This is a genomic window from Enterovibrio calviensis DSM 14347 (assembly GCF_000621165.1).
Lineage (GTDB): Bacteria > Pseudomonadota > Gammaproteobacteria > Enterobacterales > Vibrionaceae > Enterovibrio > Enterovibrio calviensis.
The window spans coordinates 1-57,671 of the sequence record NZ_JHZA01000001.1 but is presented as its reverse complement, the minus strand read 5'-3'; the positions used below and the strand labels follow the sequence as shown (position 1 = coordinate 57,671).

Annotated in this window: 48 protein-coding genes and 1 pseudogene; 18 read left to right on the top strand and 31 right to left on the bottom strand. The window is 48.3% G+C overall.

The window, feature by feature from the left end:
- Positions 1 to 38: 38 nt before the first annotated feature.
- The 12 genes from Q365_RS0100250 to Q365_RS0100195 all read right to left on the bottom strand — a co-directional run bounded on the left by Q365_RS0100250 (position 39) and on the right by Q365_RS0100195 (position 9,438).
- Positions 39 to 422 carry a DUF2541 family protein gene (locus tag Q365_RS0100250; protein WP_028021450.1) on the bottom strand — a complete coding sequence of 128 codons (384 nt, stop codon included), beginning with the start codon at positions 420 to 422 and terminating at the stop codon, positions 39 to 41.
- 194 nt (positions 423 to 616) lie between these two features.
- On the bottom strand, positions 617 to 1,081 hold the full coding sequence (locus Q365_RS0100245; RefSeq protein ID WP_028021449.1) for an ASCH domain-containing protein: 465 nt from the start codon (positions 1,079 to 1,081) through the stop codon (positions 617 to 619).
- Between the two features lie 31 nt (positions 1,082 to 1,112).
- Complete coding sequence (locus Q365_RS0100240) at positions 1,113 to 1,502, bottom strand: hypothetical protein (protein ID WP_028021448.1); 390 nt, start codon at positions 1,500 to 1,502, stop codon at positions 1,113 to 1,115.
- Positions 1,503 to 1,576: 74 nt separating this feature from the next.
- Positions 1,577 to 2,161 (bottom strand): hypothetical protein, encoded by a 585-nt coding sequence (locus tag Q365_RS0100235; protein ID WP_028021447.1) that lies wholly within the window; start codon positions 2,159 to 2,161, stop codon positions 1,577 to 1,579.
- Between the two features lie 41 nt (positions 2,162 to 2,202).
- Entirely contained in the window at positions 2,203 to 3,123 is a 921-nt protein-coding gene (locus Q365_RS0100230) for a 5-oxoprolinase subunit C family protein (RefSeq protein ID WP_028021446.1), read from the bottom strand.
- Positions 3,113 to 3,808 (bottom strand): 5-oxoprolinase subunit PxpB, encoded by a 696-nt coding sequence (gene pxpB / locus Q365_RS0100225; protein ID WP_028021445.1) that lies wholly within the window; start codon positions 3,806 to 3,808, stop codon positions 3,113 to 3,115. Before pxpB ends, Q365_RS0100230 begins: the two co-directional genes overlap by 11 nt.
- Positions 3,795 to 4,535, bottom strand: a complete 741-nt coding sequence (locus tag Q365_RS0100220) for a 5-oxoprolinase subunit PxpA (protein ID WP_028021444.1) — start codon at positions 4,533 to 4,535, stop codon at positions 3,795 to 3,797. The genes pxpB and Q365_RS0100220 overlap by 14 nt, the downstream gene beginning before the upstream one ends.
- A gap of 64 nt (positions 4,536 to 4,599) precedes the next feature.
- Positions 4,600 to 5,910 carry a TRAP transporter large permease gene (locus Q365_RS0100215; RefSeq protein WP_028021443.1) on the bottom strand — a complete coding sequence of 437 codons (1,311 nt, stop codon included), beginning with the start codon at positions 5,908 to 5,910 and terminating at the stop codon, positions 4,600 to 4,602.
- The gene (locus tag Q365_RS0100210; protein ID WP_028021442.1) at positions 5,910 to 6,446 is read right to left on the bottom strand and encodes a TRAP transporter small permease; all 537 of its coding nucleotides are present in this window, start codon (positions 6,444 to 6,446) and stop codon (positions 5,910 to 5,912) included. The genes Q365_RS0100215 and Q365_RS0100210 overlap by 1 nt, the downstream gene beginning before the upstream one ends.
- 124 nt (positions 6,447 to 6,570) lie before the next feature.
- A complete protein-coding gene (locus Q365_RS0100205; RefSeq protein WP_028021441.1) occupies positions 6,571 to 7,551 on the bottom strand; it encodes a TRAP transporter substrate-binding protein in 981 nt (326 codons plus the stop codon).
- Positions 7,552 to 7,578: 27 nt separating this feature from the next.
- Positions 7,579 to 8,406 (bottom strand): putative hydro-lyase, encoded by an 828-nt coding sequence (locus tag Q365_RS0100200; protein ID WP_035024198.1) that lies wholly within the window; start codon positions 8,404 to 8,406, stop codon positions 7,579 to 7,581.
- Between the two features lie 141 nt (positions 8,407 to 8,547).
- Positions 8,548 to 9,438, bottom strand: coding sequence for a LysR family transcriptional regulator (locus tag Q365_RS0100195; protein ID WP_028021439.1), 891 nt, complete (start codon positions 9,436 to 9,438; stop codon positions 8,548 to 8,550).
- Positions 9,439 to 9,862: 424 nt separating this feature from the next.
- On the opposite strand from Q365_RS0100195, the gene Q365_RS0100190 reads away from it, so the two are divergent.
- The 8 genes from Q365_RS0100190 (at position 9,863) to Q365_RS0100155 (ending at position 27,652) form a co-directional block, all read left to right on the top strand.
- Positions 9,863 to 11,071 (top strand): NupC/NupG family nucleoside CNT transporter, encoded by a 1,209-nt coding sequence (locus Q365_RS0100190; RefSeq protein WP_028021438.1) that lies wholly within the window; start codon positions 9,863 to 9,865, stop codon positions 11,069 to 11,071.
- 505 nt (positions 11,072 to 11,576) lie between these two features.
- Positions 11,577 to 11,873 carry a PTS fructose transporter subunit IIB gene (locus Q365_RS0100185; RefSeq protein ID WP_028021437.1) on the top strand — a complete coding sequence of 99 codons (297 nt, stop codon included), beginning with the start codon at positions 11,577 to 11,579 and terminating at the stop codon, positions 11,871 to 11,873.
- A 5-nt stretch (positions 11,874 to 11,878) separates the two neighbouring features.
- The gene (gene ptsP, locus Q365_RS0100180; protein ID WP_028021436.1) at positions 11,879 to 14,359 is read left to right on the top strand and encodes a phosphoenolpyruvate--protein phosphotransferase; all 2,481 of its coding nucleotides are present in this window, start codon (positions 11,879 to 11,881) and stop codon (positions 14,357 to 14,359) included.
- A 63-nt stretch (positions 14,360 to 14,422) separates the two neighbouring features.
- Positions 14,423 to 16,855 carry a GH92 family glycosyl hydrolase gene (locus Q365_RS0100175; protein ID WP_035024195.1) on the top strand — a complete coding sequence of 811 codons (2,433 nt, stop codon included), beginning with the start codon at positions 14,423 to 14,425 and terminating at the stop codon, positions 16,853 to 16,855.
- 231 nt (positions 16,856 to 17,086) lie between these two features.
- Positions 17,087 to 19,795 carry a GH92 family glycosyl hydrolase gene (locus Q365_RS0100170; protein ID WP_028021434.1) on the top strand — a complete coding sequence of 903 codons (2,709 nt, stop codon included), beginning with the start codon at positions 17,087 to 17,089 and terminating at the stop codon, positions 19,793 to 19,795.
- A gap of 67 nt (positions 19,796 to 19,862) precedes the next feature.
- Complete coding sequence (locus tag Q365_RS0100165; protein ID WP_028021433.1) at positions 19,863 to 22,559, top strand: GH92 family glycosyl hydrolase; 2,697 nt, start codon at positions 19,863 to 19,865, stop codon at positions 22,557 to 22,559.
- Between the two features lie 77 nt (positions 22,560 to 22,636).
- A complete protein-coding gene (locus Q365_RS0100160; RefSeq protein WP_028021432.1) occupies positions 22,637 to 25,099 on the top strand; it encodes a GH92 family glycosyl hydrolase in 2,463 nt (820 codons plus the stop codon).
- A gap of 54 nt (positions 25,100 to 25,153) precedes the next feature.
- Complete coding sequence (locus tag Q365_RS0100155) at positions 25,154 to 27,652, top strand: GH92 family glycosyl hydrolase (RefSeq protein WP_028021431.1); 2,499 nt, start codon at positions 25,154 to 25,156, stop codon at positions 27,650 to 27,652.
- A gap of 292 nt (positions 27,653 to 27,944) precedes the next feature.
- Here Q365_RS0100155 and Q365_RS0100150 read toward each other — a convergent pair whose 3' ends face one another.
- The 6 genes from Q365_RS0100150 to Q365_RS0100125 all read right to left on the bottom strand — a co-directional run bounded on the left by Q365_RS0100150 (position 27,945) and on the right by Q365_RS0100125 (position 34,649).
- Complete coding sequence (locus Q365_RS0100150; protein ID WP_028021430.1) at positions 27,945 to 29,294, bottom strand: SIR2 family NAD-dependent protein deacylase; 1,350 nt, start codon at positions 29,292 to 29,294, stop codon at positions 27,945 to 27,947.
- 130 nt (positions 29,295 to 29,424) lie between these two features.
- Complete coding sequence (locus Q365_RS0100145; RefSeq protein ID WP_028021429.1) at positions 29,425 to 29,772, bottom strand: cupin domain-containing protein; 348 nt, start codon at positions 29,770 to 29,772, stop codon at positions 29,425 to 29,427.
- Between the two features lie 447 nt (positions 29,773 to 30,219).
- Positions 30,220 to 31,728 (bottom strand): DUF3360 domain-containing protein, encoded by a 1,509-nt coding sequence (locus Q365_RS0100140; protein WP_028021428.1) that lies wholly within the window; start codon positions 31,726 to 31,728, stop codon positions 30,220 to 30,222.
- Between the two features lie 306 nt (positions 31,729 to 32,034).
- On the bottom strand, positions 32,035 to 33,303 hold the full coding sequence (locus Q365_RS0100135; protein WP_028021427.1) for an RNA polymerase sigma factor: 1,269 nt from the start codon (positions 33,301 to 33,303) through the stop codon (positions 32,035 to 32,037).
- 3 nt (positions 33,304 to 33,306) lie between these two features.
- Positions 33,307 to 33,666, bottom strand: a complete 360-nt coding sequence (locus Q365_RS0100130) for a YciI family protein (RefSeq protein ID WP_028021426.1) — start codon at positions 33,664 to 33,666, stop codon at positions 33,307 to 33,309.
- A 266-nt stretch (positions 33,667 to 33,932) separates the two neighbouring features.
- The gene (locus Q365_RS0100125; protein ID WP_028021425.1) at positions 33,933 to 34,649 is read right to left on the bottom strand and encodes a class I SAM-dependent methyltransferase; all 717 of its coding nucleotides are present in this window, start codon (positions 34,647 to 34,649) and stop codon (positions 33,933 to 33,935) included.
- A gap of 142 nt (positions 34,650 to 34,791) precedes the next feature.
- Here Q365_RS0100125 and Q365_RS27295 point away from each other — a divergent pair, with 142 nt between their 5' ends.
- On the top strand, positions 34,792 to 34,923 hold the full coding sequence (locus Q365_RS27295; protein ID WP_281173684.1) for a hypothetical protein: 132 nt from the start codon (positions 34,792 to 34,794) through the stop codon (positions 34,921 to 34,923).
- Here the strand turns inward: Q365_RS27295 and Q365_RS0100110 are convergent.
- From Q365_RS0100110 to Q365_RS0100100, 3 genes are all read right to left on the bottom strand, one after another.
- The gene (locus Q365_RS0100110) at positions 34,909 to 35,733 is read right to left on the bottom strand and encodes an AraC family transcriptional regulator (RefSeq protein ID WP_028021424.1); all 825 of its coding nucleotides are present in this window, start codon (positions 35,731 to 35,733) and stop codon (positions 34,909 to 34,911) included. The genes Q365_RS27295 and Q365_RS0100110 overlap by 15 nt on opposite strands.
- 122 nt (positions 35,734 to 35,855) lie before the next feature.
- A complete protein-coding gene (locus Q365_RS0100105) occupies positions 35,856 to 36,170 on the bottom strand; it encodes a PTS fructose-like transporter subunit IIB (RefSeq protein ID WP_035024190.1) in 315 nt (104 codons plus the stop codon).
- Between the two features lie 144 nt (positions 36,171 to 36,314).
- Complete coding sequence (locus Q365_RS0100100) at positions 36,315 to 37,367, bottom strand: PTS fructose transporter subunit EIIC (protein ID WP_028021422.1); 1,053 nt, start codon at positions 37,365 to 37,367, stop codon at positions 36,315 to 36,317.
- Positions 37,368 to 37,643: 276 nt separating this feature from the next.
- Between Q365_RS0100100 and Q365_RS25195 the strand changes: the two genes are divergently transcribed.
- The 5 genes from Q365_RS25195 (at position 37,644) to Q365_RS0100075 (ending at position 42,357) form a co-directional block, all read left to right on the top strand.
- Positions 37,644 to 38,093 carry a hypothetical protein gene (locus Q365_RS25195; protein WP_211254225.1) on the top strand — a complete coding sequence of 150 codons (450 nt, stop codon included), beginning with the start codon at positions 37,644 to 37,646 and terminating at the stop codon, positions 38,091 to 38,093.
- Positions 38,094 to 38,746: 653 nt separating this feature from the next.
- Positions 38,747 to 39,505 carry an amino acid ABC transporter substrate-binding protein gene (locus Q365_RS0100090; RefSeq protein WP_028021421.1) on the top strand — a complete coding sequence of 253 codons (759 nt, stop codon included), beginning with the start codon at positions 38,747 to 38,749 and terminating at the stop codon, positions 39,503 to 39,505.
- Positions 39,505 to 40,179, top strand: a complete 675-nt coding sequence (locus Q365_RS0100085; RefSeq protein WP_028021420.1) for an amino acid ABC transporter permease — start codon at positions 39,505 to 39,507, stop codon at positions 40,177 to 40,179. Before Q365_RS0100090 ends, Q365_RS0100085 begins: the two co-directional genes overlap by 1 nt.
- Complete coding sequence (locus Q365_RS0100080; protein ID WP_028021419.1) at positions 40,176 to 40,913, top strand: amino acid ABC transporter ATP-binding protein; 738 nt, start codon at positions 40,176 to 40,178, stop codon at positions 40,911 to 40,913. The genes Q365_RS0100085 and Q365_RS0100080 overlap by 4 nt, the downstream gene beginning before the upstream one ends.
- Positions 40,914 to 41,205: 292 nt before the next feature.
- Positions 41,206 to 42,357: a Na/Pi symporter gene (locus Q365_RS0100075; RefSeq protein WP_028021418.1), complete on the top strand. Its 1,152-nt coding sequence runs from the start codon at positions 41,206 to 41,208 to the stop codon at positions 42,355 to 42,357.
- A gap of 153 nt (positions 42,358 to 42,510) precedes the next feature.
- Here Q365_RS0100075 and Q365_RS0100070 read toward each other — a convergent pair whose 3' ends face one another.
- The 5 genes from Q365_RS0100070 to Q365_RS0100050 all read right to left on the bottom strand — a co-directional run bounded on the left by Q365_RS0100070 (position 42,511) and on the right by Q365_RS0100050 (position 46,026).
- Entirely contained in the window at positions 42,511 to 43,281 is a 771-nt protein-coding gene (locus Q365_RS0100070) for an ABC transporter permease (protein WP_028021417.1), read from the bottom strand.
- Positions 43,274 to 43,906 (bottom strand): ABC transporter ATP-binding protein, encoded by a 633-nt coding sequence (locus Q365_RS0100065; protein WP_035024187.1) that lies wholly within the window; start codon positions 43,904 to 43,906, stop codon positions 43,274 to 43,276. The genes Q365_RS0100070 and Q365_RS0100065 overlap by 8 nt, the downstream gene beginning before the upstream one ends.
- 15 nt (positions 43,907 to 43,921) lie before the next feature.
- Positions 43,922 to 44,350: an acyl-CoA thioesterase gene (locus Q365_RS0100060; protein WP_028021415.1), complete on the bottom strand. Its 429-nt coding sequence runs from the start codon at positions 44,348 to 44,350 to the stop codon at positions 43,922 to 43,924.
- Between the two features lie 246 nt (positions 44,351 to 44,596).
- Positions 44,597 to 45,010 (bottom strand): alternative ribosome rescue aminoacyl-tRNA hydrolase ArfB, encoded by a 414-nt coding sequence (arfB, locus tag Q365_RS0100055; RefSeq protein WP_028021414.1) that lies wholly within the window; start codon positions 45,008 to 45,010, stop codon positions 44,597 to 44,599.
- 98 nt (positions 45,011 to 45,108) lie between these two features.
- Positions 45,109 to 46,026: a DMT family transporter gene (locus Q365_RS0100050; protein ID WP_028021413.1), complete on the bottom strand. Its 918-nt coding sequence runs from the start codon at positions 46,024 to 46,026 to the stop codon at positions 45,109 to 45,111.
- Positions 46,027 to 46,281: 255 nt separating this feature from the next.
- Here Q365_RS0100050 and Q365_RS0100045 point away from each other — a divergent pair, with 255 nt between their 5' ends.
- From Q365_RS0100045 to Q365_RS0100035, 3 genes are all read left to right on the top strand, one after another.
- Entirely contained in the window at positions 46,282 to 46,671 is a 390-nt protein-coding gene (locus Q365_RS0100045; protein ID WP_028021412.1) for a DUF805 domain-containing protein, read from the top strand.
- 307 nt (positions 46,672 to 46,978) lie between these two features.
- Positions 46,979 to 47,362 (top strand): DUF805 domain-containing protein, encoded by a 384-nt coding sequence (locus tag Q365_RS0100040; protein ID WP_028021411.1) that lies wholly within the window; start codon positions 46,979 to 46,981, stop codon positions 47,360 to 47,362.
- Between the two features lie 473 nt (positions 47,363 to 47,835).
- On the top strand, positions 47,836 to 49,419 hold the full coding sequence (locus Q365_RS0100035) for a BCCT family transporter (RefSeq protein ID WP_028021410.1): 1,584 nt from the start codon (positions 47,836 to 47,838) through the stop codon (positions 49,417 to 49,419).
- 183 nt (positions 49,420 to 49,602) lie between these two features.
- Here the strand turns inward: Q365_RS0100035 and Q365_RS0100030 are convergent, their stop codons facing one another.
- The 4 genes from Q365_RS0100030 to Q365_RS0100015 are packed head-to-tail and all read right to left on the bottom strand — an operon-like array spanning position 49,603 to position 53,180.
- Positions 49,603 to 50,358 (bottom strand): iron ABC transporter ATP-binding protein, encoded by a 756-nt coding sequence (locus Q365_RS0100030; RefSeq protein ID WP_028021409.1) that lies wholly within the window; start codon positions 50,356 to 50,358, stop codon positions 49,603 to 49,605.
- Between the two features lie 6 nt (positions 50,359 to 50,364).
- On the bottom strand, positions 50,365 to 51,315 hold the full coding sequence (locus tag Q365_RS0100025; protein WP_028021408.1) for an iron chelate uptake ABC transporter family permease subunit: 951 nt from the start codon (positions 51,313 to 51,315) through the stop codon (positions 50,365 to 50,367).
- The gene (gene vctD, locus Q365_RS0100020) at positions 51,308 to 52,243 is read right to left on the bottom strand and encodes an iron chelate uptake ABC transporter permease subunit VctD (protein WP_028021407.1); all 936 of its coding nucleotides are present in this window, start codon (positions 52,241 to 52,243) and stop codon (positions 51,308 to 51,310) included. The genes Q365_RS0100025 and vctD overlap by 8 nt, the downstream gene beginning before the upstream one ends.
- A gap of 28 nt (positions 52,244 to 52,271) precedes the next feature.
- Complete coding sequence (locus tag Q365_RS0100015) at positions 52,272 to 53,180, bottom strand: siderophore ABC transporter substrate-binding protein (RefSeq protein ID WP_028021406.1); 909 nt, start codon at positions 53,178 to 53,180, stop codon at positions 52,272 to 52,274.
- A 385-nt stretch (positions 53,181 to 53,565) separates the two neighbouring features.
- Here Q365_RS0100015 and Q365_RS0100010 point away from each other — a divergent pair, with 385 nt between their 5' ends.
- Entirely contained in the window at positions 53,566 to 53,949 is a 384-nt protein-coding gene (locus Q365_RS0100010) for a DUF805 domain-containing protein (RefSeq protein ID WP_028021405.1), read from the top strand.
- A 482-nt stretch (positions 53,950 to 54,431) separates the two neighbouring features.
- On the opposite strand, the pseudogene Q365_RS25190 reads toward Q365_RS0100010, so the two are convergent.
- Positions 54,432 to 57,671 (bottom strand): annotated as a pseudogene (locus Q365_RS25190) (beta strand repeat-containing protein); the annotation flags it as partial.

Genomic DNA, 57,671 nt, shown 5'->3' with positions numbered 1-57,671 from the left:
GCAGCCTTTAATTTCTTCGGGGATGTTATCGCCTAGTCTTACTGGCGTCCGTACACACGAATACCGGCAGACGAGTTCTTCGATTCGCCAAACACTTCTAGCTTTTTCACGCAGCGCTTGTAACCAAATTTACGCCAATCAGTGGTGTCGTCTTCTTTGATGTTGCGATAGAAACTGATGGTTTTGGTTTCGCCATTCTTAAAGGTAACCTTAACTTGCTTAAGATAGGCATCGCGATCGGCTTTTACCTTGATAGCGTTAACGCGACGACAAACCAGCAGAGGAATGTCTGCGCCATGCTTACCGTTTTCGAGCAAGATAGTGCGCCCCAACGTGATTCTTTCTTCGGCTTGGGCAGTGCCTGATAGGGTCAGCAGGCCAATTAAAACGAGGCTAAGAGAAAGCAGCGTTTTCATATTCATGGTTGTTTATCTCGATGTTTGTGTTGGGATATCGGCAGTTGTGCCGAAAGGCGACGCAGTGTAGCGCCAGAATTAAGATAAACAACAATTTTAGGTTAAACCTTTTCGCCGCTGTGTCAGGATTTCGACACACTAATGGGGAGGTTTGGAGGTTTGGAGGTTTGGAGGGCTTATGGGCTACGTTAGCGAGGAGGTTATGAGTAAACTACCTTGAAGCGCTCTAGTATTAGCATCATGTCTTCACAGGGTGTTATACCCAACTCCTCACATTCTAATGAGAAGAACGTCCAATGCGCGTCGCGCCACCAAGCTAAGGTTTTATCGCCTTCGCCCTCTGAAGCAGCGAATTCTTCCGTGACATCTTTAAAGCGACATTCTGATACGGATGTGATTTCGACAATACAAACAGGGTCGCCAGCCCAGTAGGTGACCACTTGCAAGTGCCCAACTGATGGCATGAGTTCACCTTGATGGCGATACCAATAAGCCATGCTACAAGAAGCCCGCTTTTCTCCGCGAAGGATCAAATTTGCACATACGTTGGCATTGTATTCATCAGCGCAGTAATAGTCGGCGCTGAATGACGTGTGTTGTGCTCGGACATCTGCGGGCAATGTGTCGAGGTACTTGTCCAGATATTGTTGGTGCTTGAGTTCCATGATGCGCTCTGTAGTGGATGTGACGCGCCGTTTAACTGGCGTGATGTTGCTGAATGTTGATGGCCTGTTTGTCGAAGATATTTTTCACGCTGGTACGGTTGGCTTTGGCGATCACAATCCATTGTAAACCGGTTTCATCTTTATGTTTGAACTCGACTTGCAGCTCATATTTTCTTGCCGACGACAGCGCCGCCAAAGTACCTGCGATCAAAGCAATGGGCGCGGTGAGCAGTCCGAAAGAGGCAGGACATACTGCCCAAACAACGCTTGTGACAAGGAAGCCAATTGCGATCATTCTAGTCAGGTGATCTTTTAATGTGTTGGTTTTCACTCGTGCATTTTGGATTTTAGATAATGGATAAAGGTCTTGTTTGAAGTAGAGTGTTTCACCGTCAATTTTAAAATCATCTTCCTTGATCAAAACTTTCTCCTTGCGAGTACCTTTAATGATGTTATTTGGTCGATACGCAGCCACTCACTTTGTTAGTGATAGTGTTAGGAGACTAGAAAGTATCGCACCTCGTCTAACACAGGGTCGCTCGGTACGGCCTGAATCACTAAACTGCTTTCACACCATGGGTAAGGTAACTGGCTTAATTCATTGAAGAAATAACTCGTCTGTTGAAATGCGAGGGCTGCCATATGTTCAATCGTGATAGTTAGCTCATCAACGCGCGTATTGGTTTCGCCATGGATTTCGGCACGGGCATTAGTCTCAATATCAGTGTGGAATGTCCAATCGTAGTAACCACAGCCAACCCGTAACAGCCCGCTCTCTTTTTCAGTCATCGCGACAAACCACTTACAAGATAGTGACGATCCTTCTCGTTCAATGGCGTCCGAAAGGCAAAACGTATAAACGTTTTCATAACGCTGATTAAAGTGAGTTACCAACACATTGGAAATCTCCGATGCGCCTGATGTCTTCGATGGGAATGTGATGCTGTCAGTGTTGACTGCCATGGAGAGTGTGGCTGATTCACTAAACACGTGGCTGAGTAAGTGCGGTTTATTGTTGTCTTTGGCCGTGATGTAGAAACTGATTGTAGACAGAAACTGAGAGATGTCAGGGGATTCCATTACCGCATTGTCCTTTTAGATGTAGAGCAGATTTTTGTGTTTTATCCGAAGATCACGCGATTGAATAAACGTCTTTCGACTTCGGCATCAGCAACATCCATCGGCGAAAAGCTCACGGTTTGTCCCGGTCTACGCTGTGATAATTGGCCAGCTCCTAAGCTGCTCAAGCATCCTATTTTCGGGTATCCACCAATGGTTTGACGGTCTTTCATCAGAACAATGGGTTGACCATCATTGGGAATTTGAATCGAACCAAACGCAATGCCTTCTGAAATGATGCCATCGAGGCTGCTTTTAATCGGCGTACCTGATAGGCGATAACCCATGCGATCGATATGTTGGCTCACTTCATAAGCGCTGGTGTAGAAGGTCATTTGCGCATCGTGCGAGAACGCAGCGTTTTGGTAGGCAGGCATGACACCCAGTTCGAGAGGTGCATCGTAGTGAGGAATGGTCCACTTAGGGGCGCGCTGTTCTATCACTTCCGAGCAGGGCGAAAATGGCAACACATCGCCTTGTTTCAATGGCTCACCATTGCCGTGCAAGCCCCCGATCTTCTCGCGTTTCACCGTTGCGCAGCTGCCGAGCTTGGCGACACAGTCAAAGCCGTTTTTCACGGCCAAATAAGCACGTAAACCTTGAATCGGCGTATCGAATGCAATGATGTCACCTTGCTTAACGCCATAGGTACACCAGTTGCGAACGGGCTTGTCGTTAATGCGCGCTGACAGGTCTGCACCAGTAATGGCAATGCTTGTGGCGGCGTTGACCTTGAGTGTTAACTGCCCAAAGGTGATTTCAAGTTGATTGGTGTCGGGTGCATTGCCGAGCAAGCGGTTTGCCCAATAGAAAGCATGCTCGTCCATCGGGCCACCAGAGGTGATTCCCAAATGTTGAAAGCCGTGGCGTCCGCTGTCTTGAAGCAGGGTTAACATTCCCGGACTAATAACTTCAAAGCTCATCGAACACTCCGCCTAGTTTGATGTATGTTTCTTTGTCGATGGGGCAAAACTTCACGCGATTTCCTACGTTAACGCGCGCTAATGTTTCGCTATCCCAATCCAACATGTTGAGAGGTGTGCGCCCGATGATCTGCCAACCGCCTGGCGTGCTGCTGGGATATATTGCGGTTTGGCTGTCGGCAAGCCCCACGCTGCCCGTCGGCACTTTTAAGCGAGGCGTTGATTTTCGAGGCATCACAATCGCGTCATCCACGCTGCCCAGATACGCGAAGCCGGGGCTAAAGCCAATGGCGTAGACGCGGTATTCTCGTTCGCTGTGCAATGAGATCACTGTGTTTGTATCCAGACCGGTTTTCGCGCACACGTCTGCCATGTCCAGCGCAACGTCGTTCCCGTAATAAACGGGAATTTCGACCAGCACCTTGTCGCTGTGATTGGTTTCCGCTTCCGCGCTGGTAGAAAGCGCGAATTTGATGCGTTTGATGATATCGAAGCGATCGGTCTTACTCAGGTCGAAGCTCACCAGTATCGAGTTATAAGACGGAATGATGTCGGTGATCACTGCGCCCAACGCTTGTCGAATCTGGAAGATGGCATGATTGACGTTGGCCGCGACGGCTTCGTCAATCTTGTCGCCGAAGTACACAATCAATGTTTGTTCATTGACTGCCTCAATTCTGACCATTTTTCCTCCACAAACTCAGCGCTTGTGCGACTGCCGAAGCATGAGGGCCATCGCCATGAATGCATAGCGTGTCAGCGTCGACCTTCAATATTTTTCCGCTCAGCGTCGTGACCGTACCTTGTTCGGTGATCTGTTGAACTTGGCGTAAAATCGCCTCGGCGCTACCGTGAACCGCCCCTTCAATACGGCGATCAACCAAGAAGCCAGCATCGTCATAAGCGCGGTCGGAAAAGGCTTCAAACAGCAGTTCAATTCCGATTTCTTCGGCTAATCGATTCAGAGGGTCTCGATGTGGAACCGCCATCACGACCAATGGACAACCGGGCGCGGTGGCTTTCACTGCTTGCATGACGGTACATAATACCTTCTCGTCTTTCATCATGGTGTTGTATAACGCGCCATGGGGTTTAACGTAGTCAACAATGGCGCGTTGTTGGCGACAGATGCCTTTGAGCGCGCCAATTTGATAGCCCAACCATGCGTAGAGTTCTTCTTCGGAGCAATCGAATTTACGTCGCCCGAAACCGAGTAAATCAGGGTAGCTGGGGTGCGCGCCAATCGACACGCCATGCTCGAGTGCGAGTGTCACGGTTTTTTGCATGATCACGGGATCTGAGGCATGAAAGCCACACGCGATGCTCGCCATGTCGATGCAAGGCATGACGTCCGCGTCGTTGCCCATGGTCCACGCACCAAAGCTTTCACCCATATCGCAATTTAATTTCATGTTGAATGAATCCTCCATCCACTTGTTTTTTGTCACTGTGTGGTGCTGTGTCTGTCCGTTTGCATTACCGCTGACTCATGGTGGTCGGCAAGTAGGTCACAATGTCTGGGAATACGCTAATCAACACTAACCCCAATAAGATCAGCATGAAAAACGGAAAAGCAGCCCGTGCGACATACAGTATGTTTTTGCCCGTGAGTGCCTGAATAACAAACAGATTAAAACCAACGGGTGGGGTGATTTGTGACAGCTCCACCACAAGAACGATAAAGATACCGAACCAAAGCAAATCGATGCCCGCTTGCTGCACCATCGGCATGACAACCGCCACGGTAAGTACCACCACGGAAATGCCATCCAAGAAGCAACCCAGCACCACAAACAAGATGGTGAGGTAAAGCAGTAGCTCAAACGGAGACAGTGACATCGCCGCAATCCACTCTGCCAAAGCACGAGGAATACCCAGAAAGCCCATCGCCAATGTCAGGAAGTGAGCGCCCACCAGAATGAAGCCAATCATGCAGGCACTTTTCACTGCGCCGAGCAGGCTATCAATGAAGCTTTTGCGTGTGAGAGAACCGGTTAGGGCGGCCAATACCATAGCGCCAAATACACCTAAAGCCGCCGCTTCGGTTGGTGTGGTAAACCCGCCGTAAATCGAGCCCAGCACGAAGCCAATCAGAAGGACGATAGGCATGAGCTTTTTCAGCGACTTGAAGCGTACTGACCAAGAAATGTCTTCGCTGCTGTGTTGCGGAACGCCGTCTTTGTTGAACATTGCCCAAATCGTGGTGTAACCCACAAACAGCAACATCAGCATGATGCCTGGCAATGCGCCTGCGATAAACAAACGGCCAATAGACACTTCAGCTGCCACGCCATACACGATCAAAATGATAGAAGGGGGGATCAACAGCCCCAAGGTGCCAGAACCTGCCAATGTGCCAATGGCCATGCGTTCGCTATAACCCTGCGCTTTTAGCTCAGGCAGCGTCATGCGTCCAATGGTGGCGGCTGTTGCCGCTGATGAGCCAGAAACAGCGGCGAAAATGCCACAGCTAAGCACGTTCACGTGCAGCAATTTACCGGGAAGGCCACTTAACCAAGGCGCTAGACCTTTAAAGAGATCTTCCGACAGACGGGTTCGAAACAGTAATTCCCCCATCCAGATAAACATCGGCAGTGCTGTGAGTGACCAACTGGTGCTTGCGCCCCAGCTAGAAGAAGCAAAGAGCAATCCAATTTGTTCGTTTCCGGTCAGGTAAAGACCAATCACGCCAACGCCGATGAGTGATAGTGACACCCATAAACCCGCAGCGAGAAACAGAAGAAGGCTAAGTGCCAAGATAAAGGAAATCAGAGCCATGTCAGTCATTACATGCCCTCCTTGTCGTTGCCAAGGTCGAGAGTTACCTCTTCACCTTCAAGCACTTTGTAATGAGGCGTAATGCCGCGAATGTTTTCGATAAGGCTATCAAGTACCGCGAGGTTGAACGCAATCATGCCCAACGCGACAGGAACTTGCGGGATCCAAAGCGGGATCGGTATGTAGCCGTGCGTGACTTCTTCAAAATCGTGCGATTCCCACACCATGTAAGTGCAGTAATAGCTGGCGAAGCACAGCAACAAAAATGCGAGCGCCAAGACGACAGTTTCCAATGGACGTTGCCATTGTTCGGGTAGTCGCTGAATGGCGAGATTGACGCGAATATGGCCGCCTTCATGAAAGGTATAAGCCAAGCCGAAGAAGGTGGAGGCTGCCAATGCGTAACCTGAGAAGTCTTCTGCTGATGGCACGATAAAGCCAAGCAAACGACCGATAATTTGGGCGAGGATGATCAGCATGATCACCACGATGAAGAAACCGGACAAGCCGCCCGACAGCATGTATAAGGCTTGCTTAACGCGCATAGTCTTAACCTTTTTTGGAACCGTCCTGATTGGCCTTCGAGCTAGTCGATAAGCAGGCAAGGCCATGATTGGTTAGAGCACCCTCCCCAGTCCATTCGGGGAGGGGAATATCAATAGTGAGTGATTACTTACTACGATAAGCCTCTAAAACAGGCGTCAGAGTTTGTGGAGATTCTGCTTCCCATTCGTTGGTCATGGTGACACCAATGGCTTGCAGTTCTTTTAACAGTTGCTCAGAAGGTTGAGAAACCACAATGCCGTTATCAGCAAGGGTTTTGGTGTCTTTCGCTTCTTGCGCTGTGACTTCGTCCCAACCGCGAGCTTCTGCGGTCGCTGCCGCATCCAAAATGGCTTTCTGTGAGGCTTTGTCTAAGCGTTTGAACGCGCGCTTGTTAATCACGACGACGTTTTTCGGGATCCACGCTTTGATTTCGTTGAAGTGGCTTAGGTAATCCCATGCTTGACCGTTTGCGCCTGTTGATGGCGACGTGATCATTGCATCGATAATGCCTGTGCTGAATGCTTGAGGAATATCAGGCACTTGCACTGTGGTTGGCGTGGTATTCATCAGATCCGCTAAGCGAGATGTTGATGGGCTGTAGGCGCGCATTTTGGTGCCTTTTATGTCTGCCAGCGAGTTAACCGGTGCTTTGGTGTAAAGGCTTTGTGCAGGCCATGGCACGGTGTACAGCAGCATCATGCCTTCTTTGCTTAGTTGCTTTTCAATCTCAGGCTTTGAGGCTTCCCACAGGGCGCGAGCTTGCTCGTAATTGGTGGCGAGGAAAGGAATGTTGTCATGCTTAAAAATCGGGTCAGTGTTACCCATGATGCCAATAAACACTTCACCCAATTGCACCTGACCAGTTCGCACGGCGCGAGGGATTTCAGGGTGCTTCATCAAAGACGCACCAGAGTGGACTTTGATGTCTACTTCGCCATTGGTGGATGCTTTCACGTTTTCAGCAAAATCATAGGCAATTTTGGTGGGCAGGTTTGCATCACCATAAGGGGTTGGCATATGCCACTGGGCAGCAAAAGTGGTAGGCATCATTAATGCCGAGAATGACACAACCGCAGCGGGTAGTAGGGTTTTCAACAACTTCATTGGAAGTCTCCTTTTCACATGTGTTCGTTAAAAAATAGAAAGTGTGTCGTTACTTACATCCGTCACAATCATCTTCCCTGGTGCGTGAGTGATGGCAATGGGTGGGCAGGCATTGGCAATAGCGAGTTGAGGCGTTACGCCACATGCCCAAAAAACAGGAATTTCATCATCATTGATGGGCACTGCATCACCAAAATCTGGCTGAGAGAGATCGTGGATGCCAATCATTTCGGGATAACCAATATGAACGGGTGCGCCGTGAGATTTGGGGTAGCGAGAGGTGATCTGTATCGCCCGAATGGCGTCCGCCGGTTTGAATGGGCGCATGGAAACCACCATATTGCCGCTGAAATACTGGCTAGGGTTCATTTCAATGTTGGTGCGATACATGGAGACATTGGCGTTGCAATCAATATTGCGAAGCGAAAGGCCAGCGCGCATTAATGGGTCTTCAAAGGAAAACGAGCAGCCCAGCACAAACGTCACCATGTCGGTGCGCCATAAATCGCTGATATCGTGTGTTTCTTTGGAAAGCTCACCGTGACGAAAAACGCGGTATTCCGGTACATCTGAACGAATATCAATGTCTTCGCCCAAGGTATCTAAAATCGGCTTTCCGGGCGCTGACACGGCTAACAATGGACAGGCGACAGGGTTTTGTTGGCAGAACATCAAAAAATCATCTGCCCAGCTTTTGGGCAGTATCACGACATTGCCTTGAGCAAGGCCGGGCGCAAATCCGCTGGTGGAACCTGTGAATTGTCCACTTCTCGCCAACTGGCGTATTTCACGCGCTTGGGTGAGTGCTGCTTCGTGATGATTGGTAATAATCGACGTATTCTGTCCTGCGTTCATTGGGGCTGTCATCCTGTTACCCTGCATGTCATGCGTGTTAACTAAATGTTGCAGCTTAGTGTCATCTCGTCCAATTATAGTTTTTTACCCTTTCCGATAAATTATTTTAATCAGGACTGTGAACTCGCCTGTGAGCCCGTGCTAGTTTTGAGAATGTGCTTCAGCCACGTCCATCGCCAACTTCGCCGCCTCTTCCGACGCTCCATTGAATGGGGCACGAAGATACGAAGCCGTAAAGCCCAGTGGTGAAGGTGCCCACTCGCAAGAAACAGCGCGTAATCGACCACTTTGTATCTCGGGATCCGCAATGGTGGCGGGAAGCGTTGCCACGCCTAAACCATCAACGGTCATTCGCAAACATGCAGATAAAGAGCTCGATGTAAAAAAGCGCACGCTGGCGGCGTCGGCGTGATCAAAATGCTGTTTGATTTCCCCAAAAGGCTGGGTGTTTCTGGCATATGTGATGATTGGCCATTGCGCCAGATCAGCCACGGTTAAGGTATGATCGGGGAGGGCGATTTCGGGGCTAGCAACCCACTGCAACGGATAGCGACACAAGGGCAAATTGGTGACAGACGGTTCAGAAACAGGCCCCATCAGAAAGGCCAAATCCAACGTTCGGTCGAGCAAATCATGGCGAAGGTTAGAGGTCACATCGACGGTAATATCGATGTCCAAACGAGGAAATTTATCGTTGAAACGGCGGAGGAATTCCGTCAACCAGGTGTGTACCACGGTTTCAGAAATACCGAGACGCAGTGTGCCGGTAAATAGGGCGGTATTTTCGGCACGTTTTTGGAATTGTTCTGCAGACATCAGCATTTTTTCAGCAAAAGGCAGTAATTCACGTCCTTTTGTTGTGAGTGAAATCGGTGATGCGTCGCGGTCGAAAAGGGTCACGCCCAGCTCTTTTTCTAAGCTGGCAATACGAGATGAAATGGCCGGTTGCGTGGTGAATTGCTGCTCGGCGGCTTTACGAAAACTGCGAAGAGTAGCAACAATAACAAAGGTTTCAATACGCTTTAGGTTCATAGTGACTGCTGGTTACTGTGAGTTATTCTTAAGATAGACCCTAGTGCGAGATCCTTTGGGATGCGATCCGCACTGTATGGTTTGCATCACACACAATGCGGATTGCCATTGGCTTTGCGCCCGTAAACCCCTTGAATCTGTGATGCAGATCCCGCTATACTCCTCGCCCGACTAGAGCGGTCACTGTTTTCTTAAAAGCAGCGGCACAAGTCAGCTTTACATTCGACTGCAACATGGACACCCGCCCCACGGAACAGGGCCCAGCGTAACTGTGAGCTTTAATTGGTGTTAAAACGCCGCTTCGTGGACGGGAAACTCTTTTTGCAGCAATGCTTTGTATTGCTACACGCCTAATTTGTATGACCTGTTGTACGTTTGCAGCCCAAACGCCTTAAATCCCCAGATACAACTGCAAGGTTATACAATGCAAATTCTATCAAGTTTGGTCGGTATTCTGGCCCTATTGGCCTGCGCCTACGCGCTTTCTGAAAATCGCAGAAGCATCAATTGGCGAACCGTCATTGGCGCGTTTGGTCTTCAAGCCGCGCTCGCCGCGCTTGTTCTTTATGTTCCTGTTGGACAGTCGATACTGGGTGCAATGAGCTCGGGAGTGGCTTCACTGCTCTCATTTGCCGATCAAGGCATTGGCTTTGTTTTCGGTGGTTTGGCAACGGGCGATTTCGTGTTCGCCATCCGTGTTCTTCCTCTTATTATTTTCCTTTCTTCATTAATTTCATTGCTTTATTACCTCGGCGTGATGCAGTGGGTAATTAAGATTATCGGCGGTGGTATTCAAAAGCTACTCGGCACAAGCCGAGCAGAATCGTTAGTCGCGACCAGCAATATTTTCCTGTCTCAAGGTGAATCGCCGCTTGTTGTGCGTCCGTTTTTAAACAGCATGACACGCTCAGAACTGTTTGCAGTGATGGTCGGTGGCATGGCATCTGTTGCGGGTTCCGTGTTAGGCGGTTACGCGGCAATGGGTGTGGATCTGAAGTACCTGATTGCGGCGAGTTTCATGGCCGCTCCCGGTGGCCTACTGATGGCGAAGATGTTGATCCCTGAGCGTGAAACGCCGTCGGATCAAGAAGACATCTCGCTCACCAAAAGCGAAGATGCCAACGCCATCGATGCACTGGCTTCTGGCGCAATGAACGGCGTTAAAGTAGCGGTGGCTGTGGGTACGATGCTTATCGCGTTTGTTAGCGTGATTGCCATGGTCAACGCAGGCTTTGAAATGGTGGGTGATTGGTTTGGTGTTGAAGCACTTACGCTGCAATCTATTTTTGGCTACATGTTCTCGCCACTCGCGTTTGTGATTGGTGTGCCAATGAGCGAAGCCCTGACCGTTGGCTCACTGATCGGTCAGAAGGTCATTCTGAATGAGTTCGTGGCCTACCTTGATTTCGCCAACGTGAAAGAGGCGCTATCAGCGCACAGCCAAATCATCGTCACGTTTGCCTTGTGTGGTTTTGCCAACATCGGTTCGATTGCCATTCAATTGGGTTCGATTGGCGCAATGGCACCAGAGCGCCGTCACGACGTTGCCACCATGGGCTTGCGTGCGGTGTTAGCGGCTACATTGGCTAACTTGATGAGCGCAGCGTTGGCGGGGTTGTTCATCGCACTCTAGAGCGCGACGCGCTGCCAAAGACAAGGGACGATTATCGTCCCTTTTTTTGTTCCTTGAAACTGTCACCGACGCCTCATTGTCATCTCTGAACTGGGGCTTTTCTCGCCTATCAGCGTCTATTTTCCTTGCTAAGCACAAGTGAATCACGGGAGAAACGAAGTTCATTGCTCGAGCAATTCCGTGGCTAGCCGATGTCACTTATGTGCACCTCAATAATGCACACGAAAAAGGGATGAACCAAGATCACGTAATTGCGTGTTGTTAGCCCTAGAAGTCGTGTTATTCCTTGCTAGCCCGCAACCATTGCGGGCTTTTGTTAGGAATTTCGCTGCATCGTTCCTCAGTTTTCTCCCCCATCCAGCTTTGCTATGCCCGCTTCGGTGACCCAATTCACACATTGTTTTTCATGCGTCTTTTGTCCAGTAAATGTTAGCTATTTCATCTGTTTGTTAGACAGGTTAAGGCATAACATCAGCCTGTCTGAATCAAACGATAAGTAGAGCATATGAACGTCGTCGCTATCACTGCATGCCACACCGGTATCGCCCATTGTTATATGGCAGCAGATCGTCTCATCGAAGCCGCTAAAGCACTCTCCATCAACATCAAAGTTGAAACCCAAGGCGCGATGGGTATTGAGAACAAAATCTCCAAACGCGAATTTGATTCCGCAGATTTTATATTGTTGGCCACTGAAATTAGCCCGGCAGAAAGCGATCGCTATGAAGGGAAAAATCCCACCATCGTTTCCGTGCAAGAAGCCATCAATCACCCCCTATCTCTTTTGAAAAAATTTAAGTGAACACAATGAAAAAAGAAGTCGCATTTACCTGTGAATTGCCTAACGGTATTCACGCTCGCCCTGCAAACCACCTTGAAGCGGTTTGCCGTCAATTTAGCAGTGACATCACGTTGAAAAACCTGCGTAACGACAACACAGGTTCAGCAAAAAGTGTGCTGTCGCTAGTGGGTACAGACACCCTGTTGAGCGACCCATGTTCATTGATCATTGAAGGTGATGACGCAGAAGCGGCATTTGATGTGCTGGCGACCTACCTGCGTGAAGAATTCCCGCATTGTGACGAAGAGTTGGTGGTGATGGATGAGGGCGATGTGACCTTGCCACAATCACTGATGAACCATAACCCAACTCTTATCCGCGCGAAGCGTCTGTCTGCAGGTATCGCGAAGGGTAAACTGATTCGCTACAACGAAATCGAACTGTCAGTGTTCGAGCAAGAAACTGCATCGCTGAACTTCGAACAAGCCAAGCAGCAAGTGACTGAAACTTTGATTGATCAAGCAGAGCTGGCGAGTGGCCAAGAAAAAGAAATCATCAAGGCGCATTTGGGTATTTTGAACGATGAAACCCTGAATGAAAAAGTATCGGGTTTTGTGTCGAACGGTGAGTCGCTGGCGAAAGCGATCCTTCTTACCGTTGCGGCAATTACCGAAACCTTGATGCAATCGTCTTCTGCGTACCTAAAAGAGCGTGTGCTAGACATCAAAGACATCGCATTGCAATTGCTGATGACCGCGCACCCACACGTTGAAGTATCAACAGACTTCACATTGACTGAACCGTCAATCGTGATTGCGAATGACCTGACGCCAAGCCAGTTCTTGGGTCTAGACCGTGAATTCCTGCAAGGCCTGATCCTGACGCAAGCGGGCTCTACCTCGCACACCGTTATTCTGGCGCGCGCATTCAACATTCCTGCGGTATCAGGCGTTGAAATTGATGCATGTGCGAAGCACGAAGGCGAAACCCAGTTCGTTGATGGTGGCTTAGGTATCGTGGCACTCGCGCCTTCTGATGCGGTTGCAACCTACTTCGAACGCGCAATGTGGCTGGCAGAGCAAGTAAAAGCCTCTGACAGCGAATATCTAGATCTGCAAGCGCAAACCAAAGACGGTCACAAGATTGAAATTGCAGCAAACATCGCTTGTACCGTGGAAGCGGAATCGGCGTTTGCGAAAGGCGCGGAAGGCATTGGTCTTTTCCGAACTGAAATGCTGTTCATGGACCGCAGCACTGCACCTGACGAGCAAGAACAATTTGACGCGTACAAAGAAGTGCTGGAAGCCGCTGGCGACAAAGCCGTGATCATCCGCACCATGGATATCGGTGGTGACAAGCCGCTGGATTACTTGAACCTGCCACACGAGCACAACCCGTTCTTGGGTTACCGCGCGGTGCGCATCTACCCGCAATTCCTGGCGTTGTTCCACACCCAACTTCGTGCGATTTTGCGCGCAGCGCAATTCGGTCACACCAAAGTGATGATCCCGATGATTCAAAGCATCGAAGAAATCCGTTGGGTGAAAGCACAGCTAGAGATCGTGAAAGCGGAATTGGTGAGCGACAACACCCCATTCGGTAAGATTGAACTGGGCATCATGGTAGAAATTCCATCCGTGGCATTCATCATGGATCAGTTCTGCAAAGAAGTGGATTTCTTCAGTATTGGCTCAAACGACATGACCCAATACCTACTGGCGGTTGACCGTGACAACGACAACGTTGCCAAGCTTTACAACAGCCTCACACCGTCGTTCCTGCGTCTACTTCGCGCAGTGGTCTCTGGTGCACAAGCGCACGACAAATGGGTTGGCCTGTGTGGTGAACTAGGCGCAAACAAGAAAGTGCTTCCACTGTTAGTGGGTGCAGGCTTGAACGAACTGAGCATGGCGGCACCAAGCATTGCTCCAACCAAAGCAGCACTTCGCCAATTCGACAGCGAAGCGTGCAAAGCACTGTTCAATGAAGCGTGTGATTGCGCGACGATTGCAGACGTTGAAGCCTTGCTAGAAGCGTTCGCACAGTCTCAAGAAGACAAGCCACTGCTGGACGTTGAATGTGTGCTGCTTGATTGCGATTTCAGCAGCAAAGAAGAAGCGATTCAAACACTGGTGGGAAACCTAGGTGTACGTGGTCGCACTCACTTAGTGAACGAGCTAGAAGCCGATATCTGGGCGCGTGAATCGGTATTCACCACAGGTCTTGGCAATGGCTTTGCGATTCCACACACCAAATCAGACAACATTGCACATTCGTCTGTCTCTATTGCTCGCTTGAACAAGCCAGTGATTTGGAGCGACGACGAAGATGGCGCGGTCGAATTTGTCATCATGCTGACGCTAAATAAAAACCAAGGCGACCAGCATATGCGTATTTTCTCTGGCCTAGCGCGCAAACTTATCCACGAATCTTTCCGTAACACCCTAAAAACAATGACGACGGAAGCTGAAATTATCGGTTACCTGCAGTCTGAGCTCTCTTTGTAATACCCAAATTACGATTTCAGGTGCTGCATCCCCCTGCGGCACCTTTTTTAAAAAGGTAGAAGAATGAACATCAAGATAGCGCCTTGTGCACTAGCTATAGCCCTTGCTTTGTCTGTTGTTGGCTGTAATTCAGATTCCAACACCTCAGAACCTGGCATTTCTATTCCTTCAGTGTCGATTATCGATAAAACCGTTCTTAAATATGTTGATCCAATGATTGGTACCGCTGCATCGGGCCATACCTTCCCAGGCGCAGTTGTTCCTGCGGGCATGGTTCAACTTTCTCCAGATACATTTATTGGCTCGAAAGAAGGCCATGAATCTGGTCAAAATGAATGGCATTCAGCGTCAGGCTATTGGGACTCGTCCAACTACGAGACAGGCGAAATTGTTGATACTGACGTATCGCTTTACGGTTTCTCACACACACACTTGTCAGGCACCGGTGCAACTGATCTGGGTGATATTCTGGTTCTGCCATATTCAGACTTGAATGACCATGCGCTGAATACGTTTGATAAATCGAACGAAATCGCAACGGCAGGCTTTTACAAAACCCAACTAAACAATGGCGACATCGACGTAGAACTCACAACCACTAAACGCGTTGGCTTGCACAAATACACCTTTGCGAAAGGCGCAGATCGTAACGTGAAGTTCGACTTGGGCCACACCTTGTTAGCTAATGGCGGCAAGTCGCTGAAAAACAAAATTGAAATCGTTGATGAATACACCATTCGTGGTCGTAAATCGTCAACGGGTTGGTTCCAAGGTCAAGACCACCAAGGTCATGACATTTTCTTCTACGCGAAGTTTAACCAACCAGTGGCAAGCGCATTGTTGGGTACAGATGGCAGCGAGCCTGATACAAGCATGCGTCATAATGCTGTTTATCAAGGTGATGACCTTACTGCATTCCTAAACTTTGGTGCGGGTGACGAAGAGATCGAAATTCGCGTTGGTATTTCCCCTGTTAACTGGCACGGCGCACAGAAGAACTTAGAAGCAGAAACCCCAACGTTTGATTTTGCCAAAGTGAAATCAGACGCGGAATTCGCGTGGGCTGAGAAGCTAGCAAAAGTGAAAGTAGAAGGTGGGTCAGAAGCAGAAAAAACCAACTTCTATACCGGCATGTATCACATGATGATCGCGCCAATCGAATTCTATGACGTTGATGGTCGCTACGTGGACATGCTCGGCACCACGCGCACCTTGGAAGAAGGCGATACGCCGAACTATTCCATTTATTCAACGTGGGATACCTTCCGTGCGGTTCACCCGTTCTGGACCATCATCGATCCGAAACAAGCGACCTTGTATGCGGAAGATTTGATCCGCAAATCAAATGACGAGTTCGGCATGCTCCCTAAGTGGGAAGGCCACGGCTCTGAAACGGGCACCATGATCGGCTACCCATCAACAGCAATCCTTGGTGATGCTGTGACCAAAGGTTTGATTGATGCAGAAGAAGCACTTGAAGCATCGGTGAAATCCGCGCGTTATCGTCCACATGACTTCCCGCAGATCCACGATGATATTTTGACTGCGCTAATGGCAGGCCAACTGAATTACCACATCAAAGAGAAGTGTGTTCGCGTGCCAAACTGGAACTCCGTGTCTTACTCACTTGAATTCTCTTTCTACGATTGGACCATTGCTGAAATGGCGAAAGTCGCTGGCGATATGGACACCTATGACGAATTCAAAGCGCGCTCTTATAACTCGCTCACGCATTGGGATGCAGAATCTGGCTTCTTCGTACCAACCGTTCAAGTGGGTGACAACAAGTGTGCACCGCTAGCGGGTTCTGACACGTCATGGGAACAAGATATCTATCCGAACGGCTTTAGCCCATACGTCGCTAACCCTTACGCTTTCACTGAAGGTAACGCATGGCAGTGGCAATGGACCTTCATGCAAGATCTCGACAAACTGACTGAGATCATGGGTGGCACAGAGGGCTTGAACGAGAAGCTAAACAACCTATTCAATGCAGATTCAAACCAAGGCGATCAGCATCAAGACATGACGGGCTACATCGGCCAATACATTCACGGTAACGAACCTTCGCACCACGTAATCTACCTGTATAACCGCACCGAAGAATCTTACAAGGCGCAGGAATACTTGGATCAGGTTTACGACGAATTCTACAAGCCAACGCCAGACGGCATCATTGGTAACGAAGATGTCGGCCAAATGTCAGCGTGGTACTTGATGTCGTCCCTTGGTTTCTACCAAATCTCACCGACTGACCCAACGTACAGCATCGGTCGCCCAATCTTCGACAAAGCCACCATGTCGATTGGCGACGGCAAGTTTACGGTTATCGCTGAAAACAATGGCCCAGATAACTTATATGTGAAATCGGTCACCATTAACGGCGAGCCATTGGATAAATTCAACACCTTTAAACACGAAGAGTTTAAAGCGGGTGGTGAACTTCGCTTTGTCATGACTGCCGATAAATCAGAGGCAATGAAAGCGAATCTGTAATTGGAGATCAGTTAAAAAGTGTCACTAAGTTAAAAAGGAGAACCGCCCAAGTAATTTAAGCAATATGTACTGTTTAAGTGTTGGGCGGCTTTTTGTGCAATACCAAAATAATTAAAATAAACGGCGGTCGTTTTTCTATATATCAGAAATATATTCATGCTGAATTCAGCAGGGATTCGATCACGCCAAAAACAATAATCCAATACGTTTTTAACGAAATATAGGTCGAAAATGATAAACAAAAAATCTGTGCTTTCTATGGCGATCGTTTTTGCATTGGTGGGCTGTAATTCAGATTCCTCTGATAACCAAGGACACATTGGCACCTTGCCTCAGCCTGATCTGTCTGTACTGAATTATGTCGATACACTGATCGGCACTAAAGGGCTGGGTAACGTTAACCCTTCACCAGTGATGCCAGAAGGCATGATCCAACCGTCGCCAGACAACTTCGACCCGAACGGCTGGAATGGCAAAGGGTCTCCGTCTGAATACGACCCAACCAACGCGCTGCTTTCGGGTTTCACCATGACCCATATTTCAGGCGCAGGTAAAGGCGACCTGAATGATTTCGCGTTCCTGCCATACACGGGCTTTAACACTGATGCGCCAACCATCAATAAAGACACTGAAACCGCAGAAGTCGGTTATTACTCTGTTGAATTAAAAGAGACTGGCGTAAAAGCAGAACTGACGGCGACCGACCGTGTGGCGTTCCAGCGTTATACTTTCAAAAAGGGCGAAGATCGTAAAGTTCGCATCGACCTCCAACATGAGTTGCTAGAAACCTACGGCAACCACTCACGCAACATTTACTACAAGCGTTTGAACGACACGACGGTGGTGGGTGCACGTACTTCTAACGAATGGGGCCAATGGCAGACTGTCTTCTTTGTTGCTGAGTTCTCTGAATCCATCGTTGAAGAAAACCTTTACGCAAAACTGGCTTCTGAAAGCACATTACGCCCCGTTGATGCAACTGAAGTGGGACTGGCAGACTACCGTGGCTACGCAGAGCATCAGCCAATGCCGGGCGAACCTGAGCCTGATGCCGACCGTTTAGCCCAGCGCGCGAATGATGTGATGACACACCTGAACTTCGGCAAAGGTGATGCACCAATCACAGTCAAAGTGGCGATTTCAGGTACCAGCGTTGAAGGCGCGATGAATAACTTGAACGCCGACACGAACGATTTCAATTTCGATGACGTGGTGGAAAAAAACCGCACTGCATGGGCTGAAATTCTGGGTGAATTTGAACTGGAAGGCGGCAAAGAAGCTGACAAGACCATGTTCTACACCTCGCTTTACCGTACCTATGTTGCACCATTTGTTTACCAAGACGTAGACGGAAAATATCGCGGCATGGACGGCAAAGTTCATCAGGCTGAAGACGGTTTGGTGAACTATTCGGTTTATTCCATGTGGGATACGTTCCGCGCCGCGCACCCGCTGAAAACCATCATTGATAAATCGCGTGCGGTTGAATATGCGCATGATTTGCTGAACAAATACAAAACGGGCGGCGTGCTGCCTAAATGGGAACTTCACTCGGATTACACCGGTGAAATGGTCGGGCATCCTGCTGTTTCTGTTATTGCAGATATCATGGTGAAACACCCTGAAGCCTTCACGCAAGATCACTTTGAACTGGCGATCCAAGCGGCGAACGACACCCTCAATTTCTCGTTAGATAAAACCGACAGCTGGGTTCCATACAAAGACGCATGGTCTGGCGACAAGCGCTTTACGGTTATGACACGCCATAACAATTACCAAGAAGAACTCGGCTACATTCCCGCGAATGCCAAATGGGCTGCTGATACAGGTGACAAACCGGCTTATGTGAACGGACTCTCTGTCGATAAGTATGACGGGTTGGTGAACGAATCTGTTTCGTATGGCCTTGAGAATGCTTACTACGATTGGACGGTTGCACAAATCGCCAAACTTGCCGGTGATGAAGCGTCATTTGAGCGTTATATGGCGCGTTCTGAAGCGTTCAAAAACTACTTTGACCACAACCCAGAAGTTTACGGCAAGCTCCTAGACAGCAAAGGCAATTCACTTGGCGCGACGGGCTTTATGCGTCCGGTATACAACCAAAACGGTAGCAAGGTCTTCGCTAACAACCTGAAAGCGGACTGTGTGGATGAAAACCTAGCGCTGTCTATCCCGCAAGGCTTGGATTACAACGCCTGTAAAGACCGTAAGAGCCTGACAGAAAACGATTTGTTCTGGCCTTACCGCGCCGAGCACCGTGGTGAAGATTTCACGGAAGGTAACACCTGGCAGTGGACATGGTTTGCCCCACATAACATCAATGGCCTTGGCAACGTGATGGCGGGTCAGAACACCGTTCGTGCTGACTTCGACACACCAGAAGCGTTGACGGCGGACGGTAAAGCGGCGCTATTGGCGAACTTGAATGCGCTGTTCAACGCGAACTCGAATGCAGACACCAGCCAGTCTCACGATATGTCCGGCTACATTGGTCAATTCGTGATGGGTAATGAACCTGACCACCACGTGCCGATGATTTACAACTGGACCGCTGAACCTTGGAAAACGCAGGAAATTGTCGACCAAGCAATGAATGAGTTTTACCACCCAACATTAGAAGGCCTGATTGGTAACGAAGACGTTGGCCAAATGTCAGCGTGGTATGTAATGAACGCACTGGGCTTCTACCAAGTGACGCCTGCGGATCCGTCTTACACCATCACGCGCCCAATCTTCGATAAAGCAGTGATCCCAGTCGATGGCGGTTCATTCACCATCACGACGGAAAATAACAGCGAAGAAAATATCTACGTGAAATCTGTTGCCATTAATGGCAAGCCTCTAAATAACAATTTCTCATTTAAACACTCAGATCTGAAGTCGGGCGGGCAATTAAGTTTTGTCATGACCGGAAATAAAGAAGACGCATTAAAGTAAAAATAAAAAATCAGGAGATCTATTCGTAGATCTCCTTACCCTATTTTTAGTGAAATGAAGGTGTAACATGAAATTCAAAAAGAGTTTAGTTTGTGTTGCGGTAATAGCAGGAATATTGGGGTCGGCGGGTTGTACTACTCAGGGCGTTTCTTTAACTGAACAACCTGTTATTGAAATGGGATTAAACGTGCCAGTTGCGTTTGATGACATGGACATTACACGCTTTGTTAATCCATTTATTGGTACGGGCAATTTAGGTAACACTTATCCGGGGGCGACAACGCCACACGGTATGGTGCAGTTGTCGCCAAACAACGGGTCGAACGGGTGGGAATACACCTCTGGGTATTACTACAACGATAACCGCGTTTCAGGCTTCTCCCACACCCACCTTTCTGGTGCGGGCGCGGGTGATTTGAATGACATCCTCGTGATGCCAATCAACTCCCGTTCAGACTACATGCTTAACGAGGGTTCGCCTCAGCTAAACCTTGAAGCATCACGCTTTAAGCACCGCAACGAGCAAGCCACCGCAGGTTACTACTCTGTTCTCCTCGATGACTATGACATCAAAGCCGAACTGACCGCGTCAGATCGCGTGGGTGTTCACCGCTATACCTTCCCGCAAGATGAAAAATCCGAAATCATCGTGAACCTGGGCTTCAACATTAACTGGGACTACACGGCAGAATCGCATTTCGAGTGGGATAAAGACGCCAACACTTTATCAGGCCATCGTTTCTCCGACGGTTGGGCTGCGAGCCAGAAAGAATTCTTCGTGATGGAATTCGATAAGCCAATCAAATCGATTCGCTTTGAATATTTTGACCGCGACACCAAATCGTATGTGCCAGCCAAAGCTGGTACGACCGAATTCACCAACCAATATGCCCGCGCTTATGTCGAGTTTGATACGGCAGGATCAGGCCTAGTGGTTGAAGCCAAAGTCGCGCTTTCAAACACAGAAGTAGGCGAAGATGCGCAGTCTGGTGCGTCGTTGAACATGACGGAAGTGGCGGGTAAATCCTTTGACCAAGTGCGCAAAGACGCCACGGCGAAGTGGGAAACCGAGCTGGGTAAAATCAAGGTCGAAGGCGATGTGGAATACAAACAAACCTTCTACACCGCGATGTATCACGCCTTGTTGGGTCAAACCATTCACTCGGATCTTGATGGTCGCTACCGCCAAGTGATGCAAGGTCGCGGCGCTTACCCTGATGGCACCAATGCCAACGGTGATGTGGTCTCTGAGCCGTTGATCGAAAAAGTCCGCATTGCCGATGCAAACAAAGACGGCAAAGCCGATTTCGTTCGCTATGACACTTTCTCTTTGTGGGATACCTACCGCTCTGTTCAACCGCTTTCAAGCATCATTGAGCCGAATCGCCTAGCGGATGTTGTGCTGTCCATGCTGTCGTATGCAGAAGAAAGCTGGGTCGACCACAACGGCAATACTCGTCACGGTCGTTTGCCGGAATGGACATTCAAGGGCAACGAAACAGGCATGATGATGGGCATGCACTCAACCCCTGTGATTGCAGATGTGTTGACCAAAGGCTCACTGGATGCGCGTATGGATGAGCTGGGCTTTACCCAAGCGCAACAAGACGACATCAAGCAGCGTCTGATCAGCGCCATGATCAAAGATGGCCGCAAGGGCAGTGCAGTTGATTCCATCGACGAGTACGTCACCAACGGCTACAAAGCCTCAAAGATGCGCATCGGTAAAGGCGACTTATGGGCGCATTCACCGTTCGAAACCAGTTGGACGGCCTCATACTCACTAGAGTATGCCTACAACGACTGGACCATCTCCCAAGCGATCAAAGCCGTATTGGGTGAAGACGCGCCGGAATACAAAGAGTTTGCAGATCGTTCGAACAACTGGATGGCGCAATTCGATTTCAACGGCAAGAAATACAAAGGTTGGTTTAAAGCGCGTGACACCGAAGGCAACTTCATTGATGCCGATTGGGTTGATCCTGCAACAGGCCTAGCAGTAGATAAAGACTGGCGTCCAGACATGTTCAACTATGCGTTTGCAGAGTCAAACGGCTGGCAGTATTCGTTCAGTGTTCAGCATGACATTCATGGTCTGATTGACCTGATGACAGAGTTCGATAAAACCCAGAACCCTGAGGCGAAACGCGGTGAGCTATTCACCAAGCGTTTAGACGAATACTGGTCAACGTACCCAGACCGCAACGCCGGCGACAACCAGTTCCCGGTGTTTAACACGGGTAACGTAGGGCAGCACGTTCAAGGCAACGAGCCTGATCACCATGTGCCGTACCTCTACAATTACGTTGGACAGCCTTGGAAAGGGCAAGCAGCCATCGCAGCAGCCACCAATGTGTGTTACGACAACACCCCAGACGGCATTTGTGGTAACGACGACTTCGGCACCATGTCGGCGTGGTTTGTGTTCCGTGCATTGGGCTTCTACCCAGTCAGTGCATCGACTGGCGTTTATGAAATCGGCACCCCGCTGTTTGATAACGCCACCATCAATGTGGGCGAAGGCAAAACCTTCACCGTGACAACGAAAGATGTCAGCCGCGAGAATATCTTTATTCAATCCGCGACATTGAATGGTGAAGTGTTCGAACGTACTTACCTAACCCGAAAAGACATTATGAATGGCGGCACGTTGTCATTTGTGATGGGTGATGAGCCAAATAAACAATGGGGTTCTCAACCTGAAAATACACCGCCAGATTTTGGCGTGGGTAAATTCTTGCATGCGGATCACATGCCGAAATAAGCATAATTAAAAATAATTAGCACCAAATTAAATAATAAAAAATTAAAGGGAGAGTTCTCTCCCTTTTTCTAAAAGGAATGAAAATGAAACATACTTTAGCACCGCTGGCGGTGGTGATTGCTATTGCGTTGTCTGGTTGTAATTCAGATTCGGATTCAAACCCTCAAACAGGTTTAGTGGGTGAGGTCGTTAATAAATCACTGATTAAATATGTAGACCCATTTATTGGTACAGGCGCAGATGGCCACACCTTCCCAGGCGCGGTGTACCCTGGCGGCATGGTGCAGCTTTCTCCAGATACTGAAATGGAAGGCTGGGGATCGGCAGCGGGTTATTTTGACCACGGTAAAAAAGAAGATATCCCAGTATATGGTTTTTCCCATACCCACCTTTCTGGAACAGGTATCACTGATCTAGGTGATATTCTTATTCTGCCATTTACTGAAAAAGGCAATTCGACTTATAACACCTTCGATAAAGAAAATGAAAAAGCGGAAGCGGGTTATTATTCTGTCGAATTAAATCGTGGTGATATTAAAGTGGAATTAACCACGTCGCCACGTGTGGGCTACCACAAATATACCTTTAAAGAAGGCACCACACCGTTCCTTAAACTTGATTTAGACCACACGCTAAATAAAAGCTGGGGCAACCGCACCACGATCGGTGATATCGAATTCATTGATGAATACACGGTGCGCGGTAAGCGCAGTTCTGACGGCTGGGCGAACAATCAGCACATCTATTTTTACGCCAAGTTCAATCAACCTATTGTGAAAGCGACAGGCATGGTCGACGGTGTGGAAACTGACATCGCCCTCGAAAATGACGCGATTCAAGCCACCAAGACCATTGCCTACCTCGAGTTTGCACCTTCAGACAAACCTATCGAGCTAACCCTTGGCCTATCACCAACCAGCGTGCGTGGTGCGAAGAAAAACTTAGATGCAGAAGTCACCGAATGGGGCTTTGACAAAGTACTCGAGCGTTCACAGCGCGCATGGCACAACGAACTGGCAAAAGTGTCCGTGAAGGGCGGTACGGAAGAGCAGAAAGAGATTTTCTACACGGCAATGTACCACGCCAACATCGCGCCGATGGTGTTCCAAGACGTTGACGGCACCTACCGTGCAATGCGCACTCAAGAGCTGAAAAACGCAGGCGATACACCAAACTACTCCATCTACTCAATGTGGGATACTTTCCGCGCATTCCACCCGCTACAAACCATCGTGAACCCTGATCGTGCGGAAGAGTACGCCAACGATCTGATCCGCAAATACAAAGACGGCGGCATCTTACCGAAGTGGGAACTGCAAGGTCATTACACGGGCACCATGATTGGCTTCCCGGCGATTTCTATCATTGCTGATGCAATGGTGAAAGGGCTGGATGTTGACGTGCAAGAAGCGTTAGAAGCGGCTGAGTTTACGGCGCGTTACCATGAGAAAAGCGAATTCCCTGATTGGACTGAAGACCAAAACATCGGTGCAGCCAATGTTGTTCAGGTGAAGGTGTATGAAGAAAATGGCTTCGTTCACCACGGCTACTGGAACTCTGCGTCGTACACTTTGGAATTCGCGTATGGCGACTGGGCAGTATCCGAAATCGCGCGTATGGCGGGTGACGTGATGGTTCAAGACGAGTTTCTTGCCCGCGCTGACAACTGGCTACATCACTGGGATGCATCAACGGGCTTCTTGCGTCCGAAGAACCACCCGGCAAGTTCATCACCGAACAAGCCGCCGCTTGAATTCAACCAACCTATCGATGAAGAGCGTAAAGACGAGTGTGTGATGGTCGAATGGCCTGCGGGTTCTGGCACCATGAAAGAACAATGTCCGTTGCTTTCGTTTGACCCGTATTACGTTGATGAGTTTGCATTTACCGAAGGTAACGCATGGCAGTGGAAATTCCAGCCAATGCATGACTTCGCCCGCCTAAAACAAGAAATCTTTAACGCGGATAAAGATAACGGGAAAGACACGACCCCAGAAAAAGCCTTCCGTGAAGACTTGGATGAACTGTTCACCGCACGTTCATCAAACACAGGTGAAGAACTGCCGGACTTGACCGGATACATCGGTCAATACATGCACGGTAACGAGCCGTCGCACCACATTCCTTACCTATACAACCTGACCGATGAGCCTTGGAAAGCGCAAGAGTACTTGGATCGCATCATGGCAGAAATGTACACCATCGAACCCACTGGTTTGATTGGTAACGAAGACGTCGGCCAGATGTCAGCGTGGTACATCATGTCAGCGATGGGCTTCTATCAAGTCTCGCCAGCAGACCCGTCTTACTCGATTGGTCGCCCGCTGTTTGATGAAGTGGCTATCGACGTTGACGGTGGTAAGTTCACCATCATTGCTGACAACAACAGCCCGCATAACAAGTACGTGAAATCCGTCACCATCAACGGCAACGAACTTTCTAACGAACTGACCTTTGAGCACAGCGAAATCAAAGCCGGTGGTGAGCTTCGCTTCGTGATGACGGGCGACAAAAAAGAAGCCATGCAGGCAAAAATCTAATTGTTCATAGACCTGATGCCGCCCGTGCGCGGCATCTTTTTCAAGGAATACCCTATGTATATTTCTCGTGTTTCTAAGGTTGCGCTGTCAGTTTCTGCTGCCTTTTTCTTGTTTGGTTGTAACTCAAGCTCTTCAGATTCAAACCCAAATACAGGCGTTGTTTCACCCGAAGTCAACGTCCTGAAATACGTCGATCCGTTTATTGGTACTGGGTTTAACGGACACACCTTCCCAGGTGCGGTTGTGCCGGAAGGCATGGTGCAGTTGTCTCCAGATACAGAGTTGGTGGGCTGGCACTCTTCGTCAGGCTATCACTATGACAAAGACACCCTGTTTGGCTTCTCACATACCCACCTGTCTGGTACAGGCATGGGCGGATTGGGCGACATTCTGTTCCTTCCATTTACGGAAGAGAACGCCAAATACATTGAAGACACGGACGATTACCGCAAGGCAATTTCCGTCAAGATGGACAAAGCCTCTGAAGTGGCAGAAGCGGGTTACTACTCGGTGAACATCGCTGAGAACGGCATCAAAGCCGAGCTTACTGCCTCTGAGCGCGTGGGCTTCCATCGCTATACCTATCCAGAAGGTCAACCTCAGCGTTTGAAGATCGATTTAAACTCGATCCTTAATAGCGACTGGGGCTCGACCTCGCTGCGCAACAAACTCACGGTGAGTGACGATGGTTACACCATCACGGGCGAACGCGATGCGGCGCATTTCTCGGGCTGGGCGAAGAACCAAAAAATCTTCTTCTACGCCACCTTCGACAAGAAAATCAAAGATGTTCAACTTCTCGTCGGCGGTGTCCCTGCCGATGGCTTGAGCGCCGAGCATATTTCAGAATTGGTTTATGACGATGAAGGTAAACCTGTCAAACGCATCAAAGCTGACGTGACGGCGTATGTAGAGTTTGAACAGGGTGATTCACAAACGCTCAACGCACAGGTGGCGATATCTGCCGTTGATGCGGAAGGTGCGCAAAGCAACCACCAAGCAGAAGCGGATGTGTCGTTTGATACTGCGCGCGCGCAAGCCAGTGAGAAATGGGCGCAAGCGCTGAACCTACGCGTGGAAGGTGGCACGACGGCGCAGAAAGAAATTTTCTATACCGCGCTGTATCACACCAAAATTGCACCACAAGTACACCAAGACGTCGATGGTCGTTTCCGTGGTATGGGCAAAGGCTCAATCCGTGAAGGCGAGGGCGAGTATTCCATCGCCTATGGTCAAGCGACAGAAGAGCTTCCTAACTTCTCGGTTTACTCTTTGTGGGACACGCACAAAGCCCTGCACCCACTGAAAACCATCACTGAGCCGACACGTGCCGTTCAATACGCGAAGAACTTGGTTCAGAAGTACACCGAAAGTGGCTTGTTGCCGAAGTGGGAACACTTAGGGGACGAAACCGGCACTATGGTGGGTTACCCAGCCGTTGCTGTGATTGCAGATGCGATTAGCAAATTCCCAGACGCGTTCACGCAATCTGAAAAAGCCCTCGCGTTGAAAGCCGCGATTGATTCCTCCACGTATGACAATTACGCCGCGCTCGCAACAGAGTGGGATGTGCCGGTACTGGATCGCACCTTGACCAAGCACATCGACTACATCCAGAAAGACGGGTTTGCGCCTGCGATTCAACGTGACGCTGAAAACAACCCGATAGATCCGGATTTCACCATTGAATCCGTGTCATACGGGTTGGAAAACGCCTTCTACGACTGGGCCATCGCTCAAATTGCAAAAGCAGCAGGCGATACACAAGCAGAAGCGACCTACTTAGCGCGCTCAAAAGGCTACAAACATTACTTCGATAACAATCCGATGGAGTATGCCGAATACGGTGTAACAGGCTTTATGCGTCCTGTAATGATGAACGGTTCGTTTATGACGCCGTTCGACCCGTATGGTACAGCGCATGAAACAGGTAACTACACAGAAGGTAACGCGTGGCAGTGGACATGGTTTGTCCCCCACGACATTGCAGGCCTTAAAGAAATCATGGGTGGTGATGCGGCATTTAAAACCAACTTGGAAGCCACTTTCACCGCAAAAAGCCAAGGCACTGAAACGCCAGACATGTCGGGTTTGATTGGTCAGGTGGCATTCGGTAATGAGCCATCGCACCACATTCCGTACCTGTACAACTGGACCGCAGAGCCTTGGAAAACCCAAGAAGTCGTCGACCACATTCTGGATGACATGTACTTAGCAGAACCAAAAGGCATCGTTGGCAATGAAGACGTTGGCGCAATGTCTGCGTGGTATGTCATGTCTGCTATGGGCTTCTATCAAGTGAATGCGGCTGATCCTACCTACACCATTGGCCGACCTCTGTTTGATGAAGTGAGCATCCCTGTCGAAGGGGGAGAGTTCACGATCACCACTGAGAACAACGCTGACGACAACATGTACATCAAGTCAGTGACCATCAACGGCCAACCTCTGGAAGACGGCCTCTTCTTCAAACATGCCGATATCAAAGCAGGCGGAAACCTCCACTTTGTGATGACAGCAGCGAAGACGGAGGCTATGGCGAATAAGCCATAAGAATACTCACGCCATAACTATAACAATATGAATCACCGATTTGCCGCTCCCTACGAGCGGCTTTTTTGTGAGCAAATTAGAGATGGAGTTTGCTGAGATGAACGATTTAGGTTGAACGCCATAAACCGTTTTTGGACAGAAACAAGCTAGAGTTGGCACTGTAAGCTGCTAGATTCGGATAAGGTTGGTTTGGACAAAACGAAGTAGATGATTTTGTTGTTCGAAAACAGTGACTACTCACTCAGTCATAAAGACAGCTATTGCCTCTTGACCGGAGAAGGGCTGATATGTGTTATACGTTTGTTCGTTCAATCAAACTAGATAAATTAGAATAAAAATGTTGCTTAGAAATATTCTTTAATTCGAGTACAACCTCTCTCGATAACTCAGATTTCCTTCGATTGAAAGTTCGGTTTGCTGAATGTGACTCGCCATGCCCATTGCCGACGTAGCAACCGACTCTATCAAGGTTGTAAGCAACCGTCTCTAGTAAAGCAGGTGGAATCTGATCCAGTTTTAACGTTGTGAGGATATCTAATTGAACGATCAAATTTTCGTTATAGGCACCAAATGCACCATTAGGTTCAGCACGTTTCCAAAGCTCATCAAAAACCTCACTCAAGAAGTAAATAAATCCTGAGATAACAGGCGAGGTAAACTTTGCCAACATTTCAAGTATTCCTACACGAAATTCTTCATCATCAATGAACTTATCCACTAAGGCGTCACTAGGTTCTTCCAATTTAGAAATAACACTTTGTAGTGATTGCTCATTCTTAGCTTTTTTGGCTAAGTATTTTTCGTTTTCAGTTGCAAATTCCTCGAAGAAATCATCTAGATCACTGACTTCATAAATAAGAATTCCATTGCGGTCTTTATATGCTTTGTCCGATGGATTCTCTTTTCGTACAACCTGAACAACTTCGTTAGGATAGTTTTCGTTACTAGATGAAAATACATTTTTTGACCAGTCTAAAGCTGTAAGAACGTTCACATCACCGAGACCATACCCGAGAAGAAGTACCGTTGACTCTTTTATTGTTAAAGCCAACTTAATTTGTCGATACTCATGTGGGCGGAAGAGAGAAACATAGTCTTCTTGAGCAATTACTATACTTTCGGGCGTAGAACGTATTCCGTGCAAGTGATAAATTGGCACTATACCTTTTGGCGCACACATAGACTCATCAGGGCTCAAAGGTAAACATTTACCTGTAAATAGGCTTTCCAGAACCAAATCATAGTTAGTTGTTATAATCCAACTTGGTAGTAAGTCATTTAAATAGTTAGAGTATTTTTCTCTTTGGCTCTTCTCAGGATACCAACTTGTTAGAGCAGAAATCTCTTCTTTTAATTTGAACAGGGACTGAGAGTATTCAATGTCCTTTTTTGATGAATGAAGTTCACAAATTGTAGAAGCAACTTCTGGGTAACCGATACCATCTATGTTTAATTCATCATATTTAATGGACATTCTCCCTGCTGCTTTTTCTAATAATTCTCCCCAAGATAGAGCAATATTGCGAACACCATTGTTCAGTACAGCTTTAGAGAAACCTGCACCAACAAACATCCCTAAATTCCCGAAGTCACTGGATTCGGACAGGGTTTTTAAGATTTTCTTTTTTGTTACTTTTTCCACTTATCTCTCAATATCATTATTCTGTAAAAACGTATAACGGGCGTTTACTAGCCCAAACTAATTGAAACGCCTGAATCACAGTATTTCTATAAAAAATGCGCCACGAGTAAACGTCCCGTTCATGCTTTTGTTATGCTCGTACTTCAACACGATCGCCATGACTAGGTGGAGTAGATGTCACGGTAAAATGCAGGTCTTTTTGACCGAGGTTACTCAATTGATGGGGCGTATTACTTGGCACGTGAAAGCCTTGGTGCTCTTTGAGTTCAAAAACTTCACCGTTCACTTCAAACGTGGCACAACCAGATAGAACAAAGAAAAACTGTTCTGATTTCTTGTGTAGATGACGAACCTCACTACAACCCGAAGGTACTCGTTCTTGAATTACGCTCAAACTCTTTGACTTGACCAGATGCCACCCATCACACTGATCACCCCAACGATAATGTTCCGCATTTTCCTTGGATACTACTGTCAAATTTCCTCCTAGCGCATAACAGTGTATTAGATGACAAAATGTCGGAATTAAACACGACACTTTGTCCTTTAATAACAATGCATTATACCTTAACGGCTCGTTACCATCTGATTTTAATATCTTTTTAAATCATTTAAGATGTCGATTTGTGAAAAAGCTCCAAAATGTCATTTTTCATCAACATGCATTGGATCTCTACGATGCTGTGGTTATCAACAGTAAAAATCTCGGTTCAGATTAGAAAAAATAAGGCCAATCGGGAGAGCAATTATCCGAGCAGAGAAAGAGCCTAGCTCACTTTGGGGCAGAAACGGCTTAGAACTACTGAACTAAACCGTTTCTATCAGGTTAAAAAAAGCACCTTCAAATCATAAACTCGCATTATGAGCCTATCTACGCAAATGCCAGACTGTCTTAGCTGCTGATTTAAAGTCGCTTATTCAAAGGTTAACGAAAGCTTGGGATAATCGCTGGTATCCCTGGAAGTAGACCAACCAATGCCATCACACCACTTAGCACGATAAACATAATGCCAGGCAATACCCAGCGGCTCATTTTACTAAGCTCACTACTACGTTCTTTACAACCGACTAAGCCCAAGTTATCCAACAGCATGGTGAGAGCCCAACCAAATGCAGGGTTAACGAGCGCTGAAGAAAATACAACAATCGCTGCCGACTGTGTGGTTTTCCCTTCACGCGTCATTTCCATTCCAGCTTCTAGCAATGGCACAAATACCCCAACAATTAGCGCGATACAAAGTACAGGTTGCCAGATAGCTAAATCCATCGGGTAACCCCAAATAGCGGCGATGATACAGAACAGAGCCGTGAGCAACGCGCCAGCAGGAATAGGACGCTTAGCAATCGCCGCCGGCACGATATAAGTCCCCCATGAAGACGTAAAGTTAGTGCCACCGAGCAGAGAACCGAACGTTTGACGAATTGAAGCGGTGGTCATGGTGTCATCAATGTTCATATGTACTTTTTCTGTACGTTCTGGATAGCTGATTTTCTGAAATACTTGATGTCCTAAGAAATCTGGCGACCACATCGCCACGGCTAAAATAGCAAACGGTAATACCACCATGAAATGTTCAATCGTAGGTAGGCCTAGCATCCAGCCTGTATCTTCTCCCCACCAATAAATTGGGTTCATGTTGGGTAAACCTGGCTCGGTTTGGAAAGAAAACGGCGCTCCCATAGCAAAAGCTAACGTACCACCCAGCAAGCAACTAAGAGGTACGGCTAGCCAACGTTTACGGAAATGTTCCAATAACGCATACAGAATAATGGTGCAAAAGATCACGACAAAAGCGATGTGGCTCATGCCGATTCCCTCCGCCCAAGCGAACAGTTTTTTAACTTGAGAAGCGGTTCCAACAAAGCCAAGGTAGAGCAGTAAACCGCCACACACGCCTTTACTGGTGAGGTTTGCCAACATGCTGCCACCTTTACTGATGGCCAACAGTAAGCCGAAAGCGCCAATCAGCAAGCCAAATGCCATTGGGTGTCCGCCTGCTGCAACGACAATAGGAATTAAAGGGATGAGTGGGCCGTGTGTACCCGCGAGGTTAGCGGTCGGCAATAAAAAACCTGAGAAAAGAATGATGAAAACAGAGGCGATGAGTAGTTCATAACGAACATTTTCTAAGATAAAGCCTTCATCTAACCCTAGCGCCCCGGCAAAGGTGGCTGCAATAGCGCCTACCATAACCACTTTACCAATGGTGGCGGCCATCGCTGGGATGGTATCTTCTATTTCGAATCGATAGTCTTTAAAAGGCAAATTAGGACGCCAGCGTTTAGGCGCCATGATTTGTAACTCATGTTCTAGATACTGTTCGCGGGAATCAAATTCCGATCTTGGTTTATGTTGTTGTTCATAAGTGAGTTCATCCTCATTGGCTTGAGGCGTATCTGTTGGTATATGTGCGGATTCTAAAGTAGTGCTCATTTTGATTCCTTTCGTTCACACTCTAAGGTGTGTTTTTCCAACCAGCGTTATTGACTCACTAAACGAAGATTAAGCGAGTCGTTGTCTATCTATTTTCTGCTATACGAACTCGATGACTGATGTTTATGAACCCTTGAAATTTAGTTGCTAGTACCTTATACCAAACGGAAAAACACACCTAGTCTCAGGTAGTTAGACATTAGTCGTAGGGGGCGACGACCAGCATGGGCTTTGTTATGAAATTCGATAGAACTAGCCGCAAGGGCTTTGGTGAAAGCGCGTGGAAGGTCAAGAATGTTAACTAACCTAATCGTTACGCTGGTTTTGATATTTTGGTTTGTTGGACTGATTTAATATCTCTAATTTGCGTTCTAGCAGTTTGCGTGACGCGTTGTTTGGTGCGGTATGAATGGCGTGTATATAAGCGTCATGGGCACCTGAGAATTCCCCCAGTTTACCCAGAATATGTCCGCGAGCCGCGTACCAAGGCTGGTAGTTTTCAAGCTCAGTTTGCAGTTCATCAAGCTTTTGTAGCGCGAGTTCAGATTGTCCTGTTTCGGCGATAACCACAGACCAGTTCAGGGCGACGACAGGGGTGGGTTCGAAAGCCCAAAGTGCCCTGTAGAGCAAGGACATCTGCGGCCAGTCGGGTTTGGGGCGAAACATGTGGCAGTCGGCGATGGCGGCTTTGATTTGGAAGGGCCCTGGTTGCCTGCGCTCGATGGCGTTTTCAAGGAGGCTTCTCCCTTCAGCTATCATGTCATTCTGCCAAATGCCTTCGTTTTGTTCTTCTACAGGCACAAGAGCACCATCAGCGTCGATTCTTGCCACTCGCCTTGCATCAGTCAAAAGCATCAACGCAAGTGCGCCCTCGATTTCCGGATCATTCGGGCAAAGTTGGCTTAAAAGGCGCATCAAGAAAATGCCTTCTTCGCATAGATCTCGTGGTCCCGTGTCTTCTCTTACATAGCCAGTGGTAAAAATCAGATATATCGTAGACAGAACTGTCTCCAGTCTGTCGGTCCATCCTTCCGGTTCGGGCACAGAGAAACCGATGCCTTTGGATCTTATTTTCTTTTTTGCTCGGGACAGGCGTTGCCCCATTGTTTGTTCATGGTCGAGGAAGGCTGCTGCGATCTCTCTGGTCGTCAAATGGCAAACTGTGCGTAGAGTGAGTGCAACTCGGGATTTTTCTTCAAGGGCGGGGTGGCAACAGGTAAAAATCAAACGCAGGCGTTCATCTGGGATAGTTTCGGGAATGTCGTCATCGACATCATCGGATGAGTTTCTTATCTCTAAATCGTTTGTTCTCGTTGCTTCGCGTTGAGTGGCGCGGATTTGGTCGATCCCTTTGTTCAATCCTACCTTCATTAGCCAGGCGACGGGATCATTAGGAATACCTACTCGACCCCAATGTTTTAGCGCCGCAATAGATGCTTCCTGCAATGCATCTTCGCCCATTTGGAAGTCGCCAAATCTGGAGATAAGCCCAGATAAAATCCGTCCCCGATCGCGGCGTAGCACCTCATCAATAATGTGGCTTACCGCGATGGCTTTGGGAACGGCATTCTTCATTTGTTAGTCCTCGGGATCGTAGTCTAACAGCGGTCGAACTTCGACGGTTCCGAAATGGGCGATCGGTATCATTGCGGCATACTTCAAGGCGGTATCTAGGTCCGCCACATCCACAATATAATAGCCACCCAGATGCTCGCGTGTTTCTGCAAAGGGACCATCCATGGTTTCCACCTTACCGGATTGGATGCGGAGAGAGGTCGCGGCTTCAATTCCCTGTAATCCTTCTCCACCCACAAGAACGCCGTCGTTTTTGAAGGTTTCGCTGGTCGCAGCAAACGCGGACATCATTTCATCAAACTCAGGGGTGCCATAGACTGGCTCTTTATCCGGTGCGGCATACAGCAACAACATATATTTCATTTCGAACTCCTTTCTTTTTTGATGGGTACGCTACAAGGACGATCCCATTTCTTAGTTTTCGACATGTTCGGAAATATATCTATGTTTTTTGCGGAGTGAGTGACTATTGGTATTTCTATTGGGACACGCAGATTAAAGAATCACAGTCCAATTCTGGTTTGTGTCGCCGTTGCCTGTCGCGCTAAATCTTCGACGCTACTCAATCAGGCAGGTTTTCGGATTAGCCCGGCATCATCGTTAGCGGTTAGCGGAAAATTAAGTGATTGTTATAAAGCATTTATCTGATAAATCGAGTAATAGGTGTCAATGTCTATTTTGTGCTCGTGATTAAACGCAGTTAGCTTATCAACCACTAGCTTGAACGTATTTTGGGAACCAAAAAAATCAGTGAGCAATAGATAACGGCGAGAGGAAGAAAACAGCACATGAGCTAGTTGTGTTGAACTTACATTTATGGTGACTTTGCCGTTATGTACCTTGACCTCTTTAAACTCACGATATCCGTCAAAATTTTCTGCATGATTATAACCTGATGCCCTTTGGGGAAGGCTAACACCAACAAGGTTTAACGAATCATCTAACCGCACTTCAAAGTCATACGCGACAATCCAAGCATTTGTTCGACAGACTCGCAAAAGCTCGCCAACCAATGAGTCTGATTTTGCATAAGACAACGACCCCGCAAATGAAACAATATCAACAGAGTCATCATCAAGGGGTATATTGTCGCCAGTACCAGCGATATAGCTCAAATGTTCCCGTTGAGAAGCCTCCGCTAGCATTGCTTCGCTTGGGTCAATACCTACAACATTTTCGCAGAACTTACTGAGAGCCAAACTTGAAACACCGGTGCCACAACCAATATCTAATCCGTATGTGAAATCGCCACGATTGAGAAGCACTTCTTTAAGGATTTCATCATGGATAGGCGGCCGATAAGCTGAATAATGCTTGGAAACTTCGACACTATATTGTTCGCTCATGCTTTCACTACCTCTTGATACTCGACGATGTAATATGACAAATGATGAGAACCACCTTTATGCAGATTTTTCACATCTAGGTGTCGTTTTAATGCTCGAAGTTCCATGCTTATTTTATCTTTCATGAGGTACTTATACCGTCATGATGTTCACAGATGTGATGAACGAAAGCATGAGAAAAATGAAGGTAGTTTGGAAAAAGAAACAGTATGACTTTGCCCATCCAAACGGCTTGATTCAAGAAGAGGCCATGGAGGCCTCAGGCTACACCTAAACGATACTCGCTCGGCGTTTTTCCCGTCTTGTTTTTAAATACCCTGCAAAAGTAATTGGTGTCTTTGAACCCGCAACGGTGGGCGATCTCTTCCAATTTGAAGGTGTATTTCTTGAGCATAAACTTGGCGCGGTCGAGTCGCACATAGGTCACGTAGTCAGCGTACTTCACCGAGCCTTCTTGATTGAATAAACGAGAGACATGCGCAGATGAAACGCCGAATCGGCTGGCGACGGAAACGCGGGTGATGTCTTTGTGGAAGTTCTCTTGCACGTAAATACACATGCTGCGGTAGAGCTTCTCACTGCGGCTGATTTTGCTTTGTACCGGGTTGCCAAGCAGTTCAAGGCAGTACTGAATCAGCGCATTGGCGAGGTGCTCTCCCATCACGTTTGAGCGGCTTTTGTCACTCATGCAATTGAGGGCGTCGAGCACGTGTCCCAGCGCCATGGAAGATGGCAGCGCGAGCGCGTGCTTTTGAACATCTTTGAATCCGCCATCCGGGGTGTATTGCACAAAGCTGAACCCGACTTGATGCTTGCCAAATAGCACTGAAATCATTTTGCAGGGTTTATCCCACGTGGGTTTACTCCACGCATTGGAAGGTATATACACCATGTCACCCTGCGTTAGCGTGAGCTTATCGCTGCCTTCTTTTGCATCCACGAACAGGTCGTACTCGCCATCAAGAATGATTTCTAACCGGTTGAAGTTGACCTGATACGCGCCTTCCGGCGGTGTGTTTTCGTTGCTGCAAATGGCAATGAGTTTGCCAGTAAAGTCGGTGAGTGATTCAGCAATATTGTGCATGTGGATGCCTTTGAGCAAACTACGAGGGCGTAAAGCGAAACAAGGCGTTAGAAAAGGGTTGGGCTTTACGGTGCGGGAAAGTCAAAAACCGCGGTAGGGGGTATACCGCGGTGATGTCGAAATTATGCTTGAGCCAGCATGCTCTCAAGTTTTGCGATGATTTCAGGCGCCTGTTTAGCCGCTTGAGTCACGGTAACACGAACGATTTTCTTGCCGTTGAAACGCTCTTCGTTCTTGATAGCGATGTCTTTAGTTAGCACTACAACATCTGCACTTTCAACGTCTGCCGCAGTCAGTTCAGTTTCGATACCGATAGCGCCTTGGGTTTCAATTTTAACGTCCCAGCCCTTCGCTTTTGCAGCGGTTTCTAGTGCTTCAGCAGCCATGTATGTGTGAGCAACGCCAGACGGGCAAGAAGTTACGCCAATAAGTTTCATAATAATCTCTCTTTTACACTTTTATAGTTTTTAAGTTCAGTGTGGAGCGACAATCCTGTTGGAGGTTGTCGCTCCGTTAATGCATGTTTTGTAACTATGTTTCTGAGCTATGTTTTACTTCACTGGGTCTTACTTGAATGCTGCTTAGTCGAAAGACAGTTCCAGTTCTTCAGTGTTAGCTTTTGTTTCTTCTTCGCGGTCTGCCACTGGTTTTTTCAGTGCGTTCACGACAAGGGCCGTAGTTGCTGAACCTGCGATGACGGCGATGACATACATCATGCGACCTTCAACAACGGGTAGAACAATCAGGCCACCCCATGGTGCGTGGTTAAGAACGCCTGCCATGAAGGCCACAACGTTACCAACGATACCGCCTGCTACGATGGCTGGGATAACACGTGCTGGGTCATTGGCTGCGAATGGGATTGCACCTTCAGTGATACCGATACAACCCATGATTGCTGCTGCTTTACCGGCTTCTTTTTCTTCTGGAGAGTATTTCTTAGGAGCAAGGAAAGTAGCCAGTGCCATACCTAGTGGTGGAACACAGATTGCTACGCCCACGCCGCCCATCAACCATGGTTGAGTACCGACTTGAGTTTGTGCGAATAGGGTTGCTACTTTGTTGATTGGACCGCCCATATCGAACGCAGTCATACCACCAAGCACCGCACCAAGAACCGCTTTAGACGCGCCAGCCATTGATTGTAGGCCTTCGTTCATGAATGCCATGAAGCCAGCGATAGGTTGACCGATTACCCAAACAACCAGTGCAGATACGATGAACGTACCGCCGATTGGAATAATGAAGTAGGTAGAAAGCGCTTTAAGCTTGTTAGAAAGAGGAATGCGCTTCAGTTGTAGAACAACGTAACCTGCGATGAAACCGACGATGATTGCGCCAAGGAAACCCGCTTGTACTTGGTTAGCAAGGTAAGCACCAATCATACCTGGAGCTAGTGCTGGACGGTCTGCGATTGAGTAAGCGATGTAACCGCCAAGAACAGGAACAAACAGGGTGAAACCTGCGATACCCATGTCCCAAATACCTTCAAGGAACACGCCTTCTGGCACTGCGCCTTTACCGCCTAGCATGACTGATAGTGCAAGAAGAACACCACCAGCAACAACGAATGGCAACATGTGGCTGGTGCCGGTGAGTAGGTGACGCTTTAACTCTGCTAAGTTAGTTTTCATTGTTCAGACCTTTTATTTGTTATTTTTGGATATGTTTCGAGATGGGCTGATTATGCGCTCGGTCTGGTGCTTAAGATATTGGACAAATAAGCCCTTTACTGGACAAATGTTGCATGTTGATTTGACTGAGAAGGCAGTCACATATCCTTGATTTTAGTGATCTTATTAACAAAATCGTTTGTGAATGAACTGTGTGCTTTTACTGTGACAATGCACTGGTTATCAATCATCTACAGTGAATAGACAACCAAGAATATGACGAAAGGAGTCGTGATAATGCCATTTGATTTAGCTAAATTGATCAGCGAATGTGAGGCGGCATTTGACGGTGAAGAACCGCAGAATAAGATCATCGATGTATTGACGAAAAGCCTGTGTGACCCCGCATCAGTAAAGGCCGTACTTGCGCCCACTCGACGTACGGGATTTGAAAAGCTCTATGTGTCAGAGCAGTTCACTATTCTCCACTTCATCTGGGCCCCTAAGATGGCGATGCCAGCACATAACCATAATCTGTGGTCTGTCGTGGGTGTGTATGAAGGCAGGGAAGACCATATATTTTGGCGTCGTGATGAGAAGAAAAGCCCGCATCGCATTCGCGCAATAGGGTCGGCATCCATCGGCGCGGGTGAGGTGCTTTCAATGGACGAAAACGCGATTCATTCTGTGCTCAATCCAACGGATTTATTCACTGGGGGAATTCATATCTATACCCAAGCAGCCTGAAGATGCTTGGTTTCAGAGGCCATCAGAGTGTTCAATTCGAGGCAAATTCTTGTAGGAATAGTCATTCTATTTCACAGGAATTTAACGATGAAGTGGACGCTCTGATGGCCTCCCTTCGGGCGAGTTTACTGACGCCATGCTCGGTGTTGTCCCTTTTTGATGGAGCTCACTACATCGGCAAAGTGACGCCTTGATCATAACGTCAGTAAAGCTCGCTGAATCCAGCATCTTCAGGTTGCTTGGGTATAAAGTGGCAATTTCTTTGAGACTCAGCGCAGTGGTTGGGACCCGTTATCGTTGGAGGAAAGTGTGTTGAGCCCAGAGAAGAACAATGCAATTTTTGCAGCGGAAAACGCCATTCTTGATATGGTCGAAAAGGGGGAATTCAACGTAAATACCCAAGCAACCTAAAGGTGCTCGCTGAATCCTGCATCTTCAGGTTGTTTGGGTATGGAATTTTTGTTAATGCATCACTTTGGGGTTATTTCTTAGTAAAACCGAATAGATAGTCAAAAACACTGTTCAATTATACAAAACCAAATGATAAGTTTGATAAATGCTTTATTGATAGAGTATTAAATAGAACGTTTCGTTATTTATCACAAAATTACACTTAGGTTACATTGGCGGCATCAGAATAATGGAGTAATACAATGCCCTCGATGAAAAACCTTTTGGTTGCCACCCTTGCTTTGGCTGCCAGCTTTACCTCTACCGCTTCGCTTGCTCAAGATGAAATCAAAGTGGGTATGTCTGGTCGCTATTTCCCGTTTACTTTCGTTAAGTTAGATAAGCTTCAAGGCTTTGAAGTCGATGTGTGGAACGAAATCGGCCAACGTGCTGACTATGACGTTGAGTTTGTGACTTCTAGCTTCTCAGGCCTGTTTGGCATGCTAGAAGCGGGTCACATTGATACCATCAGTAACCAAATCACCATGACCGACGTTCGCAAAGCAAAATATGCGTTCTCTGTACCTTACGTAATTGATGGCGCGCAGGTAGTGATCCGCAAAGGTCGTGATGACATTGAAAGCATCGACGATCTGAAAGGTAAAAAAGTTGCGGTGAACTTGGGCAGTAACTTCGAACAACTGCTGCGCAACTACGACAAGAATAATGAAATCAACATCATCACGTATGATTCAGGCTTCGAACAAGATGTTGCACTGGGACGTACCGATGCCTTTATTATGGATCGCGTTTCTTCTGCTCAACTGATCAAGAAATCAGGGTTGCCATTGGCGCTTGCAGGCGAACCGTTTGAGACGATTCAAAACGCCATGCCGTTTTTGAATACCCCTGAGAAATTGGCAATCAAAGCGAAAGTCGATCAAGCCCTGACAGAAATGAAAGCAGACGGCACCCTGACTGCGATTTCTGAAAAGTGGTTTGATTCTGACATCACTCAATAATGAACGGTTTTGACTTTGACTACATGCTGGCGTTGTTCCCGATACTGATAAAGTATTTGGGAATAACGCTAGAGATGTCATTGATTGGCTTTGCGATTGCTCTGTTGTTATCGGTGTGTTTGGCATTGGTAAGGGTGTTCAGAGTAAACGTATTAAACGCCTTGGTAGTGGTGTACATCTCTTTCTTTAGAGGGACACCACTGCTGGTTCAACTCTTCCTTCTTTATTACGGTTTGCCGCAGGTCTTCCCGATATTTGTCGGTATGGATGCATTTACCGCGGCCGTGATTGGTCTATCGCTCCACTTCTCTGCTTACATGGCCGAGAGCATTCGCGCGGCGATTGTGGGGATTGATAAGAACCAAATGGAAGCAAGCTTGAGTATCGGCATGACTGAGCTTCAAGCGATGAGACGTATTATTTTACCTCAAGCGGCTCGCGTTGCGACGCCATCATTGATGAACTATTTCATCGACATGATCAAAAGCACCTCGTTAGCGTTTACGCTCGGTGTGGCAGAAATCATGGCGAAAGCGCAGATGGAAGCGTCATCCAGCTTTAAGTTCTTTGAAGCGTTTTTGGCAGTGGCTCTGATCTATTGGGTGGTAGTGATTTTCTTCACTCAGATTCAATCTTTGTTAGAGGTCAGGTTGAATAAGGCGTATGCGCGATGATTAGTGTGAAACGATTGAGTAAGCGCTTCGGTGATGTGGAAGTGTTGAAGCAGATCGATCTTGACGTACATCAAGGTGAAATCGTGGCGATCATTGGGCCGTCAGGAACCGGAAAATCGACACTGCTCCGTTGCCTCAATTACTTGGAAACGCCCACAACCGGTGAGATTCAAATCGGTGAGGCCCGAGTAGCGGCAGAAAGCGCTAGCAAAGCAGAGATACAATTGCTTCGTAAGCAAAGCAGCTTTGTTTTTCAAAGCTATGCCTTGTTTGCCAATAAAACGGCGCTGGCCAATGTCGCTGAGTCGTTAATCACGGTTTGGAAAGAGCCGAAAGCACAAGCGGAAGCAACGGCAAAGCAGCTGTTGGAAAATGTCGGTATGGCCGCGCATCTTCATAAGTATCCTGCGCAGCTCTCTGGTGGGCAACAGCAGCGTGTTGGCATTGCCCGTGCGATGGCCTGCAAAGGCGACGTGATTTTGTTTGATGAGCCAACGTCGGCGCTCGACCCTGAGTGGGTCGACGAAGTGCTGGCAGTGATGAAACAACTGGCTGAACAAAAACAGACCATGGTGGTGGTGACGCATGAAATGCAGTTCGCCCGAGACGTTGCTGACAAGGTCATTTTCATGGAAGGCGGTGTGATTGTTGAGCAAGGACCACCGACTCAGATTTTCGATAATCCTCAGCATGATCGTACTCGCGCGTTTGTGTCTCGCGCAATGGGTTACTGAGTAACCACCTACGTTGATTTGTCACAAAATTAGTCAAAAATTAGCACTTTAAAAAGCCCGTTGATTCGGGCTTTTTTTCGGCTGAGTTTTAGTGTCTTAACTGACTATTTTATAAGGATTTTGAGATGAATTATTTTTGCGGCCACCATCAAATTTATCGCTCGAAGGTCATAAACTAGTCACAAAAGCTTCAAAAAATCGTCAAATGAAATTCGCCAGTAATATTTCTGTCACAATACATTCATAGGATGCCTGCGAACCGAAAAATTACTTACATATTAGGAAGTGAGTTATGAGCATCCAAACTGAAGCACTCCACAGACCTCAGTCTAACGCTCCAGGAAAACGCGCTCTGCAATGGACAGCCTTGATCGGCATGCTGTATCTGTTGCTTTTGTCTGTTTCAATGATCGGTAGCGGCTTTAAGTGGGCTGCGGGTGAACAAGCGAAAGAGTTGTTCGAATTTGCCACAAACCCAGTTGCGGGTTTGATGATTGGTATTATCGGTACTGCACTTATTCAATCTTCTAGCACCGTGACATCAATTATCGTCGGTTTGGTTGCGGGCGGTTTGCCTGTTGAACTGGCTATCCCTATGGTCATGGGTGCGAACGTTGGTACTACCGTCACCAACACTCTCGTCAGTCTGGGCCATGCGCGCTGCAAAGAAGAATTCCGCCGCGCTTTCACTTGTGCCACGGTTCATGACTTCTTTAACCTGCTTGCTGTGCTTATCTTCCTCCCGTTGGAAGTGATGACAGGTTTCCTTCAGAAAATTTCCGCATGGTTGGTATCGCCGCTCATGCAAGCTGACGACCTCAGCATGAAAAGTTTCAACTTCATTAAGCCAATCACTAAACCGGTTGTGAACGGTGCGAAGTCGATATTCGAAGCACTACCAGGTAGCTTCGGCGGTATCGCATTGGTAATTTTCGGTATTCTTTTGGTTATCGTTGCGATTACCGTGATGGGTAAACTGATGAAGAAACTGATGGTCGGTAAGGCACGTGAAGTGTTGAATGGCGCAATCGGTCGTGGCCCAATCCACGGCATTGCATCAGGTACGCTTGTGACTATCCTTGTACAGTCTTCTTCAACCACGACTAGCTTGGTGGTTCCATTGGTGGGCACGAACGTTCTGAGCATCCGTCAGGTATATCCGTTCACCCTAGGTGCAAACATCGGTACTTGTATCACCGCATTGCTAGCAGCGACTGCGGTAACGGGTGACAACGCTATCTTCGCCCTGCAAATTGCGCTGGTTCATCTCACGTTTAACTTGCTCGGCATTCTGGTTGTTTATGGCGTGCCGTTCCTTCGCGAGATACCGATTAAGTGTGCAGAGTTGCTGGCAGATTACGCGGTGAAGTCAAAGCTAACGGTTGTGGGTTACTTAGGCGCGGTATTCGTTCTGTTGCCAGGTTTCGTCCTGTCAGTGTCGTAATTCACGACAACACGAATAAGATTCATAGAAAAGCCCTGACTGATGCAGTCAGGGCTTTTTTTATCTCAGGTTTTTCACGGCCAAGCTGTTCAGCACCCAGCACCCAGCACCCAGCACCCAGCACCCAGCATTCAAGAATTCAAGCGAGACAGGCTACATCTTTAAGCGGCCATATTGATCGAATGCGCTATGGCTGGCGAACGTCAGCGTGGTGGCAACCGAGAGCGTTACAGTGAGGAAAATGGCTATCATGATGACCAGTTGGTATTTCACCGCCAGCAGTGGTGTCGTCCCACCCAGAATCTGCCCTGTCATCATGCCGGGCAAGCTGACAATGCCAAGTGTGCTCATTGCTGCGAGCGGCGGACTCAGCGCAGCAGTAAACGCCTCTTTCATGAATGGCTTGCTCGGATGGGGAGACCCTAGCGACAAATAGAACTGAAATTCATCATGGCGCTGTTTTAAGCTGGCATGAAAGCGCTCTAGCGCCAGCACATTGGCTGATAGGGCATTTCCGAGCAACATTCCCGCCACAGGAATTAAGTACTGTGCCTGCCACCAGGGCTCTGCTTGAATCACACCAATGATCATCACGGGTAAGACACAAACCAATGCGATGGCTTGGCCTGACAATACAGGTAACACTAGGCTTTTGGGTTTCGCGCCCGCTTGACGACACACAGTCCAACTGGCGACCAAAATCATCACAAGTAGCCACAGTGTATTGAGAAAGATGTTGGCAAAATCGAACAAGGTTTGCAGATATAAACCCACCACTGCCAGTTGCAGTGTCATTCGGGTCACCGCGAAGATAAGCGCTTTGCTTAACCCCAACTGCCAACGTTGGAACAGCAGCAGTGGGATCAGAAACATCAGATAGAACGCTGCCAATGCCCCATTACTGATGGTTAATGCCTCACTCATCATCATTCCCCATGTCGTAAACCTGATCGGCTGACGCTACCCATGCAGGATCATGTGATATCGATACTTGGATGATTGCGTGTTCAGACAATACTGATACGAGCCTGTCGCGGCTTTTTGCGTCGAGCGCGGATGTCGGTTCATCCAATAGCCAGATAGGGCGTTCTAGCAGTAAGGCACGTGCGACCGCTAGCCTTTGTTTTTCTCCGCCCGACAGTGTGCTGACCTCTGCATCTACTTTTCCATTGAAATGATGTGTCAGACCAAACAGGTCTAGCACTTCACGACAGCGTTCATCACTGGGCTGAGGCGTTGATTCGGCTTTTAATGCCCAAGGCAGTCGCAATACGCCTGAGATTGTCTCTGCTCCCAACACCGGTTCTTGTGGTAAATAGCAGCATTGCTTGCGCCACCAGACGAGATTGCTGTCTGTGACGCGTTGTTGTTGCCATTGGATCTCGCCGCTCTGTGCAGGCATTAGCCCTGCCAATACTTTTAGTAGGCTTGTTTTGCCGCAACCTGACGGGCCACTCAGTGTGAGATGTTGCCCTATGGCTAAATCAATGGACAGCGGCGATAGATTCGCGGGTGCAAAGCTGGATGTGAGCGACTGTAAAGACAGCATGGATGTCGTCACCGTCTATTTCACATAGCGTTGAAGTTGGGAAGCGGTGTCTTCTGGAATAGCGCAGCTTTTGCCTGTTTTAAAATCGCAGTAAACGATCAGCGCTTCACCTTCCGCCACGCAACGTTGTTGGTTATGGCTGTGGATCTCATATTTCATGGTGTAGCGCTTTTCTAGAACGTTCTCGACCCATGACACTGTGGTAATGGTGTCGGGATAAACAAGCGGTGCGCGGTAATCACAGCGGGTGGAAGCGACAACAGGGCCAACATTGTGGCGCTTGACGTGTTCAAACACTTTCAACTCTTCGAGCATCACGACGCGAACATCTTCAAAGTAGCGAAAATAGACGGTGTTGTTGATGTGTTGGAGCGCATCCATGTCATTCCAAACAATGGCTTGTGTTTGCGAGAGCGGGTAGTCCTTGAAGGGAGTCTGAGCCACGTAATATTCCTCTGGTTGATTCATTTTGATTCAACACTAGAGATGGGATGGTGACAAGTAACTCAGCAAAACCCGCAAGCATTGTGTGACATCAGACCAGTGAAGCTATCTATTGGGAACGTCTACAGATAGCCTTTGGCGTGTTCGGATTGATTCGCGTCGATAAATGGGAAAGGCAAAGCAACGGAGCGTGGCGGTGGTGAGGAAACCACGTGATGGTATTTGTGTTTTTCACATTTTTATTGGCTACATCTGTACTTTTCCGCGCATAGATTTGGTTTTTCCACGTAAGGTTTTTCCATCCACTCGGCGTCGCTGTGAGGCTTTCGTCGGTTTGGTTGCACGTCTTGCCTTTTGAACCACACCGACGCTTTTAATCACTTCTTGAAGACGTGATAACGCATCATCGCGATTCTTTTCTTGGGTACGAAATTGCTGCCCTTTAATCACAATGACGCCTTCTTTGGTGATGCGGCTGTCTTTGAGCGCGAGCAATCTCTCTTTGTAAAAATCAGGCAGTGACGACGCCTGAATATCAAACCGTAAATGCACGGCAGACGAGACTTTATTGACGTTCTGACCGCCAGCGCCTTGTGCGCGAATGTAGGTGATTTCAATTTCATCGTCTGAAAGTGAAACGGTTTGGGAAATGATTAACATATCTACGAGCCCTTATTACTGCTGGGCGTCACTATAACGGAATGTGGCTAGGTGACTCAAATCCGTTTTTATCACCACAGGCTTGCCAGATTAAGGGACTAGGTTGACTGAAGGCGTTGTTTTCGCGAGGTAAGGTTAGCGACGACCAACCCGATGACGATGAACGTGATACCGACGTAGTGATAGTTTTCCAAGCGTTCGCCGAGCAATAGCATCGAGAAAATCAAACCAAACACGGGGATCAAATGCATGAACTGCCCTGTTTTTGCCGCTCCCATTCGTTGCAATGCAGCATTCCAACAAAAGAAGGCAAGGCCAGAAGCAAAAACGCCGGTGTAAAGAGAAATGGCGACACTCTCGAAGGATAACGGCATGGTCTCAAACCATAGAGATTCTGCGATATAAACGGGGGCAAGCATGGCAGTGCCAATTAACACGGTATAACCCAGAATAGGCATGCCTTTCAGCGCCTCAGGTAGACGCTGCACAAACACGGAGTAGGTCGCCCAAACCAGAATGCCGAACAAGGCGATAAGTTCGCTGTTACCGAAAGTGAAATCGGTAACGAGTTTTCCTTTGGTGATGATGAGTAACACACCGATAGCCGATATCCCAATTGCGACGGCTTGTCGAAGTGTGGTGGTTTGTTTGAGTAAGAAAAACTGCACCAGCAGGATCATGAGTGGGGAAGCGGATTGCAAGATGACTACATTGGTTGAGAGGGTGTCTTCAAGCGCGATGTACACCAGGGTGTTGTAGCCCGCAACGCCAAACAAGGCTAATAAGAGCACCAGCTTGACGTTGGCTTTAAATAGATCCCACTGCTTTATCATCGGTCTCAGTACGAACGGGGCGAGTACTAAAGAAGCCACCGTCCAACGCCAAAATGCGAGTCCGATGGGGGGAATGGACTCGTTGACCAGTTTCGCAAGCGTGATGTTGCCTGCCCAACTCATGGTGGCAATGACCGCTAACATCACGGGTACCCATGTCATCGTTCGAGAAAGTGTGGTCATTGAACGGTCGCATTCCTAGCGGGATAAATTGTGTCATATACCCAAGCAGCCTGAATCCTGCATCTTCAGGTTACTTGGGTATAGTTACTCATGTTACTTGCCATTTCGCAACCTACATGTGGCTGTTTTCAGTCATGCAGAATATAAACGGGATGGTCTTGATCCTATCGGTTACAAGATTTGATACATTACGCCGTATTGTTTTGTGTTTGGCATTTTTGATGACACATCTGAATATTTTGTAGGGAGAAAAACATGAATGACTTTATTGGTGTGTTAAAGAAATACGCCGTATTCAAAGGACGTGCAGGAAGAAAAGAGTACTGGACGTTCATTCTGGTCAATATCGTGGTGTCGTTTGCGCTGGGGTACGTCGACCAGTTGGTCGGGTCATATAATGCTGAAGCGGGTATTGGCACGATTGGGATGGTTTATGCGGTGGCTGTTTTAGTGCCGACGCTCGCAGTGTCAGTGCGCAGGCTACATGACACCGATAAAGTGGGCTGGTGGGCGTTTCTGAGTATTGTTCCCTTGGGCGTGATTGTGCTGCTCATCATGCAGGCGTTTGAAGGCACTAAAGGAACGAACCGATTTGGTCCCGATCCAAGAGAGCATCAAGCTAAAAGCAGCACGTTTTCAGGATAACTCTCTTATCACTGTGCGTTAAATTTCAACAGCAATAACCAGCTTCCGAGCTGGTTTTTTTGTACCTCCGATTCGGTTCAGCGATAACGGATAGTCAATGTTGTCTCATTTTTATCTTGTGTCCGAGAATGAGAATGCAACTGTATGAATTTCCATGAGCAAGACTACGTCTCACAATCGATAAGTTTCAGCTGAGCGCATATCAAGCTGATGTTTTTGAGTGCTAAGTCCCTATTTCAACATCTTCACTTTGTTAGCGTGCTAATCGATTTTTTGGACCGAAAACAGCAGTTGTAGGTAGGACAAGATGAAGTGGTTTTTTCTTGGTTTTATGAAGTATGCGACCTTTTATGGGCGGGCAAGAAGGAAAGAGTATTTTGGTTTCTTTCTGACTCAAAACGCAATCTTGTTGCTATGTGTGTGGTTCGATGTTGCTTCTATAGGTGTCGAGAACTTTAACATTATGGCGTTGAAGGCCTCTTTGATTTGGTGGGGAATAACATTACTGCCGTCACTTGGGGTGACAATAAGACGCTTACATGACATCAATAAATCGGGCTGGTGGATGTTGATTACCATGATTCCGTTCATTGGCACTCTGATCTTCATAGTGTTTTTGTTGATGCGTGGAACAAAAGGACATAATCGGTTTGGCAGTGATCCGAGAGGGATTTTCAGTCACAGTCTTTGAAACGTCTTCCAACGATTCACTTCCATCGACTAAAACGCGCTGACCTGCGCGTTTTTTTATTGCTTTGCCAAATTTCCTGACATGGCTTCGCCAGCTTTTCTGTGCGAGGTCAATTTACGGGTTGCTATACGATAAATGTCGAATCAAACCCCTGTAATTTATAGGTGTTTCTCTGTAAGCCATACAATCCCTCAACTTCATTATTGTTGCGCCTTTATTCCTCCTTTTTTCTCTCTATTTTTCTCGACGTCTTAATCGTGAGATGCGAGATTGCACTTACATTTTTCTCCTAACCCATTACTCATTAATCAGGATGATTCGGGATTTTATCTGATTTTTTAGGGGCTATTGTTCATCATTAAGTAACATATTTTTAACGAGCGCCCTTTCTCACTCAATCAAGCGTGAGAAAGGACGTTGTTATTGTTGCTTTGGCGCATCGCGTCTTTTGAGCAACGGAAGGAGGAAATGCTTTGAGTGGACCTACATCGGAAGTAAATGATGACCAATATGATACCGATTATCAGATTGGTCAGGATAACGTCAACGTATTAGGGTTGGACTTCCACAACCCTGTCTTTCCAATCTCCGCCATCATGGTGGTGGTGTTTGTATTGGGCGTGTTGATATTCCAAGAGCAAGCCGCGGATTTCTTCGGCTGGCTTCGACCTGCAATTACCCAGTCGTTTGACTGGTTTTTCGTGATTTCCGCCAACATCTTTTTAATCTTCTGTTTAATTCTGGCGGTGTTACCTGTTGGCAAAATTCGACTGGGTGGCGATGACGCAAGGCCTGATTACTCGTACCCTGCATGGTTCGCCATGCTGTTTTCTGCGGGTGTCGGTATCGGCCTGATGTTCTACGGCGTGCTTGAGCCAATGAACCACACGCTAAACCCACCACTGGGTTTAGAAACCGGTTCTGCAGAAGCGCGTAGCATTGGTACAGCGGCCTCGATTTTCCACTGGGGTTTCCACGCGTGGGCCGTTTATGCTGTGGTGGGTTTGGCGTTAGCCTTCTTCCATTACAACAAAAACCTCCCTCTGACACTGCGTTCAGCGTTCTACCCACTATTGGGTGATCGCGTATGGGGTATTTGGGGACACATCATCGATATCATGGCGGTACTGGCAACCTTGTTTGGTTTGGCGACATCGCTGGGTATAGGTGCAAACCAGATTGCTGCGGGTCTTAACTACCTATTTGGTATTGATTCAGGCATTGAAACCAAATCTATCTTGATTCTTGTGATCACGTTGGCGGCATTGGTGTCGGTTTATCGTGGCATGGACGGCGGTGTGAAACGCCTGAGTGAAATCAACATGGTGATGGCGGGCATGTTGATGGTGTTCGTGATTGCTGTAGGCCCAACGGCGCTTATCTTTAGCGGTGTGGTGTCTAACACGGTTGATTACCTCAGCTGGTTGCCTGCGCTGTCTAACTGGGTAGGCCGTGAAGATTCAGGCTTCTACCACGGTTGGACAACCTTCTACTGGGCGTGGTGGGTATCTTGGTCTCCATTCGTAGGTATGTTCATCGCGCGCGTTTCTCGCGGTCGTACCGTACGTGAATTTATTCTGGCAGTACTGATTGCCCCAACCATCGTTTGTATCGTTTGGATGACGACGTTTGGTACAACCGCACTGGATCAAATGGATGGCGGCTACAACGGCGTGGTGAACTTGATCACCAACGGCAACTGGCAGCCTGAGCTTTCCATCTACAAGATGTTTGAAGCCTTGCCATTTACCGGCGTGATCAGCTTCTTCGGTATGATTCTGACGATCATCTTCTTCGTGACCTCATCAGATTCAGGCTCGCTGGTTATTGATACCATTACGGCGGGCGGTAAGATTGATGCGCCAGTTTCTCAGCGTATCTTCTGGTGCACCATTGAAGGCCTTGCGGCTATCGCCCTCTTGATGGGTGGCGGTTTGGGCGCACTTCAAGCGGCGACCATTTCAACAGGCTTGCCGTTTGCGGTGTTCTTGTTGGTGATGTGTCTGAGCTTGTATCTGGGTCTGTCACGAGAGCTACGCAGAAAGCAATTTGCTTAATGTCCGATTTGCTTAGTGCTAACGTACGTAGTGCTCAATGCACTTAAAGCTCAATGCACTTAAAGATTAATGTACTTAGAGCAAAAGCGCGAAAGTAAGCAAATAAAAGAAACCCGCCGATTGGCGGGTTTTTGTTTTTACGCGCACAGTGCTAATGGGCTTAGGAGTAAATAACCCGCTGGCTCAGTAATACAAACACATGCGCTTCCCATTGGCTTCAACGATGTTAAACGGCGTGTCGTAAATGTCTTCCAACACGTCCGCTTGAATCACGTCATTCACCGTGGCATTGGCAACAATGCAGCCTTTCTTCATGGCAATAATGTGGTCGGCATAACAGGCTGCAAAGTTGATGTCGTGGATCACCACAATCACGGCTTTCCCCATTTCGTGCGCGAGGCGTCGAACGGTTTTCATGATGGAGAGCGAATGGCGAATGTCAAGGTTATTCAGGGGTTCATCTAAGAACACATAATCCGTGTCTTGCGCGATCACCATGGCGATGAACGCGAGTTGGCGTTGACCACCGCTGAGTTCATCTAGGTAGCGATGTTGAAGTTCGGCTAAATCGAGGTAATGAATCGCCTGATCGATGGCGTCGTTATCCGCAGCGGTTAGGTTGCCTTTGGAGTAAGGGAAGCGGCCAAACGCCACCAGTTCACGGATGGTGAAACGCATGGTCATGCTGTTTGCTTGACGTAACACTGCCAGCGATTTTGCCAGCTCTGCGGTGTTCCAATCTGAAATGGCTTTCCCGTCGATGACTACTGTCCCGCTGTCTGGCGAAACGAGGCGTGTTGCCATGGAAAGCAGGGTACTTTTCCCTGCGCCATTGGGGCCGATAACCGCGGTGACTTTGCCTTTTTCAAAATCGGTTGTTGCATCGCTAACAACGCGTTGTTGACCAAAGGCCTTACTGATTTTATCTAGAATAATCATGATGCTTTATACAATCTTGTTCTTGAGTAACATCCAAAGGAAATACAAGCCGCCCGCGAAATTCACCACAACACTCAGGGTGGTATCGAAGGTAAACAGGTTCTCGACGATCCACTGCCCAGCCAGAAGGGTACATACCGACAATAAGGCGCAGCCAATCAGCAATACACGGTGCTGGAAGGTGTTGAATAGCTCTCGGGCGAGGTTGGTCACCAGCAAGCCAAAGAACATCACAGGGCCAATCAGTGCGGTGGATACGGCAATGAGCACGGCGGAGAGCACCAGCGCACGCTGCGTGACACGTCGAACATCAATGCCCAAACTGATCGCGTTATCTCGGTCTAACCAGAACACATCCAGCGTGCGATGCATACGGAACAAGGCGAAGCTGATCGCGGCCAACACTGGCAAGCACAGGTAAACCAATTCCACCTTTACGTTGTTGAAGCTCGCGAACATGTTCGCCTGCACGGCGGCAAATTCGTTCGGGTCCATCAACATGGTGATGAACGATGCCGCATTGCCAAACACTTGTCCGAGAATCAATCCCACCAACAGCAGCACAATCAAGTTTCGCCCTTCTTTGGCGAAGTAAAAACCGAATAGCAACACGGAGAAAATCACCATCGCGCCGACAGAAATGGCGAAGTTCAAATACGCGTTTAACACGTAGGCACTGAAACCGCCAAAAATGGCGACGATCAGCGTTTGTGTCAGTAGGTAAAGCGCATCAAACCCCATGATGCTGGGCGTTAGAATACGGTTGTGCGTGAGAGTTTGAAAAACCAGTGACGACTGCGCCACAGCGATTCCTGCAAGCACCATCGCAAGCACTTTCGGCACGCGGCGAGACAGAAAATACTCGTAGTTGTTGGCCGTGAGTCCGATGCCAATAAACAGCGCCGAAAAGACGAGGGCGGTGATCAGCATCAGGCCAATTTTCTTGGAATCAGACATGCTTTTGCCCCTTCAAAATAAGCACAATGAAGGCAATACCGCCAAGAATGCTCACGAGCATGGACACGGGAATTTCGTACGGAAAGATAATCACACGGCTGGCAATGTCACAGACCAAGACCAAGGCTGCACCTAGCACGGCAGTGCGAGGAATGTTCTTTCTTAAATTGTCGCCGTAATACAGGCTGACAACGTTTGGTACCAGAAGGCCGAGGAAGGGCAGGGTGCCGACGATCATCACCACACTGGCTGACATGATGGAAACCAGCATCACGCCGATTAACACCACATGCTGATAGCGCAAACCCAGCCCAGTAGCGAAGTCTTTGCCCATTCCGACGGCGGAGATACGTGTGGCGTAGAGGTAGCTGAAAATCGCGATAGGAATAGCGATATAAAGCAGCTCGAAATCGCCCCGTAAAATCGTCGCAAAGTTGGCAACAGCCCAAGCGCTGAGCATTTGTACCGCGTCATATTTGTAGGCAATGAAGGTCGCGCCCGCGTCAATGATACTGCCGTAAATGATGCCGATAAGCGGCACGAACACGGCGTTACGAAATTGGATACGTTGGATAAGGGTAACGAACAGCAGGGTGCCGAGTACTGACACGCCGAAAATCAGCCAAAGCTGATTGCCATTCCCGAAGAAAACCAAGCTCAGCACATAGCCGAGCATGGCACATTCAATGGTGCCTGTTGTAGACGGCGCGGCAAATCGGTTTTGGCTGATCTGCTGCATGATAAGGCCAGCAATACTGAGCCCTGCACCTGCAAGCAATATGGCAAATAAGCGAGGAAGACGGCTGGTGAAAAAGAGGTTTAGCGCCTCAGGATCACCTGCGAGCAAACTCGCAGGTGAAAGCGGGCTGACGCCCACAAACAGGGATAATAGGCTTAACAAGCCCAGAGGAAGCAATAACTTGAACAAGATGACCTCTGCTCTCCGGGAGCAAAAATTAAAGCGTTACGCTGTTTTTGATGTCTGAAACCATCTGCTCTGTCGCCGTAATACCTGACATAGACAGGTACCAAGCATTCAGGTCCAGGTAGGTCATTTTGCCGGTTTTGTAGGCTTGCGTGCTTTTCACCAGATCGTTATCAAAGTCTTCGCGTGTGGTGCTGTCCGCAGGGTTGATCAAGGTGTCGCGGTCAATGATTAGCAGTGTTTTCGGGTTGGCTTCACGGATGAATTCGAAAGAAATTGAATCGCCGTGGGTAGCGGTTTTGATGTCTTTCACGGTTTCTTTGAAACCGAAATCTTTGTAGATCACGGAGAAGCGCGATTCAGGGCCAAAGGCAGTGATGTTGCCACCTGAGCTCATCACCGTCAGCGCGTCACTGTTGTTGGCGCTATTGTGTTGGCGAATGGCATCGAATTCTTTCTCTAATGACGCGATCTTTTCTTCTACCAAGGCTTCTTTACTGAAGATTTTTCCAAGGTTACGCCATTGTTCTTTGGTGCCTTCCCAATAGCCTTCTGCTTGGTTATTGGCGAAGACAACAACAGGGGCGATTTTCGATAGCTCTTCATAGCTGGTGGAGCTGCGTGGGCCAACGATGATCAAATCCGGCTCTTGCATGTAGATTTCTTCGAAATTGGGCTCGAAAAGGCTACCCGCATTGGCGTATTTATCGCTTTTGTATTTCTCAAGATAGGCAGGGGTTTGAGACACTTTAGATACCGCCACTGGGTCGATGCCAAGTGCGTTAACAGCATCAAGCGAACCTAAACCAATAACGACAACTTTCTCTGGCGTTCCGTCGATTTGGGTTTGCCCCATCAGGTGATCAATGGTGATGTTGTGTGCATGTGCAGAGAATGAAGCAAAAATGGAAAGCACCATCGCTGTGAACAAGGTTTTCATGTTAACTCCCTATTAATAAAATGAGAATGTTTCTCAAAAGCATTCGCAATATACATTTGGGAAGACGGTGATTCAACCTGTTATGTGCAATTGGTTCCTCTCTGAATGAGAGAGATAGGGGATTTTGCGAGTGCTGCAGTTACTGCGCTGTTCTAAAGGGATGGGTGAGACGTGAAGATTCTCACTGGAGGGGTGACTTTTAATTTTTGAGAATGATGTGTGTAAAGTGATAAGTGCGAGACAACCCAACTGATCAGACAGGATTTTGCGTGTTGAATTCACATATTTCAAACGGGCATTTGATACGGTAGCCACGCGTCATGGCGGCTGTATTTTTTATAAAAACAATAATTCGAACAAGTCTATGTGTGGTAAGGATATTCGAATGAAATGGCTGTTTGCAGCGTTTTGGAATTACGCGAAGTTTTCGGGTAGAGCAAGACGAAGAGAATATTGGGGCTTTTTCCTCATCCAAAATAGCGTGTTGGTTCTCTGTGCTCTTATTGATATCGCTGATGTGGGAGTGGACCATTTTCAGGTAACCGATTTTAGAATCATGCCTATGTGGTTTGCGTTGACGTTACTGCCCGCGATAGCAGTGACGGTAAGACGGCTACATGACATCAACAAATCGGGTTGGTGGTGGTTCATCATTGTGATTCCCTTTATCGGGCCGCTGATCTTTTTGGTGTTCACCTTGCTACGCGGCACCAAGGGAACCAATCGATATGGTTGCGATCCGAAAGGGATATTTAGTAATAGCTTTTGAATTAGCGCTATCAAGAGCGGGAGAGTGACTTTTCTAAGCGGTCTATTTTCCGCTTTTTAGGTCCTCACCCCTTGTCTCATGGGGCTGTGGCTGCACCCATCGATGATGGGCTCACAAGATGGACTGTTAACTTTTCTACTTCTACTTCTACTTCTACTTCTACTTCTACTTCTACTTCTACTTCTACTTCTACTTCTACTTCTACTTCTACCTATACCTATACCTCTACTTCTAGCTCTAGCCCTATCACGTCGATCTTTATCTTCTTTCTTATGGGCTACTTCTCTGTAGCGTTGGCGTGATTTTGTCTAGGTTATAAGTTTTCAATAACGGTAATCACCGTTGCGTGGAGGTTGTTGGGCATTACATAAGGTGGCGTCGAGGCGCAGAGTGGGTAAGATACTTGGCAAGAATATGCAAAAACAAAACCCGCCAAGTGGCGGGCTTTTATTCTTTTACTCAATGGTTCATAACGAGTTTGATTAGGTGAATTCGAACATATCAGCACTAACATGGTTGACGGAGTAATTCTCCAATGTCACGTACGCGGTTCCATTCTTGATGGACAATACGGTATTTGCGCCGTCTGCCCAGTAAGAAATCTGATTAAACTTCCACGCCAGCGAATCATCAATCTGAATCGTATCTTGGTATTTGTTGAAGTCAGCAATCACATCACTACCTGAGTGAGAATCGAAGTAGAAAGTATCATGGTGTTTACCACCAATTAATCTGTCATTTCCGCTACCGCCATTAATGAAGTCACTACCGTTGTCACCATAAATGGTGTCGTTGTGGGCATCACCGTAGAGCCAATCATCATCGTTACCACCAGAAAGGTAATCATGACCGTTACCACCGTGGAGGCTGTCATTTTCATTGTCACCAATCAGTGTGTCATTACCGTTACCACCTAAGATGGTATCTTTATTTCCCTCGCCGCGAAGGTAATCGTCACTGTCACCACCATCGAGATAATCATTACCGCCACCACCATAGAGTTGGTCAGCACCGACACCACCGTAGAGTTTATCGCCGCCGTCTCCACCCCAAAGTTTATCCGCACCACGGTCACCAACCAGCGTATCTGCTCCTCGGTCTCCATAGAGATGATCGTCGCCGTGGTTACCGTTGAGGTAGTCAGCATCATCGCCGCCCCATAGGAAGTCGTTGTCGTTACCGCCCTCAATATGGTCATTACCCGCATCGCCATAAAGGTGGTCGGTTTCGTTGTCACCATAGATGACATCGTTTCCTGTACCGCCGCGAATGGTGTCTTGGTTTCCTTCCCCTCTGAGGTAGTCGTTGCCATTACCGCCATCTAGGTAGTCGGCACCATAGCCACCGTATAAGTGATCATTACCTTCTTGACCATATAGCTTATCGCTGGCGTCCTGACCATATAGTTTGTCGTCGCCATTTCCGCCGTAAAGCGTATCGGCTCCGCCTTCACCATAGAGGACATCGTTGTGGTTACCACCATCGAGAAGGTCACCACCATAACCTCCGATGAGAACGTCGTGACCATCGTCACCGTATAAACGATCGTGTCCGTTTCCACCTTCCAAACGGTCGTTACCCCATTGTCCATGGAGCCAATCATTATGCTCTCCACCGTCGAGATGGTCATTCCCGTGCCCGCCGACGAGCACGTCATCGCCATCTTGACCATAGAGGGCATCGTTGCCATTGCCGCCTTCTAATCGGTCGTTACCCCATTCGCCGTAAAGTTTGTCGTCGTGCTCGCCGCCGTCGAGATGGTCGTTACCATGACCACCGACCAAGGTGTCGTTGCCATCTTCGCCATACAGCGCATCGTTATCATTTCCGCCATTGAGGTAATCGTTGCCTGTACCGCCTAAGAGTTTATCGTGGCCATTTTCGCCATACAGGGCGTCATGATCCCACTGGCCGTATAGCTCGTCGTTACCTGTACCGCCCAGAAGTGTGTCGTTGCCAATATGGCCGTAGAGCTTGTCGTTCCCGTCGTCGCCTTCTAAACGGTCATTGCCGTGTTCGCCCTGCAGGTGATCATCACCGTTGCCGCCGGAGAGGAAGTCGTTGCCGGCTGCGCCGTTCAGCACATCGTTGCCGTCTTCGCCATACAAGGCATCATCGCCGTTGTAGCCATACAAACTATCGTTGCCTGTTCCACCGAAGAGCTTGTCATGGCCTTCACCGCCATCGAGGTTGTCGTTGCCGTCTTCGCCATACAGCGAGTCGTTATCGTTGCCACCATGGAGATAGTCATTACCAGTACCGCCAAGCAAGACATCATGGCCGTTATCCCCGAAAAGGGAGTCGTTATCTTGCTGGCCTTCTAGGCGATCATTGCCGTCGCCACCGCGCAGGGTATCGTTGCCCGTCCAACCATAAAGTTTGTCGTCACCGGCAAGGCCGTGCATGTCATCGTGACCCCATTCACCGTGAAGTTGGTCATTGCCGTTGCCACCATTGAGATGGTCATCGCCGTGCCCACCGACGAGCACATCATCGCCGTCTTCACCCCAAAGGCCATCGTTGCCATTCCCGCCTTCTAAGCGATCATTGCCCCATTGACCATAGAGTTTGTCGTCGTGCTCACCGCCATCGAGATGATCGTTGCCATGGCCGCCGACCAGCACATCATTACCATCTTGACCATAGAGGGCATCGTTGCCATTGCCGCCTTCTAATCGGTCGTGACCCCATTCGCCGTAAAGTTTGTCGTCGTGCTCGCCGCCGTCGAGATGGTCGTTACCATGGCCGCCGACCAAGGTGTCGTTGCCATCTTCGCCATACAGCGCATCGTTATCGTTTCCGCCATTGAGGTAATCGTTGCCTGTGCCGCCAAGCAAGACATCATGGCCGTTTTCCCCGAAAAGGGAGTCGTGATCTTGCTGGCCTTCGAGGCGATCATTGCCGTCTCCGCCGCGCAGGGTATCGTTGCCTGTCCAGCCATAGAGTTTGTCGTCGCCGGCAAGGCCGTGCATGTCATCGTGACCCCATTCACCGTGAAGTTGGTCATTGCCGTTGCCACCATTGAGATGGTCATTACCGTGCCCACCGACGAGCACATCATCGCCGTCTTCACCCCAAAGGCCATCGTTGCCGTTCCCGCCTTCTAAGCGATCGTTGCCCCATTGACCATAGAGTTTGTCGTCGTGTTCACCGCCGTCGAGATGATCGTTGCCATGGCCACCATCCAATGTGTCGTTGCCATCTTCGCCATAGAGGGCATCGTTATCGTTTCCACCGTCGAGGTGGTCGTTACCTGTGCCGCCGAAGAGTTTATCGTGGCCATTTTCGCCATACAGGGCGTCATGATCCCACTGGCCGTATAGCTCGTCGTTACCTGTGCCTCCGAGAAGTGTGTCATTGCCAATGTGGCCGTAGAGCTTGTCGTTCCCGTCGTCGCCTTCTAAACGGTCATTGCCGTGTTCGCCCTGCAGGTGATCATCACCTTTGCCGCCGGAGAGGAAGTCGTTCCCGGCTGCGCCGTTCAGCACATCGTTGCCGTCTTCGCCATACAAGGCATCATCGCCGTTGTAGCCATACAGGCTATCGTTGCCTGTCCCACCGAAGAGTTTGTCATGGCCTTCACCGCCATCGAGTTCATCGTTTCCTGCACCGCCTTTGAGGGTGTCGTTACCCCATTCGCCGTAGAGTTTGTCGTCTTCGGTGCCGCCTTCCAGGGTGTCGTTGCCGTGACCGCCGAAGAGTACATCCTTACCATGCTCACC

Excerpts from the sequence above, each read along its gene's own strand:
- Q365_RS0100075 (WP_028021418.1), top strand. The coding sequence starts at position 41,206 with ATGAGCATCCAAACTGAAGCACTCCACAGACCTCAGTCTAACGCTCCA.
- Q365_RS0100160 (WP_028021432.1), top strand. The coding sequence starts at position 22,637 with ATGAAAATGAAACATACTTTAGCACCGCTGGCGGTGGTGATTGCTATT.
- Q365_RS0100105 (WP_035024190.1), bottom strand. The coding sequence starts at position 36,170 with ATGAAACTTATTGGCGTAACTTCTTGCCCGTCTGGCGTTGCTCACACA.
- Q365_RS0100015 (WP_028021406.1), bottom strand. The coding sequence starts at position 53,180 with ATGAAAACCTTGTTCACAGCGATGGTGCTTTCCATTTTTGCTTCATTC.
- Q365_RS0100220 (WP_028021444.1), bottom strand. The coding sequence starts at position 4,535 with ATGAAATTAAATTGCGATATGGGTGAAAGCTTTGGTGCGTGGACCATG.
- Q365_RS0100170 (WP_028021434.1), top strand. The coding sequence starts at position 17,087 with ATGATAAACAAAAAATCTGTGCTTTCTATGGCGATCGTTTTTGCATTG.
- Q365_RS0100185 (WP_028021437.1), top strand. The coding sequence starts at position 11,577 with ATGAACGTCGTCGCTATCACTGCATGCCACACCGGTATCGCCCATTGT.
- ptsP (WP_028021436.1), top strand. The coding sequence starts at position 11,879 with ATGAAAAAAGAAGTCGCATTTACCTGTGAATTGCCTAACGGTATTCAC.
- Q365_RS0100010 (WP_028021405.1), top strand. The coding sequence starts at position 53,566 with ATGAAATGGCTGTTTGCAGCGTTTTGGAATTACGCGAAGTTTTCGGGT.
- Q365_RS0100210 (WP_028021442.1), bottom strand. The coding sequence starts at position 6,446 with ATGCGCGTTAAGCAAGCCTTATACATGCTGTCGGGCGGCTTGTCCGGT.
- Q365_RS0100085 (WP_028021420.1), top strand. The coding sequence starts at position 39,505 with ATGAACGGTTTTGACTTTGACTACATGCTGGCGTTGTTCCCGATACTG.
- Q365_RS0100230 (WP_028021446.1), bottom strand. The coding sequence starts at position 3,123 with ATGAGCTTTGAAGTTATTAGTCCGGGAATGTTAACCCTGCTTCAAGAC.
- Q365_RS0100080 (WP_028021419.1), top strand. The coding sequence starts at position 40,176 with ATGATTAGTGTGAAACGATTGAGTAAGCGCTTCGGTGATGTGGAAGTG.
- Q365_RS0100135 (WP_028021427.1), bottom strand. The coding sequence starts at position 33,303 with ATGAAGAATGCCGTTCCCAAAGCCATCGCGGTAAGCCACATTATTGAT.
- Q365_RS0100070 (WP_028021417.1), bottom strand. The coding sequence starts at position 43,281 with ATGAGTGAGGCATTAACCATCAGTAATGGGGCATTGGCAGCGTTCTAT.
- Q365_RS0100250 (WP_028021450.1), bottom strand. The coding sequence starts at position 422 with ATGAATATGAAAACGCTGCTTTCTCTTAGCCTCGTTTTAATTGGCCTG.
- Q365_RS27295 (WP_281173684.1), top strand. The coding sequence starts at position 34,792 with ATGATGTTCACAGATGTGATGAACGAAAGCATGAGAAAAATGAAGGTA.
- pxpB (WP_028021445.1), bottom strand. The coding sequence starts at position 3,808 with ATGGTCAGAATTGAGGCAGTCAATGAACAAACATTGATTGTGTACTTC.
- arfB (WP_028021414.1), bottom strand. The coding sequence starts at position 45,010 with ATGTTAATCATTTCCCAAACCGTTTCACTTTCAGACGATGAAATTGAA.
- Q365_RS25195 (WP_211254225.1), top strand. The coding sequence starts at position 37,644 with ATGCCATTTGATTTAGCTAAATTGATCAGCGAATGTGAGGCGGCATTT.
- Q365_RS0100030 (WP_028021409.1), bottom strand. The coding sequence starts at position 50,358 with ATGATTATTCTAGATAAAATCAGTAAGGCCTTTGGTCAACAACGCGTT.
- Q365_RS0100205 (WP_028021441.1), bottom strand. The coding sequence starts at position 7,551 with ATGAAGTTGTTGAAAACCCTACTACCCGCTGCGGTTGTGTCATTCTCG.
- Q365_RS0100050 (WP_028021413.1), bottom strand. The coding sequence starts at position 46,026 with ATGACCACACTTTCTCGAACGATGACATGGGTACCCGTGATGTTAGCG.
- Q365_RS0100245 (WP_028021449.1), bottom strand. The coding sequence starts at position 1,081 with ATGGAACTCAAGCACCAACAATATCTGGACAAGTACCTCGACACATTG.
- Q365_RS0100065 (WP_035024187.1), bottom strand. The coding sequence starts at position 43,906 with ATGCTGTCTTTACAGTCGCTCACATCCAGCTTTGCACCCGCGAATCTA.
- Q365_RS0100125 (WP_028021425.1), bottom strand. The coding sequence starts at position 34,649 with ATGAGCGAACAATATAGTGTCGAAGTTTCCAAGCATTATTCAGCTTAT.
- Q365_RS0100140 (WP_028021428.1), bottom strand. The coding sequence starts at position 31,728 with ATGAGCACTACTTTAGAATCCGCACATATACCAACAGATACGCCTCAA.
- Q365_RS0100190 (WP_028021438.1), top strand. The coding sequence starts at position 9,863 with ATGCAAATTCTATCAAGTTTGGTCGGTATTCTGGCCCTATTGGCCTGC.
- Q365_RS0100040 (WP_028021411.1), top strand. The coding sequence starts at position 46,979 with ATGAAGTGGTTTTTTCTTGGTTTTATGAAGTATGCGACCTTTTATGGG.
- Q365_RS0100215 (WP_028021443.1), bottom strand. The coding sequence starts at position 5,910 with ATGACTGACATGGCTCTGATTTCCTTTATCTTGGCACTTAGCCTTCTT.
- Q365_RS0100045 (WP_028021412.1), top strand. The coding sequence starts at position 46,282 with ATGAATGACTTTATTGGTGTGTTAAAGAAATACGCCGTATTCAAAGGA.
- Q365_RS0100155 (WP_028021431.1), top strand. The coding sequence starts at position 25,154 with ATGTATATTTCTCGTGTTTCTAAGGTTGCGCTGTCAGTTTCTGCTGCC.
- Q365_RS0100025 (WP_028021408.1), bottom strand. The coding sequence starts at position 51,315 with ATGTCTGATTCCAAGAAAATTGGCCTGATGCTGATCACCGCCCTCGTC.
- Q365_RS0100100 (WP_028021422.1), bottom strand. The coding sequence starts at position 37,367 with ATGAAAACTAACTTAGCAGAGTTAAAGCGTCACCTACTCACCGGCACC.
- Q365_RS0100110 (WP_028021424.1), bottom strand. The coding sequence starts at position 35,733 with ATGCACAATATTGCTGAATCACTCACCGACTTTACTGGCAAACTCATT.
- Q365_RS0100175 (WP_035024195.1), top strand. The coding sequence starts at position 14,423 with ATGAACATCAAGATAGCGCCTTGTGCACTAGCTATAGCCCTTGCTTTG.
- Q365_RS0100090 (WP_028021421.1), top strand. The coding sequence starts at position 38,747 with ATGCCCTCGATGAAAAACCTTTTGGTTGCCACCCTTGCTTTGGCTGCC.
- Q365_RS0100200 (WP_035024198.1), bottom strand. The coding sequence starts at position 8,406 with ATGAACGCAGGACAGAATACGTCGATTATTACCAATCATCACGAAGCA.
- Q365_RS0100165 (WP_028021433.1), top strand. The coding sequence starts at position 19,863 with ATGAAATTCAAAAAGAGTTTAGTTTGTGTTGCGGTAATAGCAGGAATA.
- Q365_RS0100195 (WP_028021439.1), bottom strand. The coding sequence starts at position 9,438 with ATGAACCTAAAGCGTATTGAAACCTTTGTTATTGTTGCTACTCTTCGC.
- Q365_RS0100235 (WP_028021447.1), bottom strand. The coding sequence starts at position 2,161 with ATGGAATCCCCTGACATCTCTCAGTTTCTGTCTACAATCAGTTTCTAC.
- Q365_RS0100130 (WP_028021426.1), bottom strand. The coding sequence starts at position 33,666 with ATGAAATATATGTTGTTGCTGTATGCCGCACCGGATAAAGAGCCAGTC.